This is a genomic window from Streptomyces sp. NBC_01551 (assembly GCF_026339935.1).
GTDB lineage: Bacteria > Actinomycetota > Actinomycetes > Streptomycetales > Streptomycetaceae > Streptomyces.
On the sequence record NZ_JAPEPX010000001.1, the window covers coordinates 2,901,364 to 2,956,464 of the forward strand.

The following is a 55,101-nucleotide window of genomic DNA, read 5'->3' on the forward strand; positions in this document are numbered from 1 at the left end:
GAGCAGTCCGCCGACCAGGCCGGGCTTCTTGGCCGGGGTTTCGCCGCCCCCGCCGCCGCGGCTCCCGCTGGAGGAGGACGGCGGCGGCTCCGGGGCGGACTGGCGCGGGGTGCTGCGCGGGGTCTGGCCACTGCCGCTGCTGCCCCGTGTGGCGGTGGGCGACTGGGAGCCGGAGCCGGTGGTCTTCTGGGAACCCCGTTCGCCGGAGGAGGTGGCGGCGGAGGTGCGGCCGGGCTTGGCGGAGGCGGCCTTCGACGCGCTGGCGGAGGGTTCGACGGCGGCCTTGGAGGGCTGCTGCTGCAGGCTCGGGGCCGACGGCTGCTTGGCGGGGGTCCGCGGCAGCGGGGTGCCGGGGAGGTAGTTGCTCGGGGCCTGTCCGGGTCCGGGCACGGTGACGACGGTGGTCGAGCGGACGGCGCCGCCGAGGACGGAGCCGATGATCAGGGTGAGTCCGCAGGCGACGGTGGCCATGACGGCTCCGCGGCGCAGGACGCGGCGGCGCAGCCGCCAGATCTCGGAGCGGGGTCCGAGGGTGCGCCAGGCCTCCCCGGCGAGGCGTCCGTCGAGGGAGTAGACGGGGGCGCCGGCGATGATCAGCGGGCTCCAGGCGGCGAGGTAGATGATGTCGGGGGCGTCGTAGGCGGGGACGGTCTTCCAGCTCACCGTCATGAGCAGGGCGGCGGAGAGCAGGGCGCCGATGCAGGCGGCGAAGCGCTGCCACAGCCCGAACACGGTCAGGACGCCGACGACGACCTGGAGGAAGGCGACGGTCAGGCCGGCGCCGACGGGGTGGGCGAGCGCGAAGTCGCGCAGCGGTTCGGCCAGCGCCCAGGGGTGCAGGGTCTGGAGCCAGGTGACCATGGAGCCGCGTTCGCCGCCGTCGAAGTAGACGGGGTCGCACAGCTTGCCCATGCCGGCGTAGATGGAGATGAAGCCGAGGAAGACGCGCAGCGGGAGCAGCACGACGCCGAGGTTCATCCGGCGGCCCGGGTAGTACGAGGCCTGCCCGCGCGTGTCGGCGGCGGCCTGCCGGGAGTCCGCCGGGGCGCCGGGGCCCGCGCCGCCGCCGTGGTGGGGCTCGCGCGACAGGTCCCGTACGGCGGCCAGCGGGCGGGTCTCGTCCGGGTCGCCGTAGGTGCGCTGGCCGATGACGGTCGGCGTGGCGAGGGTGTCCCCGGCGAGGTCGTGGGCCAGGTCGATGCGGGGGATGACCTGGGTGGTGCCGCCGTCGTCGAAGTCGTCGTGGCCGCGGCCCGCCTCGCGGACGGCCTGGAGGAGTCCGCCGGTGGCCGCGGCGTCACCAGGGGCGGACTTGCCGCTCCAGACGACGGGGGCTCTGCGGCGGGTGGCGCCGGCGGCGGCGACCACGGCGCCGCCGAGGACGGGCGCGCGGCCGGGGGCATTCGCGGGCTTGGAACGCGCGCTCGGGCTTGGTGCGAGCCGCACGCGGAAGCTGGCGTGGTTGACGATGACCTGTGCGGGGTCGCACGGCACCTTGACCATGCTCAGCGCGGGCTGGTCGTCGAACCCTGACGTTCTGGTGTCCACACTCATCTAACCGAGTGATGAGTGTTTAGGACACTGCCTTGACATCAGGGATGTGTCCGAGACCCGTCAAGATCAAGTCACCCCGCCCGGAAAGGGCGGGGTGACACGCTCACGGGTCACGTTCCGTGAGCCAAGTGGATCAAGCTCCTGCGGCCGTCGGGGGCTTCCCGCCGGATCAGGTGCGGGGCGCCTCGGCGCGGCGGCGCGCGGCCTCGTACAGCACGACGCCCGCGGCGACACCGGCGTTGAGGGACTCGGCGCCGCCCGGCATCGGGATGCGGACGAGGTAGTCGCAGTTCTCGCCGACGAGACGGCCCAGGCCCTTGCCCTCGGAGCCGACGACGATGACGACGGGGCCGGCGAGCGCGGGCAGGTCGTTGACCGAGTGCTCGCCCTCGGCGGCGAGGCCGACGATGGCCATGCCGGCCTTCTTGTACTCCTGGAGGGCGCGGGTCAGGTTGGTGACGCGGGAGACCGGGGTACGGGCGGCGGTGCCGGCCGAGGTCTTCCAGGCGCCGGCGGTCATGCCGGCGGCGCGGCGCTCGGGGATGACCACGCCGTGGCCGCCGAAGGCGGAGACGGAGCGGACGATCGCGCCGAGGTTGCGCGGGTCGGTGACGCCGTCGAGGGCGACGATGAGGGGGTCCTCGCCGTTGTCGTAGGCGGCGGCGGTGAGGTCCTCGGGGTGGGCGTACTCGTACGGCGGGACCTGGAGGACCAGGCCCTGGTGGTTGAGCCCGTTCGTCATCCGGTCGAGCTCGGGGCGCGGGGCTTCCATCAGGTTGATGTTGCCGCGCTCGGCCGCGAGCTGGAGGGCCTCGCGGACGCGCTCGTCGTTGTCGATGAACTGCTGGACGTAGAGGGTGGTGGCGGGCACGCCGTCGCGCAGCGCCTCGAAGACCGGGTTGCGGCCGACGACCATCTCGCTGGTGCCCTTGGGGCCGCCGCGGCGGGGGGCCGGGCGGCGCTTGGCGGCCTGGCGGGCCATGGCGTTGGCAATGCGGTTCGCCTTGTGCTTCTTGCGGTCCTCGGCCTTGGGCGTGGGGCCCTTGCCCTCCAGGCCCTTGCGCCGCTGGCCACCGCTGCCGACCGTGGCGCCCTTCTTGTTGGACGTGCGGCGGTTCCTGCGCTGGCTGTTCCCGGCCATGACCTCTACCTGTTTTCGTTGGTGCTGCGATATGTACGTATGAAGAGTGTGCCGCCCGGAGGCCCGGGCAGCACACCAAGCTCAGCTGCCCGGGCTCAGCGCGGGCCGAGCGTCCAGCGCGGGCCGGTCGGGCTGTCCTCGATGACCAGGCCGGACTGCTGGAGCTGGTCGCGGATGGCGTCGGCGGTGGCCCAGTCCTTGCGGGCCCGGGCGGACTCGCGCTGCTCCAGGACCAGGCGTACGAGCGTGTCGACGGCCCCGTGCAGGTCCTCGCCGCGGTCGGCCTCGCCCGCCCAGTGCGGGTCGAGCGGGTCCAGGCCGAGGACGCCCAGCATGGCCCGTACCTCGGACAGGCGCGCGATGGCCGCGTCCTTGTCGTCGGCGGCGAGGGCGCTGTTGCCCTGGCGGACGGTGGTGTGGACGATCGCGAGGGCCTGCGGGACGCCCAGGTCGTCGTCCATGACCTCGGCGAAGGCGAGGGGGACCTCGGCGGCGGGCTCGACGGGGCCGCCGGCCTTCTCCACGACGCGCTGGCAGAAGCCCTCGATGCGCGCGAACGCGGACTCGGCCTCGCGCAGCGCCTCCTCGCTGTACTCGATCATCGACCGGTAGTGCGGGGTGCCGAGGTAGTAGCGCAGGACGATCGGGCGCCAGTTCTTGACCATCTCGGAGACGAGCACCGAGTTGCCGAGGGACTTGGACATCTTCTCGCCGGACATGGTGACCCAGGCGTTGTGCACCCAGTACTTCGCGAACTCGTCGCCGTAGGCCTTGGCCTGGGCAATCTCGTTCTCGTGGTGCGGGAAGATCAGGTCGAGGCCGCCGCCGTGGATGTCGAAGGCGGTGCCGAGGTACTTGTGCGCCATGGCGGAGCATTCGAGGTGCCAGCCGGGACGGCCGCGGCCCCACGGGGTCTCCCAGGAGGGCTCGCCGGGCTTGGCGGACTTCCACATGGCGAAGTCGCGGGAGTCGCGCTTGCCGGTCTCCCCCGCGCCCGAGGGCTGCATGAGGTTGTCGAGCTCCTGGTTGGAGAGCGCGAGGTAGCCGGGGAAGGAGCGCACGTCGAAGTAGACGTTGCCGTCCGCCTCGTACGCGTGGCCGCGCTCGATGAGGCCGCGCATCATCTCGACCATCTCGGTGACGTGGCCGGTGGCGCGGGGCTCGTAGGTGGGCGGGAGGCAGCCGAGGGCGGTGTAGCCGTCGTTGAAGGCCCGCTCGTTCTCGTAGCCGATGGACCACCAGGGGCGGCCCTGCTCACCGGACTTCGTGATGATCTTGTCGTCGATGTCCGTGACGTTGCGGATGAAGGTGACGTCGTAGCCGCGGTAGGCGAACCAGCGGCGCATGATGTCGAAGTTCAGGCCGGACCTGATGTGCCCGATGTGCGGGGCGGCCTGCACGGTCGCGCCACAGAGGTAGATCGAGACGCAGCCCGGGACGAGCGGGGTGAAGTCGCGGATCTGCCGGGCGCTGGTGTCGTACAGGCGAATAGTCACGGCATCCAGGGTAGTGGGCCTGTAGCAGTGCCCCGCGACCCTTTGGGGACGCGGGGGTGCTTTGTTGCGGAAGCGGTGTCGTCGCCGGGCCCGTCCGGACGGGCCTATGCCCGGTTCGTCCGGTACACCAGCGCCGTGGCGATGGCGGCGAGGCCTTCGGCGCGGCCGGTGAGGCCGAGGCCGTCGGTGGTGGTGCCGGAGACCGAGACGGGGGCGCCCGCGGCGGCGGCGAGCGCCTTCTGCGCCTCTTCGCGCCGCTTGCCGATCTTCGGGCGTACGCCGATCACCTGGATGGCGATGTTGCCGATCTCGAAGCCCTCGGCGCGGACGATGCGGGCGGCCTCCGCCAGGAGGGTGACACCGGCGGCGCCGGACCACTCGGGGCGGGAGGTGCCGAAGTGCGCGCCGAGGTCGCCGACGCCGGCGGCGGAGAACAGCGCGTCGCAGGCGGCGTGGGCGGCGACGTCGCCGTCGGAGTGCCCGGCGAGGCCGTCCTCGCCCTCCCACAGCAGACCGGCGCACCACAGCTCGCGGCCGGTCTCGAAGGCGTGCACGTCGGTGCCGATGCCGACGAGCGGGATGACAGGGCCGGCGGCGGCCGCAGACGCCTCGGGTCCTTCGGGGCTAGTACGCATCGGTGGCCCTCCTGCGGGCGAGTACGGCCTCGGCGAGGACCAGGTCGAGCGGGCGGGTGACCTTGAAGGCCTCTTCGTGGCCGGGGACGACCACGACGGTGATGCCGAGGCGTTCCACCATTCCGGCGTCGTCGGTGGCGCCCTCGCCGTTGACGGCGATCTCGTCGTGGGCGCGCATGAGCGTCGCCAGGTCGAACCCCTGCGGCGTCTGTACGGCGCGCAGCCGGGCCCGCTCGGGCGTGGCGACGACCGGCTCGGCCTCGCCGGGCCCGCCGGGCTCGACCTCCTTGACGGTGTCGGCCAGCGGCAGGGCGGGCACCACGGCGGGCGCCCCGTCACGGACGGCCTCGATGACGGCGTCGACGGTGTCCACGGGGACCAGCGGGCGGGCCGCGTCGTGGATGAGCACGGAGGCGATGCCGGCCGGGAGGGCGTCGAGGCCGGCGCGCACCGACTCCTGGCGGGTCTCGCCGCCGGGGACGACGAGGACCTCGGTGCGGTCGGGCAGCGCGTGTTCGTCGAGGAGGTGGCGCACCTCGGCGGCCCCGTCGGGCGGGGCGACGACGACCACGAGGGACACCGCGCGGGAGCGGGCCATGGCGCGGACGGCGTGGATGAGCATGGGGGTGCCGCCGAGGGACCGCAGGGCCTTGGGTGCACCGGGGCCGAGGCGTACGCCGCGGCCGGCGGCCGGGATCACCGCGGCGGTGCGGTGGGGGCGCGTTTCGTCAGACATCAAGGAGCTCCGGGAGTGTGACTCCGGTTTGGCGACCAGGTTTGTGACTTCGGCCGACGTGGGTATGGCCTGAAGGGTGCCGGGTGCGACGCCCCTCGCCCCTTCCGTGACGACCGGACGAGCCGGCTGCCCGGACCCGGCACGCCAGTGGAACGACCTGCGACGGCCAACGGGAGACGGCCTGGAGTCGGCCGGGAGAAGACGGCGGCCAGGAGAAGACGGGGAGACAGACATGCCGCAGCGCCCGGCAACAAGTCTCCTTGTCATCGGGCACCGCGGCACAGCTGTGTACGGCTGGTCGTCGCGTCAGGACGCGAGAACCTCGTCGAGGAGGGCCTCGGCCTTGTCCTCGTTGGTGTTTTCGGCGAGCGCGAGCTCGCTCACCAGAATCTGGCGCGCCTTGGCGAGCATCCGCTTCTCACCTGCGGAAAGCCCACGCTCACGCTCACGACGCCACAGGTCACGCACCACTTCGGCGACCTTGATGACATCGCCAGAAGCGAGCTTCTCCAGATTTGCCTTGTAGCGCCGGGACCAGTTCGTCGGCTCTTCTGCGTACGGTGCGCGAAGCACCTCGAAGACCCGGTCCAGCCCGTCCTGGCCGACTACGTCGCGAACACCGACGAACTCCGCATTGTCCGCAGGCACACGAACCGTCAGGTCGCCCTGGGCGACCTTGAGCACCAAGTAGGTCTTGTCCACGCCTTTGATCTGACGAGTCTCAATGGCCTCGATCAGCGCGGCCCCGTGATGGGGATAGACCACGGTGTCGCCAACCTTGAACGTCATGTGACAGGTACCCCTTCCGTGGCTATCCAGGGTAACACGAGAACTGACCGTAATGAATGGCGTTTTCGCAGGTCAGGGCACATCTCAGGGCTTGACAACTGAGACACGAACGTGCTGCGGAGGGCTTCCGGAAGGGGGTATTCGCAGGTCGGAGGCGCTGCGCGGACCGGCTGAAACGACCACGTTACACCTGCCGGGCGACCGCCCCGGTGTGACGTACGTCCCGATTTGCCGGTTTCGGAGCCGCAAAACCGAACTACTCCGTTCGATGAGCGGCCACCCGTACGGAGCGGTTCCGGCCCAATCGGGAATTGATCACGGAGTGGCGTTCGGAGGAATCCGGGAATTCGATCTACGGACACCGTGCGTGCGATATGCGAGGGGCACATGAACGGCGGGCGGAATACAAGATCGTGGGAGGGGGCCGGTACTCGCCCGCTACCGGCCGGGTCCTGCGGAGGGTCGGGTGCGGGGGCGGCGCGGCGGCTCGGTAACCTAAGCCCGCTGACACACCCTTAGGGCGGCTTTACCTCGGCCGTCCCGAGAGCCCACCCTCCCGTCCGTACGTCCTAGGAGTTGCCGCCGCCGTGAGCCGCAGCCTTCGACGCGGCGCCCTCGCCGCTACCGCCGTCGTGTTCTCCGTCGCCTCGCTCGCCTCGTGCGCCGCGGGCAACGACGCGCAGACTCTCCAGATCAAGCCGGACAACGCCGCCGTCACCAAGGGCGACATCAAGGTCCAGAACGCGCTGGTGATCACCCAGGGCGAGAGGGAGAAGAAGGGCCCCGCCGCCGTGTCGGCGACGCTCTTCAACAACGGCACGACGGAGCAGACGCTCGACGCCATCGTCCTCAAGGGCGGCGGCAAGGTCGTCCTGAAGTCCGCGACGGGCACCGGCAAGGTCGTCGTGCCGGCCGGCGGCTCCGTGGTGCTGGGCGGCAAGGGCAACCCCTCCGCCGTGCTGGAGGAAGGCCGCGAGGCCGTCCAGGACGGCAACGTGCAGGAAGTCGTCTTCCAGCTGAGCAAGACCGGCGACGTCGCCCTCGACGCGTTCATCGTTCCCGGCTCCGGCCTGTACGCGGGCTACGGCCCGACCGAGGCCCCGGCCGCCGGCGCCGGCGCGTCGGCCGGCCCCTCGGCCCCCGCCGCGTCGGGCACCCCGTCGGGCGCCCCCTCCGGTGGCCCCTCCGGCACCCCCGCGGGCAAGCCGTCGGGCAGCGCATCCGCCCCGGCGGGCGCGGCCTCGGGCACGCCGGCGGGCTCCCCGTCGCGCAGCGCCGGGCACTGACGCCCCGCAGCAACGGAAAAGGGCCCCCTCCGCACCGGCGGAGGGGGCCCTTTCGTGTGAACGCGGCTCGCGGTTTACGGCTCGAACTTGTAGCCGAGGCCTCGCACCGTGACCAGGTAGCGCGGCGCGCCCGGGTCGGGCTCGATCTTGGCGCGCAGGCGCTTCACGTGGACGTCCAGGGTCTTGGTGTCGCCGACGTAGTCGGCGCCCCAGACCCGGTCGATGAGCTGCATGCGGGTCAGCACGCGGCCCGCGTTGCGCAGCAGCATCTCCAGCAGGTCGAACTCCTTCAGGGGGAGGTCGACCTTGCCGCCGCCGACGGTGACGACGTGGCGGTCCACGTCCATCCGTACGGGGCCGGCCTCCAGGGCCGCCGGGGTGACCTCCTCCGGCTCGCCGCGGCGGCGCAGGACCGCGCGGATGCGGGCGACCAGCTCCCGCGAGGAGAAGGGCTTGGTGACGTAGTCATCGGCTCCTATCTCCAGCCCGACGACCTTGTCGATCTCGCTGTCCTTGGCGGTCACCATGATCACGGGGACGTTGGAGCGTCCGCGCAGCTGCCGGCACACCTCCGTGCCGGGCAGGCCGGGGAGCATCAGGTCGAGGAGGACGAGGTCGGCGCCGTTGCGCTCGAACTCGTCGAGCCCGTCGGGCCCCGTCGCCGCGATCGCGACCTCGAAGCCTTCCTTGCGGAGCATGTAGGACAGGGCGTCGCTGAAGGATTCCTCATCCTCGACGACGAGCACTCGGGTCACGGAAGGACCTCCGGGGCAGGGATGACTGGTTCTGGGTCAAGCGGGGGACGGGCGGGTGTGGGGGCCGTCGCGGGGGACTGGGCGGCCGCCTCGGGGAGCCGGAGGGTGAACGTGGAACCCTGGCCCTCCGAGCTCCAAACCGACACCTCCCCGCCGTGCGACGCCGCCACGTGCTTCACGATCGCGAGGCCGAGTCCGGTTCCGCCCGTGGCACGGGAGCGGGCCGGGTCCACGCGGTAGAAGCGCTCGAAGATGCGCTCGCGGTCCTTTTCCGGGATGCCGATGCCCTGGTCGGTCACGGCTATCTCGATCAAGTCTCCACCCGGCGCGGTCACCCGGCGCGCGGCGATGCCGACGCGGGTGCGGGCCGGGCTGTAGTTGACGGCGTTCTCCACCAGGTTCCCGAGGGCGGCCGCGAGCTGTCCGCGGTTGCCCCAGACCCGCAGGTCGGCGGTGCCGCCGGCGGCCATGGTGATCTGTTTGGAGGTCGCCGTGTGGCGGCAGCGGTCGATCGCCTCCGCCACGAGCGTGTCCACCCGTACGGGCTCCGCGTCCTCCAGAGGGTCGTCGTTCTGTACCCGGGAGAGGTCGATGAGCTCTTGTACGAGGTTGATCAGGCGGGTCGCCTCGATCTGCATACGGCCGGCGAAGCGGCTGACCGCCTCGGGGTCGTCGGAGGCGTCCATGACGGCCTCCGACAGCAGGGAGATCGCTCCGACCGGGGTCTTCAGCTCGTGCGACACGTTCGCGACGAAGTCGCGGCGCACCGCCTCGATGCGGCGGGCCTCGGTGAGGTCCTCGACGAGCAGGAGCACGAGCCGGGAGCCGAGCGGGGCGACCCGGGCGGAGACGGCGAGGGCCTCGCCGCGGCCGGTGCCGCGCCGGGGGAGGTCCAGTTCGACCTGGCGTATCTCCCCGTCGCGGCGGGTGTCGCGGGCCATGTGGAGCATGGGCTCCACGGCGAGCTTGCCGCCCCGGACCAGGCCGAGGGCGTAGGCCGCCGAGCTGGCCTTGACGACGGCGTCCCCTTCGTCGAGCACGACGGCCGAGGAGCGCAGTACGGAGAGGACGGTGTCCACTCCTGGGGGGAGCACCGCGTTGATGTCGGGGCGCATGGAGCTCCGGGTGGGGCGGGCTTGGTCGCGCTCGCTCCAGCGGAACGCCAGCATCGCGATCACACCGGTGCAAAGACCGGCGATCGCTGCAGCTGCGGCGACCGCCGCGTTCACGTCCATGGATCCAGGTTAAGCAGGCGTGACGACACTTCCACAGCCGTTCGGGTGGGACCTCGAACAGTCGTCGCCCAGAGTTCACCCTGGCGACGGGGTTGATTCACTTGTGATGCCGGAGTCGGACGCGTTCGCGGCCGAACGTGTCAACGTGGGGCCATGAGGCCGCCCCGGCCCGGCCCACGGGCAGGAAAGCAGTAGGCAGTAGGCAGAGAGGGACACCCATGCGTGACGCGTACCACGAGGAACTGGACTCGATCGGAGAAGGCCTGGTCGAGATGGCCCGGCTGGTCGGTTCCGCGATCGGGCGGGCCACGACGTCCATGCTCGACGCCGACCTGAAGCTCGCCGAGAGCGTCATCGCCGCCGACCAGAAGGTCGACGACCTCCAGCACGACCTGGAGGCGCGTGCCATCGCGCTGCTGGCCCGCCAGCAGCCGGTCGCCACGGACCTGCGCATCGTCGTGACCTCGCTGCGGATGAGCGCCGACCTGGAGCGCTCCGGCGACCTGGCGCAGCACGTGGCGAAGCTGGCGCGGCTGCGCTTCCCGGACACGGCGGTGCCGCGTGACCTGCACGCGACCATCCTGGAGATGGGGCAGCTGGCGCAGCGCCTGATGGCGAAGGCCGCCGAGGTGATCATCACCAAGGACGTCGACCTGGCGCTCCAGCTGGAGCAGGACGACGACGAGATGGACCAGCTGCACCGCACGCTGTTCCAGCACCTGATGGACGACCGCTGGAAGCACGGCATCGAGACCGCGGTGGACGTGACGCTGCTCGGCCGCTACTACGAGCGCTTCGCCGACCACGCGGTGTCGGTGGCCAAGCGCGTGGTCTACCTGGTGACGGGCGAGCACGCGGACGAGATCCAGGCGCCGACGGTGGTCGACGGCGTCTGAGGGCTCGGGATCCGGGCTCCTCTGCATCAATGCGCCGTTGACGCGCCGGTGGGACTGGGCATGAATGAGGCGAAGGCACTCCCACGTTCGTAGTCCGCGTCCACAGTCCGTCCCGTATGCCGCCTGCGAGGAGGAACCATGCCCGATTCCCCCGTCCCCATCACCCCGGAGCACGAGCAGCAGCCCAGGCCCGAACCCCTGCGCCTGCCGCTGCTCGCCGCCTGCGGCTGCGGCTCGGGCTGCGGCTGCGGCTGCCAGTCCGGCGCCCCGTGCCAGTGCGGCGGCTGAGCCGGTCTCCGTACGGCTGAGGGCCCCGTCCGGCGCGATCACGCCGGCCGGGGCCCTCTCGCACGTTCCACGCCGAGGGGAACGTCGCCACCCGGGTGATCACCGGGGTGCCCGGGGGTGACGGCGCGCGCGGCGTCGTGGACCAGGCGGCTCCGGTCGGCGAGAGCCGGGAGACTGTCGTCGTGGACCGGGCCGAGTGACGACGGGAAGACCGCGATGACGACCTCGTACGAGACCATCGGGACCAGGCTGGACGGCAACGTCCTGTACGCCACGTTCAGCGCGCCGCCGATCAACCTCATCGGTCCCGAGGTCGTGGGGGACCTGGTCGCGCTGCTCGCGGACCTGTCCCGCCCGGCGGCCCCGCGCGTGGTGGTCTTCGAGAGCGCGGACGCCGACTTCTTCTTCCCGCACGTCGACATGACGAAGGTCCCCGAGTACACCGCCGAGGCGGCGAAAGCCGGCGGCCCCGGCGACGCCTCCCTGGGCATGCTGTTCCGCAGGCTGAGCCTGCTGCCGGCCGTCACCATCGCCAAGCTGCGCGGCCGGGCCCGGGGAGCGGGCAGCGAGTTCCTCCTCGCCTGCGACATGCGCTTCGCCTCCCGGGAACGAGCCGTCCTGGGGCAGCCCGAGGTGGGCATCGGAACACCCCCCGGCGCGGGCGCGATCCAGCACCTCACCCGGCTGCTGGGCCGGGGCCGGGCGCTCGAAGCCGTGCTGACGTCGTCGGACTTCGACGCCGACCTCGCGGAACGCTACGGATGGGTCAACCGGGCGGTGCCCGACGCCGAACTGGACGCGTTCGTGGCGGACATCGCCACCCGCGTGGGCGGCTTCCCCCGCGACGCGCTGATCGCGGCCAAGTCGGCCATCAACGCCGTCAGCCTGCCGACCCCCGCCGAAGTACGCGCGGACGCCGCGCTGTTCCAGCAGCTCGTCCGGGGCGAGGGGGTGGCGCGGCGCACGGCCGAACTGTTCGAGCGGGGCTTCCAGACGCGCGGCGCCACCGAACTCGGCCTGGGAGCCGCCCTGGCCGGCCTGAAGCCCGTCGACTGACGAAGGCCCCCCGAACGACGGGCCGGCCGGGCCAGCCGGGACGGCCGCGACAGCCGGGACGGCCGGGACGGCGACGAGCCCCCCGCCCGCGGTTCCTCAGCGGGCAGGGGGCTCGTTCGGTCGGGCTACTTCTTCTTGCCCTGGTTCTTGACGGCCTCGATGGCGGCCGCGGCGGCGGCCGGGTCGAGGTAGGTGCCGCCCGGGTTGAGGGGCTTGAACTCGGCGTCCAGCTCGTAGGCGAGCGGGATGCCGGTCGGGATGTTGAGGCCCGCGATGTCGGCGTCGGAGATGCCGTCCAGGTGCTTGACCAGCGCGCGGAGGCTGTTGCCGTGGGCGGCGACCAGGACGGTGCGGCCCGCGAGGAGGTCCGGGACGATGCCGTCGTACCAGTACGGGAGCATGCGGACGACGACGTCTTTCAGGCACTCCGTCTTGGGGCGCAGCTCCGGCGGGATGGTCGCGTAGCGCGGGTCCTCGGACTGGGAGAACTCCGTGCCGTCCTCGAGGGCCGGCGGCGGGGTGTCGTACGAGCGGCGCCACAGCATGAACTGCTCCTCGCCGAACTCGGCGAGGGTCTGGGCCTTGTCCTTGCCCTGGAGGGCGCCGTAGTGGCGCTCGTTCAGGCGCCAGGAGCGGTGGACCGGGATCCAGTGGCGGTCGGCGGACTCCAGGGCGAGCTGCGCGGTGCGGATGGCGCGCTTCTGGAGGGACGTGTGGACCACGTCGGGGAGCAGGCCGGCGTCCTTGAGCAGCTCACCGCCGCGGACCGCCTCCTTCTCGCCCTTCTCGTTGAGATTGACGTCCACCCAGCCGGTGAACAGGTTCTTCGCGTTCCACTCGCTCTCGCCGTGGCGGAGGAGGATCAGCTTGTACGGTGCGTCGGCCATGCGTACGAGCCTAATGGACGCGCCGGGGCGCTCGCGCGCGGCGTTCGGGGGCGTGGATTGACGGGGCGCGTCAATTCGCTGGCGTGCGAGGGGAGTCGCTCGTACGGTGCGGAGAGCTCAGGAGGCACTTACATCACCCGGGGGATCCCGTATGTTTTTCGGCAGTTTGACACGGGTCGTCCGGGAAAGCGTGACGGGTCTGCCGCGCGCGTTCTGGTGGCTCTGGACCAGCACGCTGATCAACCGGCTCGGGGCGTTCGTCGCCACGTTCATGACCTTGTACCTGACCCTGGAGCGGGGCTACTCGGCCTCCTTCGCGGGGCTCGTGGTGGCGCTGCACGGGCTGGGCGGCGTGGTGTCCTCGCTGGTCGCGGGGGTGATGACGGACCGGCTGGGGCGGCGGCCCACGCTGCTGGCGGCGCAGGCGTCGACGGCGTTCTCGGTGGCGCTGCTGGGGTTCATGGAGCATCCGGCGGCGATCGCGGCGGTGGCGCTGCTGGTCGGCATGACGTCGAACGCGTCGCGCCCGGCGGTGCAGGCGATGATGGCGGACATCGTCCGGCCGGAGGACCGGGTGCGGGCCTTCTCGCTGAACTACTGGGCGATCAACCTCGGGTTCGCGGTGAGCGCGACGGCGGCGGGCGTCATCGCGGAGTACAGCTACCTGGCCGGGTTCCTGGGCGAGGCGGCACTGACGCTGGTGTGCGCGGTGCTGGTGTACGTGAAGCTGCCGGAGTCCCAGCCGGTGGAGGCGGCCGTCGCCGCGGGGGCCGTCGCCGAGCCGCGGACGCGGCTGGGGACCGTGCTGCGGGACGGGCGGTTCATGGGGGTGGTCGGGCTGTCGTTCCTGATCTCGCTGGTGTTCACGCAGGGGTCGGTGGGCCTGCCGGTGGCGATGGGCGCGGCCGGGTTCTCGCCCGGGGACTACGGGCTGGTCATCGCGGTGAACGGGCTGCTGATCGTGGTGCTGCAGATTCCGGTCAGCCGGTTCATCGAGCACCGGGACCCGAAGTCGCTGCTGGTCGTCTCGTCGGTGCTGGCGGGGTACGGGTTCGCGCTGACGGCGTTCGCCGGGTCGCTGTGGGCGTACGCGCTGACGGTGTGCGTGTGGACGCTGGCGGAGATCGTGAACTCGCCGACGCAGATGAGCCTGGTGGTCCGGCTGTCGCCGGCGGACGGGCGGGGGCGCTACCAGGGCGTGTACACGATGTCGTGGGCGGTGGCCTCGCTGGTGGCTCCGCTGATGGCGGGGTTCGTGATCGACCGGGCCGGGGCGGGGTGGCTGTGGGGGGCGACCGGTGTCGTGGGGACGGTGGCGGCGCTGGGGTACTGGGTCCTGATGCGGAAGCTCCCCGAGGGTGAACCGGCTTCCGCCCCGTCGGGCCCGGCGGCCCCGCATGCGGACCCGGCCGCGGCCGCCGAGTCGGCGAAGCCCCCGCTGCCGGTGTCGGCGGACGCGCAGCCCACCACCGCCTGCCCCTGACGGCCGGGGCCGGGGGTCCGGCCCCGGTAGGGGTTACGCGTCCGGGCGGACTACCGCCTTGATCGGCATGGAGCCCGCGCCCGCGATCGTGACGTTGCGGCCCGGGCGGGGGGCGTGGATCATCGCGCCGTCGCCGATGTACATGCCGACGTGGGTGGCGTCGTCGAAGTAGATGATGAGGTCGCCCGGCCGCATGTCCTTGACCGCGACCTTCGTCATCCGCAGCTGCTCCTGCGAGGTGCGCGGGATGCGCCGGCCGCCCGCGAGCCAGGCCTGGGACGTCAGGCCCGAGCAGTCGAACGAGTCCGGGCCCTCCGCGCCCCACACGTACGGCTTGCCGATCTGCGCCGTGGCGTACTGGACGGCCCGCTTCCCCGCGTCCGTCGCGGAGCCGCCCACCCCCTTCAACGCGCCCGACGACAGCCACGCCGTCTGCGCCTTGTACTGGGCCTGCTGCTCCAGCTGGATCAGCCGGGCCTTCTCCTCGGCCTCCAGCTTGCTCTCCAGCTCCTCAGCCGCCTTGATCTTCTCCTCGACGCGCTTCTTCGAGGCCTCCTGCTTCAGGCGGTTGGCCTCCAGCTTGCGCCACTGCTCGCTCGCGTCCTTCGCGTACCGCGCCAGGTCGTCCTGCGTCCGGTTCAGGTCCGACAGCAGGTCCGTCGTCGCCTTCTCGCCCTGCCGCAGCCGGTCCGCCCCGTCCAGGAACTGCGTCGGGCTGCCGCTGAGCGCCAGTTGGGCGCCCGGCGGCAGGCCGCCCGAGCGGTACTGGGCACGGGCCGCCGCGCCCGCCCGGTTCTTGAGCGACTTGATCTTGTCCTCGCCGGCCGCGATCTGCTTCGCGATCTCGACGATCTTCTGGGACTGCGCCTTCGCCTCGCCCTCCGCGAGGTTGTACGCGTCCGTGGCCGTGCCGGCCTCGCGGTAGAGGTTCTCGATGTCCTTGCGGACCTGTTCGAGGGATTTCGCGCCCGGTTCAGGGGTCGGGGCGGCGAACGCCGTGCCCGTCGCGAGCCCGGGGGCGGCCAGTATCGCCATCGCGCACAGCAGGGTGAGAGCGGAGCCGCCCCGCCACCGCGATCGCTTCTCGGTCCCCATGGTCCCCCCAGGCGCCCGTGTCAGATCCCGCATCAGATCTGACTATTCATCAGTAACTTGCTACCGCCTTCGGGATGGTGCCACGAGTCGGTGAATTCCAACACCCTTGTGCGGCTCTTTCCGATCATGTACGCCCATGCCGCGCCCACCCCGCACGACTCAACGGACGACTCACACCACCGGTTCCCCACCGTCACGCTTTCGGCCGCCCGGCAGAAGAGGACGGCCGGCGCTCATCCCGCCGGGCGCAGCGCGTCCCAGCGGACCGTCAGCTCCCCCTGCCTCCACCGCACCGGGCCGTCCGCCAGCGGCCAGTCGGCGGACAGGGCCCGCGCCGTGCGGATCCAGCGCTGCCGCGCCCCGTACGAGGCGTAGGGCGCGGCCGCCGCCCACGCCCGGTCGAAGTCCCGCAGGAACGCGTGCACCGGCTCGCCCGGCACGTTCCGGTGGATCAGCGCCTTCGGGAGGCGCTCCGCGAGGTCCGAGGGGCGCTCCAGGGAGCCCAGCCTGGTCGCGAAGGTGACCGTGCGCGCCCCCTCGGGCCCCAGTGCGACCCATACGTGCCGCCGCCCGATCTCGTCGCAGGTGCCCTCGACCAGCAGTCCCTCCGGCGCCAGGCGTGCGCACAGCCGCGCCCAGACCTCCTCGACCTGCTGCTCGTCGTACTGGCGCAGGACGTTCGCCGCGCGGATCAGCGCCGGGCGGACCCCGTCCTCCAGCGGGACCTCGAAGCCGCCGTGCCGGAAGCAGAGGCCCTCCCGCTCGTACGGCTTCGCCCCCGCGACCCGGGCCGGCTCGATCTCGATGCCGACGACCCGTACCCGGGGCGCCGCCTCCCGCAGCCGGGCCAGCAGCTCGACCGCCGTCCAGGGAGCGGCCCCGTACCCGAGGTCCACCGCGACGGGGGCCTCGGCGCGGCGCAGCGCCGCCCCGTGGGTCGCGGCGATCCAGCGGTCCATCCGGCGCAACCGGTTCGGGTTCGTCGTCCCGCGCGTCACCGTGCCCACGGGGCGGCCGGGGCGGCTCGGGGGCGGGGTGGTGCGGGAGGCCATGAGCCGAGGGTAAGCGGAGCGGCCTCGCCGGATAAAAATCCGGCAAACCAGGGAGCAAATCCGGGGGCCCCGGAATGCGGGGCACGGCCATTCGGGTTGCACTGCTTGGAGGGCGCCGAAAGCGCTCTTCTCGGCATGCCCGCCATGCCCCACGCCGTACCCGTAGTGCCCGCCGTACCCGTAGTGCCCGCCGTACCCGTCCGTCCCCCGTCACGCCGCCGTCATGCCCGTCCGAGCGAGAGGAACTGCTCCCTTGAGCCAGTACGTGTCCCGCCTCGGTGGCAGCCTCAGCGGCAGGATCGCCGCCGCCCGCGCCACCCGGCACGACCCGCCGAGGCTCCGCCTCCCGGCCGTCGGCCACCACCGCAAGCCGCGCCGCGTCGCCATGCTCAGCGTGCACACCTCACCGCTGCACCAGCCCGGCACCGGCGACGCCGGCGGGATGAACGTGTACATCGTGGAGCTCGCCAAGCGGCTCGCCGCGATCAACATCGAGGTCGAGATCTTCACCCGGGCCACCGAGGGCGGGCTCGCGCCCGTCGTCGAGCTGGCCCCGGGGGTCCTCGTACGGCACGTGGACGCGGGCCCGTACGAGGGACTCGCCAAGGAGGAGCTCCCGGCGCAGCTGTGCGCCTTCACCCACGGCGTGATGCAGGCCTGGGCCGGGCACCGCCCCGGCTACTACGACCTCGTCCACTCCCACTACTGGCTCTCCGGCCACGTCGGCTGGCTCGCCGCCGAGCGGTGGGGCGTCCCGCTGGTGCACGCCATGCACACCATGGCGAAGGTCAAGAACGCGGCGCTGGCCGAGGGCGACACGCCGGAGCCCGCCGCCCGGGTCATCGGCGAGACCCAGATCGTCGCCGCCTCGAACCGGCTCATCGCGAACACCGCCGAGGAGGCGGAGGAGCTCGTACGGCACTACGAGGCCGACCCCGCGAAGGTGGCCGTCGTCCACCCCGGCGTGAACCTCGACCGCTTCACCGTCGGCGACGGCCGCGCGGCGGCCCGCGCCCGGCTGGGGCTGCCGCAGGAGGCGGTGATCCCGCTGTTCGCCGGCCGGATCCAGCCGCTGAAGGCCCCCGACATCCTGCTGCGGGCGGTCGCCGAGCTCGTCGACCGGGACCCGTCGCTGCGCCACCGGCTGTTCGTGCCCGTCGTCGGCGGGCCCAGCGGCAGCGGCCTCGCCAAGCCGGAGGGGCTGCAGAAGCTCGCCGCGAAGCTGGGCATCGCCGACCTGGTCCACTTCCACCCGCCGGTGGCCCAGGACCGGCTGGCCGACTGGTTCCGGGCGGCGTCCGTGCTGGTCATGCCCTCGTACAGCGAGTCGTTCGGGCTGGTGGCGATCGAGGCGCAGGCGACCGGTACGCCGGTGCTCGCGGCGGAGGTCGGCGGGCTGCCGGTGGCCGTCAACGACGGGGTGACGGGGATCCTCGTACCCGGGCACGACCCGGTGGACTACGCGCGGGAGCTGCGGCGCTTCGTGGACGACCCCGGGCTCGCGGAGCGGATGGGCGGCGAGGCGGCCCGGCACGCGCAGTTCTTCGGCTGGGACACGGCGGCGAGCGGCACGGCGGACGTGTACACCGCTGCCATGCATGATCATCGCCGTCGCGTACGCTCCCACCATGGCTGACATGGCTGACGTTGACCCCGCCGGCACCGCCGACGCCGCCGCGATCGTCGAGGGCACCCTGACCGAGGCCGCACTGGCGTGGGAGAGCCCGTCCGCGGGCTCCTACGTGGTCCAGCTCCCCGGCACCCGCAAGCTGAGCACCACCTGCTCGCTCCGGATCGGCAAGCACTCCCTGTCGGTCAACGCCTTCGTCATCCGCCGCCCCGACGAGAACGAGGCGGGAGTGCACCGCTGGCTGCTGGAGCGCAACCTCAAGCTGTACGGGATGGCCTACGCGGTCGACGGCCTCGGCGACGTCTACCTGACGGCCCGCCTCCCGCTCTCGGTGATCACCCCGGAGGACCTGGACCGGCTGCTCGGCACCGTCCTGGAGGCGGCGGACGGGGCTTTCAACACGCTGCTGGAGCTGGGCTTCGCGGGGGCGATCAAGCGGGAGTACGACTGGCGCGTCTCCCGCGGCGAGCCCACGCACAACCTGGCCGCCTTCAAGCACCTCACCCAGCCGTCCCGCTGACCCGGCTGCGCCCGCCGGTTCCGCGAGCCTCGGCGCGGGAGGCAACCGGGGCGGTGCCGGGTGCGTCTCGTTGGGCGGGACGGACGCGGCTCCGCCGTGAGCTTTGTCATCCCATCAGGCCGATTTTCCCCCGCGATAACGGCATATGACCGAGGCCACCGCCCGAGCCGCCATTCCGCTCCCCCCGTACCGCCCGCTAGGGTCGGGCGGAATGAGCGCACCCTCGGGGGGAGGGAAGGAACCGGAAACGATGCCCGTACCCGTACCGCGGCAGAGGGAGACCCCCGCCACGGAGAGCGGTCAGGCCGTTCTGTCGGCGATCGCCACCGCCCGGCCGGCGACGCACACCGCCGCCGCACCCCAGGCGCTCACCCTGCTCGTGATCGAGGACGACCCCGCGGGCGGTCTCACCGTCCCCGAGATCCTCGACGCCGACGGTCACCGCATCCGGCTCCGCAGCGCCCGCAACCTCACCGAGGCCGCGCGGCTGCTCACGCCCGACGTGCACTGCATCCTGCTCGACCTGTCGCTCCCGGACGCGGGTCCCCGCAACGGCGCCGTCGACCAGTTCACGGTCCTGCGCCAGGTCCTGCGGATCGCGCCGGGCCACGCCGTGCTCGTGCTCACCGCCGAGGACGACGCCGAGCGCGCTGCCGAGGCCGTGCAGATCGGCGCCCAGGACTTCCTCTTCCGCGACGAGCTCGACGGCCGGCTGCTCAGCCGCGCCATCCGCTACGCGGTGGAGAGAAAACGGGCCGACATCGCCCAGTACAAGCTTGCAGAATCGAAACTGCGCGCCCAGGAGAACGCCCGCCTGGAGCGCGGCCTGCTCCCCAACCCGCTCCTCGAAGGCTCCGACCTCCGCTTCGCCGCCCGCTACCGCCCCGGCCGCAGCCGGGCCCTGCTCGGCGGGGACTTCTACGACACCGTCCGCACCCCCGACGGCACCGTCCACGCGATGATCGGCGACGTCTGCGGCCACGGCCCCGATGAGGCGGCCCTCGGCGTCGAGCTCCGCATCGCCTGGCGCGCGCTCACCCTCGCCGGCCTCTGCGGCGACGAGCTCCTCGCCACCCTCCAGGAGGTCCTGGAGGTGGAGCGCCCCTGCGACGAGATCTTCGCGACGCTGTGCACCGTCGACATCGCCCCCGACGGGCGCCGCGCCGGCCTGTGCCTGGCCGGCCATCCGGCGCCGCTGATATCCCGGCCCGGCCGCCCCGCCCGGCTGCTCCCCTACGAGAACAGCGGCCCGGCGCTCGGCCTGCTGCCCCGGGCCCGCTGGCCGCGCCGCCAGGTCGAGCTGGGCGGCAGCTGGAGCCTGATGCTCTACACCGACGGCCTGATCGAGGGCCGCATCGGCCAGGGCAAGGAGCGCCTCGGGCAGGACGGCATGGTCGAGATGATCAACCGCCACCTGGACCGCGGGCTGCGCGGCGAGGACCTGCTGGAGGCGTCCGTCACCGAGGCGCGCCGCCTCAACGGCGGGGAACTCACCGACGACGTCGCCGTGGTCCTGCTCTCCCGCGCAGAAGGCTGAGCGGCGAGCGGCCGAGCGACCGGGTCGGCCAGCCGAGCGGCCGGATCCGTCAGCGGCCGCCGTTGTACGGGCCGTACGGCCCGTCGCTGCTGCTGCCGCCGCTGCGCCGGCCGCCGCCGCCCGAGACCTGCTTGAGCGCGGGCCGCACGTCGACGAGGAACACGATGGTGGCGACCAGGCCGATGATCTGCAGGAACAGCATCCCGAGGAAGAAGTCCACGACGGCCGTGATGCCGAGGACGACCAGCCAGAAGGTCTTGGTCTGCTTGTCGGCGGCGCGGTAGGCGTCCTCGGGCGCGATCGCCGCCAGCACGAAGGCCACGACGGCGAGCGCCAGCATGGCGAACCCGAGCAACGGGAGGACCCCGTTATCGAACCCGTTCATCAACATCGCTTCGACCGCCTTCTCACGCCTCGGATGCCGCCTGTCTCCACGCTACCGGCAGAGCGGCCCGCACAAACAACAACGGACCGGACACCTCGCTGGTGCCCGGCCCGTCGTCCCGATATTCAGCTCTCGTCGCCCGGTGTGGCGGCGGCGGGCACCTCGGCCTTCTTCGCGGTGCTCTTGCGCGCGGTCGTCTTCCGAGCGGCGGGCTTCTCCTCGGCCGAAGCCGAAGCCTCGGCGGGCGCGGCCTCGGACTCGGGCTCCGCAGCGGCGGCGGCCGGCTCCGGCTCGACGACCGAGGCGATGTCGACGATCTCCTCGGAGATCTCGCCGCGCCAGGCACGCACGGCCTGCTCACCGTGCTCGGCGACCTTGTCGTAGGTCTCCTTGGCGCGCACGGCGTACTCGGCGGCCACGCCGACCCCGCGCAGCGCCAGGTCCTGAGCGGTCTCGCCGAGCTTCTTCGGGTCGATCGCGCCGAGGACCTCGGTGACCTTGGCGGTGACGGCCTCCTGGGCCTCCTTCGCCTTCTCCTGCACGATCTTCGGGTCGGTGTTCTTCACGGCCTCGATCCGCGCGGGGGCCTCGGCGCGGAGCTGCTCGATGAGCGCGGGCACCTTCTTGGCCTGCTGCACGGCCAGGTCGGCGGTGCCGGCGGCGAAGTAGAGGGGGGTCGGGTCGGTGAGGGTCTTCTTCAGGTCATCGGCGATGGCCATGTGCTGGTCCTCCCGGATCACAGTCAGTTCGTGTGGGGCATCGCGCCGCGCGCCGCGTCCTGCGTCGCGCCGTGCGCTTCGTCGTCTGCCGCGTCGTGCGCGTTCTCTTTGCGGAACGAGTCGTAGATCTGGAGCAGCACCTGCTTCTGCCGCTCGTTGATGGACGGGTCGGCGAGGATGACGGCCCGCGTCTCCACCTCGTCGGGGTCCCGCTCGTCGAGGATCCCGGCCTGCACGTACAGCGTCTCCGCGGAGATCCGCAGCGCCTTGGCCAGCTGCTGGAGGATGTCCGCGCTCGGCTTGCGCAGCCCGCGCTCGATCTGGCTCAGGTACGGGTTCGACACCCCCGCGGCCTCGGCGAGCTGACGCAGCGACAGCTGCGCTTGCCGCCGCTGCTCGCGCAGGTATTCGCCGAGATTGCCGACGTTGAGCGATGCCATGCGCCGATCCTGCCGCACCCCGCTAACTATTGCAAGCAGCCGCTTGCAACATCTCCCACTCTGCGTGGTGCCGTTTCAGCCGTTCAGCCGAATCGCCCGCCGGCCGGCCAGACCCGCCGCAGGGCGGGTTCCACGAGGTCCGCCAGCATCATGCCGTCAACGGCGTCGGCCTCGTCCGCGGCGCCCGCCCAGCGCAGCAGGCCCAGAGCCACCTGCGCGTCGACGGGGAGGGACGTGTCGCACGCGGCGGCGACCGGGTCCAGCCCGCGCAGCAGCGTGCGTACCAGCACGCCCTCGCCGAACTCCGCCTCCATGGTTTCCGGCAGCCGGCCCAGCCACGCCAGCAGCGCCACCGCCCGGCGGTGCTCGTACGGCTCCCAGCCGGCCAGCAGCGACCGCAGCCGCTCCACACCCGCCTCGGGCAGGCGGGCGCAGTCGTGCCCCGATACGCCGGCCAGCTCGGCCGGAGCACCCGCGGTACGCCGCGCGACTCCAGCAGCCCCGCGCCGTGCGGGCCGTGGCCCGCCTGCCGGAACTGGGGCCGCCCTTCCCGCAGGCCGAGGGCCAGTGCGAAGCGGGTGGAGAAGTGCGCGAGCGTCCTGACCTCCCCGTGCCGGGCCAGCAGCAGCGCCAGGCCGAGCGGATCGCCGAGTTCGAGGTTGCCGCACCGCCGGCCGCCGTCCCACAGCAGCGCGTCCCCGCCGTGCAGGCTCGCCCGGGCGAGCAGGAGCCCCTCGGCGTCGCGCAGGGCGAGGGTCAGGCTGCCGAGGCAGCGGCACACGTCGTCGGTGATGTCCCCCCGGGTCGACAGCGCGCGCAACTCCGCCAGCCCCCGGCCGATTCGACCCGCCCGAGTTCGGGCCGCGCGTCCAGGGGTACGGTCTGCTCCCCGCCCGCGAGTACCTGCACGAGACGGGCGCGGGCCCATGTCTCGTCGAACCACTCCTCCACCGGATGCCGCACGCCCGACACTACGGCGCCGTGCCCGGCCCGACTTCCCCGGAGGGCGCCGCCCCGATCACCACCGTGGCGTACAGCTCGTCCGAGGTGGCCGTGCGGACCTTCAGGCCCGCCGCCGCGAGGGCGGCGGAGGTGGCCGGGCTCTGGCGTTCGCTCGTCTCGATCAGCAGGTGGCCGCCCGGGGCCAGCCAGTGCGCCGCCCCCGCGGCGATCCGGCGGTGCAGGTCCAAGCCGTCCGGGCCGCCGTCCAGCGAGACCAGCGGCTCGTGGTCGCGGGCCTCCGGCGGCAGCAGCCCGACCTCCCCCGTCGGCACGTACGGGGCGTTGACCACCAGGACGTCCACCCGGCCCCGCAGGGACGCGGGCAGCGCCCCGTACAGGTCGCCCTCGTGGACCCGTCCCCCGTACGGCGCCACGTTGCGCCGCGCGTACGCCAGAGCCGCCGGGTCGATGTCCGCCGCGTGGAGCTCGGCCCCGCCGCCCACCCGGTCCGCGACCGCCGCGCCCAGCGCACCCACCCCGCAGCACAGGTCCACGACGACCGCCCCCGCCCGGGGCGTGAGCGCGGCCGCCTCGTGCGCGAGGAACTCGCTGCGCCGGCGCGGTACGAAGACCCCTTCGCCCACCTCCATGCGCAGCCCGCAGAACTCGGCCCAGCCGACGACCATCTCCAGCGGCTCGCCGTCGATCCGGCGGGCCAGCAGCTCCGCCAGATGCCCGTCGTCCGTGGCGGCGGCGACCAGCAGGTCCGCCTCCTCCTCCGCGAAGACGCAGCCGGCCGCGCGCAGGCGTTCCACCAGTGAAATCAAAAGCTCGGTCCTCAGGTGCTCGGTGATCGTTGCTCGGTGATCAGTGATCGTTGATCGGTACGGGTCAGTCTTCCAAGACCGTGACGTCCAGCCCCTCCAGCCGGTCCGGGTCCGCCAGGATGTCGATCGCGACGATACGGTCGCCCACGATGGTGAAGCCCTGGACCGCCACCGCCTTGCCGCCCGGCGGGATCGTGACGACGCCCAGCGCCCCGTTGACCAGCGCGGGCCGCGCGTACGGCGCCAGCCGCTGGAAGGTGAGAGCCTGCCGGGCCACCGCCTCGGCGCCGAGCGCCGTCTCCCGCAGGTCCACCCGCAGGACGCAGTCCGGGTCGAGGACGGAGACCAGGTCCTCGAAGCTGCCGCCCCGAGCGGCCGTCAGGAACGCGCCCACGATCTCCTTCTGCCGCCCCCGGTCCGCGTCCGGGGCCGGCGCCTGCCCCCGCACCCGCCGCCGGGCGCGGCTGGCCAGCTGCCGGGTGGCCGCCGGGGTGCGCTCCACGATCGGCGCGATCTCGTCGAAGGGCACCCCGAACATGTCGTGCAGGACGAACGACAGCCGCTCGGCGGGCGCCAGCTGCTCCAGCACGACGAGCAGCGCGAGGCCGACCGAGTCCGCGAGCAGCACCTCCTGCTCGGGGTCCAGCCCGTCCGGCGGGCTGAGCAGCGGCTCCGGGATGCCGACGGGCGTCTCCAGCGACTCCTCGCGGCGGGCCTTGCGCGAGCGCAGCTGGTCCAGGCAGACGCGGGCGACGACGGTGGTCAGCCAGCCGCCCAGGTTCTCCACCTCGCTGGTGTCCGAGCGGTCGAGCCGGATCCAGGCCTCCTGCACGGCGTCCTCGGCCTCGGTCAGCGAGCCGAGCATCCGGTAGGCCACCGCCCGCAGGTGGGTGCGCTTCTCCTCGAAGCGCTCGGCCAGGAATTGGCTGTGGTCGGATCCGCTGCTGCCGGTCATCGTCGTGTTCCCTCGTCTCGTCCGCTCGTACGCACCCCTGCCCCCCTGACGGACCACGGCCCGCCGATGTGACGAGGCGGGGTCAGAAGATGTCCGGGCACCACGGCCGGCGCGCGGTACGGAACACCGCGTCCGCCAGCGCCAGCGCGCCCGGGCGCTCCTCGGCGATCAGGCCGAGCGCGCCCAGCCGGACCGCCGAGCCGTCCCCGAGGTAGAGGGAGCCCAGCGCGGCCACGTCGAGCCGCAGGTCGGCCGGCTCCTCGGTGGCCGCGCACCGCCCCGTTCCCGCGTCGAGCCGGTAGCGGCCGCCGGACAGCCCCGCCGGGTCGGTGACCTCCAGGACGAGGACGCCCGGCACCTCGTACGTGCGCGCGGACAGCGCCCGTACGACGTCCAGCACCCGTACCCACAGGAAATCCGCGTGGGTGAGGACCCTGGCCGCGCGCGGATCGGGCAGCAGGCTCGGCACGAGGTCGTCGGTGGCGCGCAGGCCGGTGCGGATCTTGATCACCCAGTCGACCGAGCACAGGAAGTGCCACAGCGCCCGCTCCGCCTCCGGGGTCGCCGCGAGCAGCTCCTTGACCTGGAGGGTGTTCAGCGGGACCTTCGCGTCCGTCCAGTGGTCGTCGCACCGGTACGCGACCAGGCCGGCGACCTCGCCCGCGGCCGTCCGGTACACGGCGTACAGCTTCGGCTTGTACGGGCGGAACGAGTACGCCTCCACGCCCGTCGCCAGGCTCCACCAGAGGGCGTCGCGGCCGGTCGTGCCGTGCCGTGCCGACCGGATGCGCTCGTGCAGCGCGGGTCCGACCCGCCGGGCCCCGGCCGCGTCGACCAGCTCGATGGTGCCGCCGTCGGAGGGCACCGGGCGGCGCGGGTCCAGTCCGGTGCGCGGTACGTCGATCTCCCATTCCGAGACGTACACGGCGGGCCCGTACCCGTAGCGCCCGTAGATCGGGTACTCGGCGGCGATCAGCGTCGAGAGCACGTCGCCGCGCTCCTTGGCGGCGCCGAGTTCGGCGGCCACCATGCGGGTCAGCAGGCCCCGGCGGCGGTGCGTGGGCAGCACGGTGACGTTGGTGACGGCGCTGGCCGCGACGGTGGCGCCGCCCGGGACGGTGAGCTCCTGGGCGAACGACCGGAACGTGGCCACGCAGCCGCCGGTCGCCTCGTCGAAGGCGCCCTGGACGCGGGCGAGGTCGCTGGACGCGGCCCGCCGGGCGACGTCCTCGGGCGTCACCGGCTCCGCGCGCAGGAACCCCCTGTTCTGGGTCTGCATCCACTCGGGGAGTTCGCGGGCGGTGATCTGCCGGACGTCTGCGCTCATGACCGGCCAGGCTAATCGCCGCCCCGCCCCGAGTCCCCTGATTTTCCGGGGGCTTGGGGAGCCCTCGGAACCCGAGGCGCCCGGGGCCCGGGAGCCTGGGGAGCGCGGCGGCCCGGCGGCTACGCCAGCAGGTCGTCCACTTGCGCCTCGCCCTCGCGGTAGCGCCGGGTGATCTCCGCGCTGGAGTCGTCGGCCGTGCGCTGGAGCTGCTGGCGGCGCCGCGACACCTGCTGCTCGTACCGCACCAGCCGGCCCATCGCGGCGTGGAGTTCGGCGTCCGTGCGCGCGGCGAGGTCGGACAGCTCCACCTCCGCGAGCATCTCCGAGGCCAGCAGCCGGAACTCCTCGCTGTGCGGGGTGCCGAGCGTGACGTGCCGGGCCGAGACGCTGCGCCGCGACGGCGCGTCCGCGAGGATCTCCGAGAGCCGCTCCACCACCGACTCGGGGTCCGCCGCCGAGGCCACCCCCGGCTCCTGCCCGGGCACCGTCGGCAGGTGCTCGCGGCGGCGGGCCAGTTCGGCGCGCAGGATGTCGATGCGGCCCTGGAGGAGCCTGCGGATGTAGCTCAGGTCGGCCTCGTCGCGCTGCGCGTCGCGGCGCAGGGCGCGCAGCTCCGGCAGGCCGAGCGCGGTGGCCGGGGTCAGCGGCTCCTGCGCGTCGCCGGTGCGCTGCGCGGGCGGTCGTACCGCGCCGGCGGGTACGGCGGTTGATGCGGGTGCAGGTACGGAGGTACCAGAGGTATTCATACGAACGGGTCCGTCCCCTCGACCGGTGAATGGGGTCTCCCCGGGGCCTGAGAGGCCGTGGGAAGCACCGCCTGCGTGCATGGTGCCACTCTCCGTGGTGCCGGTGCAGTCCCACTGCACCCGATCGGCCCCGGACGGGTGCACGCCTGGTACACAGGTGGTATGCGAGCAGTGGTGCAGAGGGTGGACGGCGCGAGCGTCGTGGTGGCCGGCGAGACGGTGGGCGAGATCGTCGGCGAGGGACTGTGCGTGCTGGTGGGGGTGACCCACGACGACACGCCGGAGAAGGCCGCGCTGATGGCGCGCAAGCTGTGGTCCGTACGGATCCTGGAGGCGGAGAAGTCCTGCAGCGACGTGGACGCGCCGCTGCTGGTGATCTCCCAGTTCACGCTCTACGGGGACGCCCGCAAGGGCCGGCGCCCCACCTGGAACGCGGCGGCGCCCGGGCCGGTGGCCGAGCCGCTGGTCGACGAGGTCGTGGCGCAGCTGCGGGCGCTGGGCGCGACGGTGGAGACGGGCCGGTTCGGCGCGGACATGCGGGTCTCGCTGACCAACCACGGCCCGTTCACCATCGTCATCGACGTCTAGAGCGGCATCCGGGCGCCGTCACGGCGCGACGACGACCTCCTGCGCGGCGGCCGTCGTCCCGGCCAGCAGCGGGGCGTCCACCGGGACGTTCCGCTTGACCAGCGCCAGCGCGATCGGGCCGAGCTCGTGGTGGCGGACGGCGGTGGTGACGAAGCCGAGCTGGCGGCCGCCCTCCCCGTCGGCGGCGAGCCGGATCGGCGTGCCGTGCGCCGGGAGCAGCACCTCGGAGCCGTCCAGGTGCAGGAAGACGAGGCGGCGCGGGGGCTTGCCCAGGTTGTGGACGCGGGCCACGGTCTCCTGGCCCCGGTAGCAGCCCTTCTGGAGGTGGACGGCGGTGCCGATCCAGCCCAGCTCGTGCGGGATGGTGCGGTGGTCGGTCTCCTGGCCCAGGCGCGGCCGGTGCGCCTCGACGCGCAGCGCCTCGTAGGCGAGGAGCCCGGCGGCCGGGCCGTGGCCGGCCGCGAAGGCCTCCAGCTCGGCGCGCGGCAGGAAGACGTCGCGGCCGTAGGGGGTTTCCCGTACGACGTGCTCCTTGGCGATCTCCGCGATGGAACCGGCCGGCAGGTGCACGACGGCGAAGTCCGCGGTGCGGTCGGCGACTTCGACGCGGTAGAAGAACTTCATCGACTCCAGGTAGGCGAGCAGCGCCTCCTGGGTGCCGGGCTCGACGTGCGCCCAGACCGTCTCGCCGTCGTCGACGAGGTACAGGGCGTGCTCGATGTGCCCGTTCGCGGAGAGGATCAGCGCCTCGGTGGCCTGCCCGACGGGCAGCTCGGTGAGGTGCTGGGTGAGCAGCAGGTGCAGCCAGCTGAGGCGTTCGGGGCCGCTGACGGTGACGACGCCGCGGTGGGAGAGGTCGACGAAGCCGCGGCCGTCGGCGAGGGCGCGCTGTTCTCCGTACAGCTCGCCGTAGTGGGCGGCGACGCCCTCGTCACGGCCTTCGGCCGGGACGGCGCCGGGGAGATGGAGCAAGGGGCTGCTGGTCATGGCACCAAGCGTACGACCCCGCGCGGATCTCCCCCAGGGCTGCCCTAGGCCTGCCCGGCGCGGTGTTTCGCGGCGCACTTCTTGCAGAGGCCGAAGATCGCGAAGTGCTTCATGTCGGTCTCGAACCCGAAGGTGGCGCGCAGCTTCGCGGTGAAGTCGGACGCGATGTCGAGGTCCGCCTCGATCACGTCGGCGCACTCGCGGCAGACCAGGTGGATGTGGTGGTGCCGGTCGGCGAGGTGGTAGGTGGGCGCGCCGTGCCCGAGGTGGGCGTGCGAGACCAGCTTGAGCTCCTCCAGGAGCTCCAGCGTCCGGTACACGGTGGAGATGTTCACGCCGGAGGCCGTCTTGCGCACCTCGGCGAGGATCTCGTCCGGAGTGGCGTGCTCCAGGTGGTCTACGGCTTCGAGCACGAGCTGTCGCTGCGGTGTCAGCCGGTATCCGCGCTGCCGCAGGTCGCTCTTCCAGTCAGAGCCTTCGGTGTCCACGCTGCTGCCCACCCGGCCAGTGTAAGCGCGCGAAGGGGACCCCGGTCCTGGCCGCGGTCCCCTTCTTGCACAGTCTGTGGATATCGCCCGGTACGGGCTCCGGTCGCCTCAGCGGAAGAACGCGATCCCGTCGTCCGGCATGTCGGGGAGGTTGCGTGCCATCTCGGCGACCTCCTCGGGCGTGACGACCTTCTTGAGCTGGGCCGACATGTACGGGCGCAGCTCGACGTCCGGGGTGCTCTTCTCGCCGACCCACATCAGGTCGCCCTTGACGTAGCCGTAGAGACGCTTGCCGCCGCTGTACGGGCCGGAGGCCGCGGTGCGGGCGACCGCGTCGGTGACGATGTCGATCTGCGGCTTCTGGTCGGCGAGCGCGCCGTACCAGACCTCGACGACGCCCTGGTCGCGGACCATGACGATCTCGACCTGGCGGTCCTTGTCGATGCGCCAGTAGCCCGACTCGGACTCCAGCGGGCGCACCTTGTTGCCCTCGGCGTCGAGTGCCCAGGTGTGCGAGGTGTACTCCAGGAAGTCCCGGCCGTCGTGGCTGAAGACGACCTCCTGGCCGAAGTTGCACTTCTCCTCACCGGGGAAGTCGAAGACTCCCGCGCCCTCCCAGGTACCGAGGAGGAAGGCGAGCGGGACGAGGCCCGGGTTCAGGTCGGACGGGATCTGGATCATGAATGGCTGCTCAGGCGATCTGTGGGGAGGGGTTCCGGAATCCGGGGCGTGCGGTGCGGCCGATCGGGGTGATCAGCGCTGGCCCTGGTAGAGCTTCTTCACGGCCAGCCCGGTGAAGGCGAGGACGCCGACGCAGACCAGGACCAGCAGGGAGGTGAAGAATGCCTCAAGCACGGTGTGCTCCTCGCGATGATGTGGGCTTGTACGGGGCCGGTCCCCAAGCCTACTGGCCCGGGGGCCGGTGCACTCCGTGAGGTGGGCCGTACGCCGTTCGTCAGCCCAGCAGCTGGTTCTGCCGGCGGTCGGTGCCGTCCGGCGCGGACTGGAGGGGGGCTAGTCCTCGTGACGCCGCTTCCCGTCCAGTTCGTCCCACCACTCGTCGGACTTCGGATCGCCCGAGGGGTCGTCCCACCAGCGGTCGTCCGGTCCGCGCCGGTTCGCGATCATCGCGGCGACCGGCGGGATGACCATGGCGACGACGCACAGGGCGACGGCCGCCTCCACCGACCACAGGCGCACGAAGGACCAGGCGGAGACGAAGAGGAACAGGCATCCGCCCATGAGCAGGAAGTAGACGCGGCGTCGCCGGGCGTACATACCTCCAGCGTAGGGCCGCGACCGCCAAGCGGAAACGGGCGGGAACGGCGCGAAGGGCCGCACCCCGTTCCAGTGGCGTCCAACCCCTGGGGTGCGGCCCTTCGGCCGGTTTCTCACGTCACGCGCGAGCGGTGCGCACCGCTCAGACGGCGATCGCCACGTCCGTCACGCCGCCGGCCTGGGCGACCACGACGGCGCGGTCGGCCTGGGCACCGGGGACGAGCGCCCGCAGCGTCCAGGTGCCGGTGGCCGCGTAGAAGCGGAACTGGCCGGTCGCCGTGGTGGGGACCTCGGCGGTGAACTCGCCGGTCGAGTCCAGCAGGCGGACGTAGCCGCTGACGGGCTCGCCGTTCTGGGTCACCTGGCCCTGGATGGCGGTCTCACCCGGCTTGAGGGTCGCGAGGTCGGGCCCGCCGATCTGTGCTCCACACATGTTCTCTGTCCTGTCCTAGAGAGTCTGCTACGAGGGCGTCGCGTGCCCGGATTACTTGTTGGCGCCGAGCTCGATCGGCACGCCGACGAGCGAGCCGTACTCGGTCCACGAACCGTCGTAGTTCTTGACGTTCTCCTGGCCCAGGAGCTCGTGCAGCACGAACCACGTGAGCGCGGAGCGCTCACCGATGCGGCAGTAGGCGATGGTGTCCTTCGCCAGGTCGACCTGCTCGGCCTCGTAGAGGGCGGTCAGCTCGTCGTCCGACTTGAACGTGCCGTCGTCGTTGGCGTTCTTCGACCACGGGATGTTGCGGGCGCTCGGCACGTGGCCGGGGCGCTGCGACTGCTCCTGCGGGAGGTGCGCCGGGGCGAGCAGCTTGCCGGAGAACTCGTCGGGCGAGCGGACGTCGACCAGGTTCAGCGAGCCGATCGCGGAGACGACGTCGTCGCGGAAGGCGCGGATGGAGGTGTCCTGGGCCTTGGCCTTGTACGCGGTGGCCGGGCGGTTCGGGACGTCCTTGCCGTCGACCAGGTCGCGGGAGTCGAGCTCCCACTTCTTGCGGCCGCCGTCGAGGAGGCGGACGTCCTGGTGGCCGTAGAGCTTGAAGTACCAGTAGGCGTAGGACGCGAACCAGTTGTTGTTGCCGCCGTAGAGGACGACGGTGTCGTCGTTGGAGATGCCCTTGGCGGAGAGGAGCTTCTCGAAGCCCTCCTGGTCCACGAAGTCGCGGCGGACCGGGTCCTGGAGGTCCTGCTTCCAGTCGATCCGGACGGCGTTGGTGATGTGGTTCTTGTCGTACGCGGACGTGTCCTCGTCCACCTCGACGATCACGACGTTGGCGTCGTTCAGGTGGGCCTCGACCCAGTCGGCGTCTACGAGGACGTCGCTGCGGCTCATGGTGTTCTCCTCCGGGGCAGTGGGCGGCGGGGCGGTGCTGGTGCTGCTGCGGGGTGGTGCGGGTGCGTGCCGCTCCGGATCGACCTCGGGGCACCCTGCGCGGGGAAAGGCGTCAGGGGCGGGAGGCGGGAGTCGTCACGCGGGATGGGCCTGGCAGGCCGTCGTCCGGATGGTGGAGCGGGATTCGTCGGTGCCGGGCTTCCGGGTTCCGCGGTGCGGGTTCCGGATGTCGCATGCGACGTGCTCACCTGTCACATGGATCGACAGAGCATGGCGGCGACGCGACACAGGTCTACTGCCCGTCGCTTCGTGAGGTCCGCCTGCTGATGCTTCATAGCCATGGATCGTAGGGACGAACCGGCCGCCCTGTCACCGGTGTGTCATATTTCGAGACAGGATCGTCCGGATAGTGGGATCCGAGGCCCCGGAGAGGCCGTCGCGCCGCCTCCGGGACTCCCCGCGCGGCCCGTCCTTCTGAGGATCGGACCGCACCGTCTCACGATCCGGCCAGAGCCACGTTCGTACCGCCCAGCGTGAGGTGCACGCCGGCCTCGTCCGAGGTCAGGGCGGACAGCTGGAGCCCGGCCGGCAGACCGTCCTCCAGCCGGCGGTCGAAGTCGGTCTTCTTGCGGATCATGCCCTCGATCCCGGGGACGCCCTCACCCGGGACCTGGTCGGCGCGCACCCGGACGATCTTGCCGCTCTTGCCGCCCTTGCCGCCCTTGCCGCCCTTGGAGTCCGGGGCGTCCACGAGCGTGACGCTCGACACGACGCTGCGCGTGAGCTTGCGCCCGAGCACGTCCACCTTCGCGGTCACCTTCACCTTGCCGGGGGTGCCGCCGTACGTCAGGGTCACGCCGTCGCTCTGCGAGGCCGCGGTCAGGTCCGCGTACGTGATGAGGGCGGTGCCCTCCGCCCGATCGGCGGTGCCCCCGCTGTAGTTCCCGTCGATCTTCACGCCGTGGAAGCTGGCGTCGAGCCGCGAGAGCCGCGTCTTGCGGCCGTCGGCGGTCGCCTCGACGTCCGTGAGCTTCAAGTCGACCCGGTCGAGGTCGCGGCTGAGCGCCTGGGTGAGGAACGGGAAGCCGTGGATCTCCACCTCGGCACCGCCCACCTGCCCCTGGCCCGCCTGCTGCACGCGCTCGGCCAGCCGGTTCTCGGCGTAGCCCACCGCCCAGCGGTCGGCGCCCGCGAGGAGCGCGCCCAGCACCACTCCGATGATCACAACGACACGCAGTGCGCGCACGTCGTCCCTCCCCCTGTAGATCGGTACGTCAGATCGGTACGTCCGGATCGGTACGTCCGCCCTAGTGGAACATGTCGTGACCATGCCGTGACCTGGGGGGTGGGACGGACCGGCGGCGGACCGCCGGTCCCGGAACCTCAGGCCACGACCCGACCGATCAGGTACACGACGGGCGCCGCCACGGCCAGCGGCAGCGCGACCCCGGCCGTCATGTGCACGAACTTCGACGGGTAGTCGTACGCGGCCACCCGCAGGCCGACCAGCGCGCACACCCCGGCGGCCAGGCCGACCAGCGCCCCGCCCGCCCCGACGCCGGTGATCGTGCCGAGGGCGATGCCCGCGCCGGCCGCGGCGGCCAGCGAGACGCCGACGGAGGGCGCGGTCGGCAACGGCAGCGCCCGGGCGAAGACGGCGACCGCGACGGCGGCCGCGCCCACGCTGACGGCGTCGGAGTCGGCGGCCAGGTACCCGGCGCAGACGATGGCGAGGGCGGCCGAGGCCACCGACGCCATCAGGCCGTACATCCGCTCGTCCGGGTCCGCGTGGCTGCGCAGCTGGAGCACCAGCGTGAGCAGCACCCAGGCGCCGAGGGTGCCGATGATCGCGCCGGGTCCGTACGTACGGTCCACCGCGAGCACCGCGACATCGGCGACGAGGGCTCCGAGGAAGGCGAGGGCGATGCCCTGGCGGGCGGGCCACATGCCGTTGAGGCGGAACCAGCCGGCGGCCGTCAGGCCCTGGAGGGCGATCAGCGGCACCAGCAGCGCGTACTGCCCGAGGGCCGCGGCCACGGCGAGCAGGATGCCGAGCGCGGCGGTCAGCAGGGCCGACTGCGGACCGGGGTCGATGATCGGCGACCGGCCCTCGGCGCGGGCCTGGGCGGGGTCGACGGCGCGCAGCGTGTTGCCGGCCAGCGTGGGCGGGGAGTACTCGGGCTCCTCGGCGGGCTCCGCCGCGGCGGCCACCGGGGCAACCGGGGCCACCGGCTCCACGGGCGCGGCCGCCTGCGGCGGGAGGTAGGCGGTCTCGGCCCACTCCTGCACGGGCGCCGCCGGGGCGGGCGCGGGGGCCTCGTCCCGGAACCAGCCGTCGGGCGCGGCCATCTGCTGCGGGGCCGTCTGCTGCGGGGGCTCCTGGTACGGCGGCAGGTACGCAGTCTCGGCCGCGGCCTCCGGCCAGGGCGCCGCCGCGGGGGCCGGGGCAGGCGCGGGCGCCGGGTCCCGGAACCAGCTGTCCGGCGCGGCCATCTGCTGCCGAGGAGGCTGCGGGGCCTGCTGCTGGGCCTGCTGCGGGTGCTGGGGCTCCTGGTACGGAGGCAGGTACGCCGTCTCGGCCGCGGCCTGAGACCAGCCCGTACCCGTACCGTCCTGCGGGTCCTGCGGCCAGTCCTGCGCGGGAGCAGGCGAGGCCGCGGCCTCGTCGCGGAACCACCCCTCGGGCGCCACCGGCTGCCCGGGCACGCTGTCCAGGGGCGGGTGCACCGGCTGGTAGCTGGTGTCCCAGGTGTCCGACTGCCAGGTCTGGGTCCCGTACGGGTCCTGCTCCGGCCGGTGCTGCTGGTTCTGCTGTCGCTGCTGCTCTTCGGGAGTGCTCATCGGCTTCCGCTCACCCGCCCGCGAACGGCGGGAGCACCTCGACGGTGCCCCCCTCGGTCAGCAGGACGGCATCGTGCGGGCGCTTGCCCACAGGCTCGTCGTTCACGAGGAAGGAGCAGCGCAGCAGGACTCGGGTCAGCTCCCCGGGGTGGCGTTCGCGCACCCCGTCGAGTGCCTCGGCCAGTGTCCGCGCCGAGTACGGCTCCTCCGCCGTCTTGGCCGCGGCCTTGGCCGCCGCCCAGTAGCGGATGGTTCCGGTTGCCACTGCAGCTCCTATCGTCGGCTCTCTACCGTCGGCCTCCATGATGAACCCTCGGACCGCCCACCCCGGCGTGCCTCCGCGCGCCCCCCGTGCGCCGGGGCACCCCGACCGGAGCATCGACGAAGCCGCCGATCCGGTGAAAACGGGGCATAGCCTGGGACTGGGCGTGTCGGGAACCACAGAAGACAGACAGCAAGAGCCTCTGCCCGCAAAGGGAGGGTGGGCTATTCTGGCGGCGTAGAGGATCCGGGCAACGTAGCCCCCGGGTCCTTTTGTGCTTTCAGCACGTTGAACGGAGCGAGAACAATGGCGCCGATCCGGGCCCCAGGGCGCGGGGCGGGGATGGGCGCCGACCGTACGAAGCAGTGCCGCGAAAGTCCTCGACGGGACCGAGGAGGAACCGACGTGATGGACCAGCGAACCGTGCAGAACCGTCCGACCCGGGCAGGTGGTCGGGCATGAGCTCTCTTCTGCTGCTGACCAACGCCCTGCAGCCGTCGACCGAGGTGCTGCCCGCCCTCGGCCTGCTGCTGCACAACGTACGCGTGGCCCCCGCCGAGGGGCCGGCCCTGGTGGACACGCCGGGCGCCGACGTGATCCTCGTCGACGGGCGCCGCGACCTCCCGCAGGTGCGCTCCCTGTGCCAGCTGCTGCGCTCGACCGGGCCCGGCTGTCCGCTGATCCTCGTGGTCACCGAGGGCGGCCTGGCGGCCGTCACCGCCGACTGGGGCATCGACGACGTCCTCCTCGACACCGCCGGACCGGCCGAGGTCGAGGCGCGGCTGCGGCTGGCCACCGGCCGCCAGCAGCTCGGCTCGGACGACTCCCCGATGGAGATCCGCAACGGCGACCTGTCGGTCGACGAGGCGACGTACTCGGCGAAGCTGAAGGGGCGGGTCCTCGACCTCACCTTCAAGGAGTTCGAGCTGCTCAAGTACCTGGCGCAGCACCCGGGCCGGGTCTTCACGCGCGCCCAGCTGCTCCAGGAGGTCTGGGGCTACGACTACTTCGGCGGCACCCGGACGGTCGACGTGCACGTCCGGCGGCTGCGCGCGAAACTCGGCCCCGAGCACGAGTCGCTGATCGGCACGGTCCGCAACGTCGGCTACCGCTTCGTCACCCCGGAGAAGGTGGAACGGGCCGCGGCGGAGGCGGCCGCGCAGGCGGAGCGGCAGGCCGCGGCTCAGGCGGAGCGGCAGGCGGCGGCCGCCGTCACCCGGACGGACGAATCGCCCGTGATCGTCCAGTCGGCAGGACGGCCTGCCCAGAGGTAGGTCACCCCGCGTAGACTGCCGCGCGTGGCCAAGGTGACGCGGGATGACGTGGCACGACTTGCGGGTACGTCTACCGCCGTCGTGAGCTATGTCATCAACAACGGACCCCGGCCGGTTGCCCCGGCCACGCGCGAGCGTGTCCTCGCCGCGATCAAGGACCTGGGCTACCGCCCGGACCGGGTCGCGCAGGCGATGGCGTCGCGGCGCACCGACCTCATAGGCATGATCGTCCCGGACGCGCGTCAGCCCTTCTTCGCGGAGATGGCGCACGCGGTCGAGCAGGCCGCCGCCGAGCGCGGAAAGATGGTGCTGGTCGGGAACTCCGACTACCGCACCGAGCGCGAGGTCCACTACCTGCGGGCCTTCCTCGGGATGCGGGTGTCGGGCCTGATCCTGGTCAGCCAGGGCATGAGCGAGCAGGCCGCCAGCGAGATCGAGGCCTGGGACGCCAGGGTGGTGCTGCTGCACGAGCGCCCGGAGGCGATCGACGACGTCGCGGTCGTCACGGACGACATCGGCGGCGCCCAGCTCGCCACCCGCCACCTGCTGGAGCACGGGCACGCGTACGTGGCCTGCATCGGCGGCGTCGAGAACACCCCCTCCGTCGGCGACCCGGTCGCCGACCACGTCGAGGGCTGGCGGCGGGCCATGCAGGAGTCGGGCCGCTCGACCGAGGGCCGGCTCATCGAGGCCCCGTACAACCGCTACGACGCGTACACCGTCGCGCTGGAGGTGCTGGCCCGGCCGGACCGCCCGACGGCGATCTTCTGCGCCACCGACGACCAGGCCATCGGCGTGCTGCGGGCGGCGCGTGAGCTGCGCATCGACGTGCCCGGTGAGCTGGCGGTGGCGGGCTTCGACGACGTCAAGGAAGCGGCGCTGACGGACCCGCCGCTGACGACGGTCGCCTCGGACCGCCCGGCGATGGCCCGCGCGGCCGTGGACCTGGTGCTGGACGACGCCCTGCGCGTGGCCGGCTCCCGCCGCGAGCGCCTGAAGCAGTTCCCCTCGGCCCTGGTCGTCCGCCGCTCCTGCGGCTGCCGCTGACACTCCGCGCACCCCGGCCCCCGTCCGCGACGCCACCGCCGGTCGGGGCAGCCCAAGACCCGGCGGCCCGGGCGCGCTTATATCCGGCATACGAGGTTCTGTCGGGCTTCTCAGCGGGCGCTCAGGAAGCTCTCATCATTCGCGACCAGAGTCATAGCCATGACCGACAGCTTCCGCCGCGAAGGCGAGTACCCGCATCACCCGCAGGAGAACTCCCCGGCCCAGCCCGCGCCGTTCGGCGACGACTGGCAGCGCGGACGCGACCGGCTCGCGCAGGACACCGCCTACCCCCCGCCCCCCGCGTACGCGCCCCCGGCGCCGGCGCCGGGCTGGCACGAGGCCCACCAGCTCCCCGGCCCGCTCCCCGGCCCGGCTGACCCGGCGGCCCCGGCCCCCGTCGGCCCCGCCCACGCGGCCCGCGCCAAACGCCCCGTAGCCCTCCTCGCCACCGTCGCCCTCGTCGCCGCGCTCATCGGCGGCGGCACGGCGGCCGCCGTCGAGCAGTTCCTCGGCGACAAGGCCCCCGGCTCCGCGGGCGGCTTCCCCGGCACCAACGTCTCGCAGTCCAGCACCGGCTCGGTCGCCGGCGTGGCCGAGCAGGTCAGCCCCTCCGTCGTCCGCATCGACACCCGCACCAGCCAGGGCACCGGCACCGGATCCGGCATCGTCCTCACCGCCGACGGCGAGATCGTCACCAACAACCACGTCGTCAGCGGCGCCTCCGCGATCCAGGTGACGATGAGCGACGGCAAGAAGTACGACGCCAAGCTCGTCGGCACCGACCCCGACAAGGACCTCGCGCTCATCAAGCTCCAGGGCGCGTCCGGCCTCAAGCCGGCCAAGCTCGGCAACTCCGACGGTCTCAAGGTCGGCGAGCAGGTCGTCGCCATCGGCTCCCCCGACCGCCTCACCGGCACCGTCACCAGCGGCATCGTCTCCGCCCTGAACCGCGAGGTGAACGTACCGAAGTCCGAGCAGCAGGCCCCGCGCAGCCGCCAGGGCACCGACGGGTGGCCCTTCTCGTACGACGGACAGCAGTTCAACGGGAACACCGGCTCGGACACCACCTCGTACAAGGCGATCCAGACCGACGCCTCCCTCAACCCCGGCAACTCCGGCGGCGCCCTCGTCAACCTGAACGGCGAGATCGTCGGCATGCCCTCCGCGATCTACTCGCCCGCCGGCGACAGCTCCAGCGCCGGCAGCGTCGGCCTCGGCTTCGCCATCCCGGTGAACACCATCAAGGCCGACCTGGCCGCCCTCCGCAACGGCAGCGGCACCGGCGGCGGCACCGGCGCCTAGCCTGTAAGCCAGCCCCGTACCCCGCCGCCGCACCCCCGAAGGACCGAGATGACCGCCGAAGGCACCTCGCAGCGCATCCTCGTCGTCGACGACGAGCCGGCCGTCCGCGAGGCCCTGCGCCGCAGCCTCGCCTTCGAGGGGTACGGGGCACAGACCGCCGTCGACGGCCTCGACGCCCTCGACAAGGCGGCCTCGTACGCCCCGGACCTGATCGTCCTCGACATCCAGATGCCCCGGATGGACGGCCTGACGGCGGCCCGCCGGCTGCGCGCCGCCGGCAGCACCACCCCGATCCTGATGCTGACCGCCCGCGACACCGTCGGCGACCGCGTCACCGGCCTCGACGCGGGCGCCGACGACTACCTCGTCAAGCCCTTCGAGCTGGACGAGCTGTTCGCCCGCGTCCGCGCCCTGCTGCGCCGCAGCGCGTACGCCGCCCCGGCGGCCGGCGGGGCGGCGCCCGAGGACACGCTGACCTTCGGCGACCTCCGGATGGACCTCGCCACCCGCGAGGTCACCCGGGGCGGCCGCCCGGTGGAGCTGACCCGCACCGAGTTCACACTGCTGGAGATGTTCCTGGCGCACCCCCGCCAGGTCCTGACCCGCGAGCAGATCCTCAAGACCGTCTGGGGCTTCGACTTCGAGCCCAGCTCCAACTCCCTGGACGTGTACGTGATGTACCTGCGCCGCAAGACCGAGGCGGGCGGGGAGTCCCGGATCGTCCACACCGTGCGCGGGGTGGGCTACGTACTGCGCGCGGGCGAGAGCGGTCCCGAGTGAGCCGCTCCCCGTTGAACCCGCTCGTCCGGTTCCGCGCCCTGCCCCTGCGCTCGCGCCTCGCACTGCTGGTCACGGTCGCGGTCGCGGTGGCCGTCGCGGCCGTCGCCGCCGTCTCGTGGGTGATGGTCCGCACGCAGCTGCGCGATCAGCTCGACCGCTCGCTGATGGCGACCAACCCGAACCAGCAGGTCGTACGGGTGCTGCGGGAGGGCTGTGTCACCGCGCCCGCCCGGCCGTCCCAGGAGATCGCCGGGAACCTGAACGCGACCGTCCAGATCGTCACCGCCGACGGCGGCCACTGCTGGGTGGGCGGCATGTCCACGCTGCCCGTCACCACCATCGACCGCGAGGTCGCCGGGGGCAAGCGGCCGCCCACCCTGCACGACGTGACGACCACCGACGGCACCGCGATGCGCGTCTACACCCTGACCGCGCAGGCGAACGGCCAGCTGTTCGCGATCTCCATCGCGAAGCCGCTCGCCGACATCGACAAGCCGCTGTCCACCCTGGCCTGGGTGCTGCTGCTGGTCAGCGGCATCGGTGTGGTCGGCGCGGGCGCGGCCGGCCTGTGGGTGGCCCGGACGGGGCTGCGGCCGGTCGACGAACTCACCGACGCCGTCGAGCACATCGCCCGCACCGAGGACCTCACCGTACGGATCCCGGTGGAGGGCGAGGACGAGATCGCCCGCCTGTCCCAGTCCTTCAACGCGATGACGGCCGCGCTCGCCTCCTCCCAGGACCGGCAGGCTCAGCTGATCGCCGACGCCGGGCACGAGCTGCGCACCCCGCTGACCTCCCTGCGCACCAACATCGAGCTGCTCGCGCGCAGCGAGTCCACCGGCCGGGCCATCCCGCCCGAGGACCGCCGGGAGCTGCTGGCCTCGGTCAAGGCGCAGATGACCGAGCTGGCCTCGCTCATCGGGGACCTCCAGGAGCTGTCCCGCCCGGACGCGCCCGGGCACGCCCCGCTCCAGGTGGTCGCGCTGCACGAGGTCGTGCGCAGCGCGCTCTCCCGCGCCCGGCTGCGCGGCCCGGAGCTGCACTTCACCGACGACCTGGCGCCCTGGTACGTACGGGGCGAGGCGGCGGCGCTGGAGCGGGCCGTGGTCAACGTGCTGGACAACGCGGTGAAGTTCAGCCCGCCGGGCGGCACGGTCGAGGTGGCGCTGCGGGCCGGCGAGCTGACCGTAAGGGATCACGGGCCGGGCATCCCGGCGGAGGACCTGCCGCACGTGTTCGAGCGGTTCTGGCGCTCCTCCTCGGCCCGCGCCCTGCCCGGCAGCGGGCTGGGCCTGTCGATCGTGGACCGTACGGTGCGCCGCGCGGGCGGCAGCGTCGAGCTGCGGGCGGCCCCGGCGGGCGGGGCGGGCACGGAGGCGGTGCTGCGCGTCCCGGGCGCGCCGACGCCGCCGCCGCCGGAGCAGCCGTCAGTTGTGCCGCAGCAGTGAGGCCACCAGGCCCGGCCGGGTGTTGGGGAAGTCCATCGGGACGATCCCGAGCCCGGTCCGGCCGGCGAGCTCCGCGCCGTCGACGAAGGCGTGCACCTGCGGGCCCAGCCGGTCGGAGTTCCAGCGCGGCGGCATGTACGCGGCCGTGCTGACGTAGTTCACGAAGAGCTTGCCGGGCTGCTGCACGGCCCGGCGGAACTGGTTCTCGATCTTGCCGCGCTTGGCGAACGGCTCGGCGTTCCAGTCGTCCTGGATGTCGAAGACGCTGCCGTCCCCGTAGCGCAGGCCGGGCAGCCCGCCGTTGTCGGCCAGCAGCACGACCTTGCCCCGGGCCTGCCCGAGGGAGGGCAGCGCGTCCGCGATCCGGAACAGGGGCCGCCAGCCCCGGTTGTCGAGGTAGTCGTCGAAGACGGCGCGGAACGTCGCGTCGCTCTCCCCGGAGTACTCCTGCTTGAGGCGCATCAGCACCGTCTCGGAGGGGTGCGCGGCCAGGAAGTTCCAGCAGGCCACGAGGACGTCACCGAACATCAGGTCCTGGAAGAAGGCCGCGTGGTGGATGGCGAAGGAGCCGCCGGTGACGCGGCAACGGACATCCAGGAACCGGATCCCGGAGTCGAGCTGCTGGGCGATCGAGGTGTTCTGGCAGGCGACGTAGAGCCCGCCCTTGGTGGCGCCCGAGTCGTGGGTGCCGGGGATGGTCATCCGATGGAGGGCGGTGGAGTCCCCCAGTCCGGCCATCCAGTCCTGGGTCCCCAGGGCGCGCGCCGCGGCCGTGCCCGCGGAGGCCGTGCCCGCCGCGGCGAAGCTCACCGCCGCGCCCGCGCCCGCCGCGATCGCTCCGGCGAGGAATCTCCGCCGGTCCATTCCGCTGCCCATGCCCGCCCCTTCGCCGACCCGGTGGTGGGACGGGAGTATGGCGTGCGGAACCCGGCTTTACTACCCATCGGTACGGGTCAGCTGTCGAGCAACTCGGCCATGGCGCGCAAGCCTTGGGCGAGCTCCCGCCCGGTCGGCGCCTGCCCCGGGTCGGTCAGCGCCTGCACCATCACCCCGCTGAGCAGGGCGATGTGCACGGACCCGAGGGCGCGTACGTCCTCCTCGGTGACCGCGTCCTCGGGAACCCCGCGCAGTTGCGCGGCCACCATGCGCCGGGCCTGGCGCTGGTTCTCGGCGAGGGTGGCGAGCAGCTCGGGCGAGGACTGCGCGTGCACGAAGGCCTCGACGGAGGCGAGCCAGAGCCAGCGCATGTCGCCGAAGTCGCGGATCTTGCGGTCCCAGGTGTCGGCGTACCGCTCCGCGGCGGTGGCGCCCTGGCCGGCGAGCCGACCGGACCCGGCGGCCCACTCGTCCATGGCGGCGAAGAGGGCGAGGTTCAGCAGCGCGTCGCGGGAGCCGAAGTGGTAGCCGATGGCCGCCATGCTCACGTTCGAGGCCGCGGCGATGTCGCGCACGGTCGTGCGCAGGTAGCCCTTCTCCTCCAGGCAGCGGCGCGCTCCGGCCAGCAGGTCCTCGCGATTTCCCATGCCGGGATCGTATCGGCGCCCGGGTTTGGGCAAGCGCCCAAGACGAACGTATTGCGCGCTTGCCCAAACCCTGGCAGGCTCGTACCCGTCACCGCAGGCCACACAGGGGAGAGCCAAACCATGCGCCACACGCTGACGATCGACGGCCGCACGCTGTCGTACCTGGACTTCGGCGGCCCGGGCCGCCCGCTCCTCGCCCTGCACGGGGGCATGTCCGAAGGCCTCGCCTTCGCCGGCCTCGCCGGCGCCCTGGGTGACGGGTGGCGGGTCATCGCCCCCGACCAGCGCGGCCACGGCGACTCCGACCGGGCCGCCGACTACGGCCGCGAGGGCTACCTCTCGGACGCCGTGGCCCTCCTCGACCACCTCGGCCTGGACGCCCCCGTGGCCCTCCTCGGCTACTCCCTCGGCGGGTTCAACGCCTACCACCTGGCCGCCGCCCACCCCGACCGCGTCGCGGCCCTCGTCAACGTGGACGCCACCGTGGAGATCGACCCCGACACGGCGGGAGGGCTCTTCGGCTTCCTGCCGGGCATGCGCTACACCGCCCCCACCCGCGAGGAACTCCTCGCCGCGGCCGGGCCGGTGGGCTCCCAGTTCGTCGAGCAGGCGCTGCGCCCGCTCCCCGACGGGGGCTGGCGGCTGCCGTTCCACCCGCAGGACATGCTCGACTCCGCCGAGGCCTGCCGCGGCGACCACTGGGACGCCTGGCTCGGGAGCGGCTGCCCGGCGCTGCTGGTCCACGGCACCCGCAGCCAGTCGCTCAGGCAGGACACCGCCGACGCGATGGTCACCCGCCGGCCCGGGACCTCGTACGCGCCCCTGGACGGGGACCACTTCCTGCCCTTCACGCACCCGGAGGGCTTCCACGAGGCCGTCACCCGGTTCCTGGCGGCGCTCTGACCGCTCCGGCACGGGGGTCCGGGGCACAACGCCGAAGGGGCGGCGGGCCACAAGGCCCACCGCCCCTTCGGGCGCGCTGCACTCAGGTGTTACTTGACGACCGTGATGCGGTCCGCCGCCGGCGGGGCGATCGGGGCCGCCTCGGTCGACTTCGCCAGGTAGGTGTTGAAGGCCTCCAGGTCGGGCACGCCGACCAGCTTGTTCTTGTGCTCCTTCAGGACGGTGAAGCCGTCACCGCCGCCCGCGAGGAACTCGTTCATCGCGACCCGGTAGGTCTTGGCGGGGTCGATCGCCGCGCCGTTCAGCTTCACCGAGTCCACGACGATGCGGTCCGCGCCCGTCTTCGTCATGTCCAGGGTGTAGGTGAAGCCCTTCGAGACCTGCAGGATCTTCGGGTTCGGGCCGTTGACCGTGCCGCTGACCTGCTGCTGGAGCGCGGTGATCAGCTGCGCGCCGGTCAGGTCGACGATGTTCATCAGGTTGTTGAACGGCTGGACCGTGTAGGACTCGCCGTACGTCACGACACCGTCGCCCTCGGCGCCCGCGGCCTTGTAGGCCAGGTCGGCACGGATGCCGCCCGGGTTCATGATGGCCAGCTGCGCGCCGCCCTTGGCGGCCGGGGCCGTGGCCTCCAGCTGGGCGTCGGCGATCAGGTCGCCGAGCGGCTTCTCGGGGGCCTCGGAACCGCGGCCCGCGATGTCCGCCGAGATGAAGCCCATCGGGCGGCTCGCGACCGGGGCGGCCAGCGCGTTCCAGCGGGTGATCAGCTCGGTCATGTCCGGGGCCTTGGGCAGGTCACGGCTGACGATCTTGTTGACCGGCTTCGGCGCGGAGGCCGCCGTACGGACGATGTCCTTGGTCTTGCGGTCGTACTTCAGCGTGGTGTCCGTGAACAGGCGGCCGTACGAGGCGGCCGAGGTCACCATGCGCGGGTTGCCCGCCGGGTCGGGGATGTTGCAGGCGTACGCCTGGTGCGTGTGGCCGGTCACCAGCGCGTCGACCTTCGGGTCCACGTTCTTGGCGATGTCCACGATCGCGCCCGAGACGCCGGCGCCGGCGCCCGGGACGTCGCAGTCGTAGTTGTAGGCGCCGTTGGCGGGCAGACCGCCCTCGTGGATCAGCGCGACGATCGACTTGACGCCCTGCTTGTTCAGCTCGGCGGCGTACTTGTTGATCGTCTCGACCTCGTCGCCGAACTTCAGGCCCTTGACCCCGTCGGCGGTGACGACGTCCGGCGTGCCCTCCAGGGTGACGCCGATGAAGCCGATCTTCACGTCCCCCTTCTGCCAGATGAAGGTCGGGTTCAGCATGGGACGCTTGGTCTTCTCGTCCGTGACGTTCGCGGCGAGGTACTTGAACTCGGCGCCCGTGTACTCCTTGCCGAACTCGGAGCACCCGTCGGTCGGGTGGCAGCCGCCGTACGCCATGCGGCGCAGCTCGGCCTTGCCCTCGTCGAACTCGTGGTTGCCGACGCTGCTGACGTCCAGCTTCAGCTTGTTGAGCGCCTCGACGGTCGGCTCGTCGTGGAAGAGACCGGACAGCATCGGGCTGCCGCCGATCATGTCGCCGGCCGCGGCCGTGACGGAGTACTCGTGGCCCTTGCGGGCCTCGCGCAGGCCGGTGGCGAGGTACTCGACACCGCCCGCGGGTATGGCCTTGGTGGTGCCGTCCGCCTGGCGTTCCGTCACGGTGCCCGAGGAGCCCTGCGGGGCCTCCAGGGTGCCGTGGAAGTCGTTGAACGACAGGAGTTGCACGTCGACGGTCCGGCTCTTGGCGGTACCGCCACCACTCGCGGCCCCGGCCGGCAGTGCTGCGGCGACCATCGCCCCGGCCCCGGCCGTGACGGCGAGGGCGGCGAGGGTCAACCGGCGGGCTCGGCGGTGCCGTTGTGGCGTCGCTGACATTTAGTCCCCTTATGTGACAGCGGTAAAACTGGGAGGTCCGCCGCAGCCTATGGTCAACGCGCGTAGCACGACAGGGGTAGGGGGTATCGAGCTGGTTACACGCACAAGTCGGTTCCCCGTCAAACAGTTGCGATCCGGACGGATCCGCCCCAGGGTCAACACCGCCGCGCACCCGTCACGGTCGTACGCTCGTGGCATGACTGACGCAGCAGCGAACCCCGAGCCGGGACGGCAGATTGTGACCCTCGACGAACTGACGGAGGAACAGGCCCAGTCCGTCCTCGCCCTGATCGAGGACGCGGCCCGCACGGACGGCACCACCGCCGTGTCCGAGCAGGGCCGCCTCCAGCTGCGCGGCGGGCCGCGCGAGGGGATCCGGCACTTCCTGCTCAGCGACGGCGGCCGCCTCGCCGGATACGGGCAGTTGGAGGACACCGACCCGGTGGAGGCGCCGGCCGCCGAGCTCGTCATCCACCCGGCGCTGCGCGGCCGCGGCCACGGCCGGGCGCTCGGCCAGGCCCTGCTGGCCGCCTCCGGCAAGCGGATCCGGGTGTGGGCGCACGGCGGCAAGTCCGCCGCCCGCCACCTCGCCCAGGTGCTCGGACTGACCCTCTTCCGCGAGCTGCGCCAGCTGCGCCGCCCGCTCGGCGGGGAGGCGGCGCCGCTGCCCGAGCCGACGCTCCCGGCCGGCGTGACGGTCCGTACCTTCGTGCCCGGAACCGACGACACGGCCTGGCTCGCGGCGAACGCGGCCGCCTTCGCTCACCACCCCGAGCAGGGCGCGCTGACGCAGCGGGACCTGGACGACCGCATGGCGCAGCCGTGGTTCGACCCGAAGGGCTTCTTCCTCGCCGAGCGCGACGGGGAGCTCGTCGGCTTCCACTGGACGAAGATCCACGCCGCGGACCGGCTCGGCGAGGTCTACGTGGTGGGCGTGCGCCCCGGCGCCCAGGGCGGCGGCCTCGGCAAGGCCCTCACCGCGATCGGCCTGCGCCACCTCGAATCGGCCGGCATGCCGACGGCGATGCTGTACGTGGACGCCGACAACCCGGCGGCGCTCGCGGTGTACGAGGGGCTCGGCTTCGCCACCCACGAGGTGGACCTGATGTACCGCACCGAAAGCTGACCCCGGAACCGGACGGGATCCAGCCCGGCGCCGGACCGGATCCCGTCCAGTTCCGGACCGGATCCCGTCCAGTTCCGGACGGGATCCAGCCGGATCCGGCCCGGAGGGGCCCCCGGCGGGTGCCGCCCCGGCGCGCGGGGACCCATTTGGGCGTATCGGGGGCGCGGGAGCCTTGCCGCCACCGCATTTCGTGCACCACCCGGACCCTGGAAGCCATGCACCATTAACCGGGCATTAAGACGGCCTTGCGAGTCTCCCCCCATGTACCCCCGACTCCGCCTGACGGCCGACACTTCCGACGCGCCTGTCCTGCCGCGCGCGCGGAAGAATGGAGTCATGAGCCACAAGTCCAGCGCCGGCCCCACCGAGGTCCCCGCGCAGCACCCGTCTCACACGTCGGCCGCGGCCTCCGCGTCGCCCTCGGCCTCCGCCACCGCGCGCATCGGTTCCATAGCCGCGCACCGGCCCCACGCCGATCTCAATCCCGACCTCGACGCCGACCTGGACGCCTACGAGGACAAGGACGGCGGCGAGCTGCCCCCTGGCCGCTTCCTCGACCGCGAACGCAGCTGGCTCGCCTTCAACGAGCGCGTCCTGGAGCTCGCCGAGGACCCGACCACCCCGCTGCTGGAGCGCGCCAACTTCCTGGCGATCTTCGCGAGCAACCTCGACGAGTTCTTCATGGTCCGCGTCGCCGGCCTCAAGCGCCGCATCGCGACCGGTGTCGCCACCCGGTCCGCCTCGGGCCTCCAGCCCCGCGAGGTGCTGGACCTGATCTGGACCCGCTCCCGCGAGCTCATGGCCCGGCACGCCGCCTGCTACCAGCAGGACATCGCCCCGCAGCTCGCCGAGGAGGGCATCCACCTCATCCGGTGGCCCGACCTCACCGAGAAGGAGCAGGCCCGCCTCTTCACGCTGTTCCGGAACCAGATCTTCCCGGTGCTGACCCCGCTGGCCGTGGACCCCGCGCACCCCTTCCCGTACATCTCGGGCCTCTCGCTGAACCTGGCCGTCGTCGTGCGCAACCCCGTCAGCGGCCACCGCCACTTCGCCCGGGTCAAGGTCCCGCCGCTCCTGTCGCGCTTCCTGGAGGCTTCGCCGCAGCGCTACGTCCCGCTGGAGGACGTCATCGCCGCGCACCTGGAAGAGCTCTTCCCCGGCATGGAGGTGCTCGCGCACCACATGTTCCGCGTGACCCGCAACGAGGACCTCGAAGTCGAGGAGGACGACGCCGAGAACCTGCTCCAGGCCCTGGAGAAGGAGCTCATGCGGCGCCGCTTCGGCCCGCCGGTGCGCCTGGAGGTCGAGGAGTCCATCGACCCCGGCGTCCTGGACCTCCTCGTGCAGGAGCTCAAGGTGTCCGCCGCCGAGGTGTACCCGCTGCCCGGGCCACTGGACCTGACCGCCCTCTTCGGAATCTCCTCACTGGACCGGCCCGAGCTGAAGTACCCGAAGTTCGTCGCCGGCACGCACCGCGACCTCGCCGAGGTGGAATCCGCGTCGGCGCCCGACATCTTCGCGGCGCTGCGCGAGCGCGACGTCCTGCTGCACCACCCGTACGACTCCTTCTCCACCTCGGTGCAGGCCTTCCTGGAGCAGGCCGCCGCCGACCCGGACGTCCTCGCGATCAAGCAGACGCTGTACCGGACCTCCGGCGACTCCCCCATAGTCGACGCCCTGATCGACGCCGCCGAGTCCGGCAAGCAGGTCCTCGTCCTCGTCGAGATCAAGGCCCGCTTCGACGAGCAGGCCAACATCAAGTGGGCCCGCAAGCTGGAGGAGTCCGGCTGCCACGTCGTCTACGGCCTGGTGGGCCTCAAGACCCACTGCAAGCTGTCGCTCGTCGTGCGCCAGGAGGGCGACACGCTGCGCCGCTACTCGCACGTCGGCACCGGCAACTACCACCCCAAGACCGCCCGCCTGTACGAGGACCTCGGCCTGCTCACCGCCGACCCGCAGGTCGGCGCGGACCTCTCCGACCTCTTCAACCGGCTGTCCGGCTACTCGCGCCGCGAGACCTACCGCCGGCTGATCGTCGCCCCGCGCTCGCTGCGCGACGGGCTGATCGCGCGGATCGACAAGGAGGCCGACCACCACCGGGCCGGCCGCCCCGCGTACGTGCGCCTGAAGATGAACTCGATCGTCGACGAGGCCCTCATCGACTCCCTCTACCGGGCCTCCCAGGCGGGAGTCCCCGTCGACATCTGGGTCCGCGGCATCTGCGCCGTGCGCCCCGGCGTCCCCGGGCTGTCGGACAACATCAGGGTCCGCTCGATCCTCGGCCGCTTCCTGGAACACTCCCGGGTCTTCGCCTTCGGCAACGGCGGCGAACCCGAGGTGTGGATCGGCAGCGCCGACATGATGCACCGCAACCTCGACCGCCGCATCGAGGCGCTGGTCAGGGTCGCCGACCCCGCCCACCGTGCGTCACTGGACCGGCTGCTGGAGACGGGCATGTCCGACGCGACGTCCTCCTGGCACCTCGGGCCGGACGGCGAATGGACCCGGCACAGCACCGACGCCGAGGGCCAACCGCTGCGGCACGTACAGGAGATGCTCATAGACGCCCGGAGGCGCCGGCGTGGCTCAGCCAAACCATGACCTTATGGCAGGTACCGCAGGCGACGTGCTCGGCGCGTACCTGCGCGCCCAGGCCACCGCTTTCCTGCGCGCGCTGCGGGTGCACGAGGAGAGCGGGGCGAACGGCTCCGACTCGGCGGAGGGCACCGAGGCGGCGCGCGGCCTGCGGGGGGCCGCGCGCCGGATCTCGGGCTCGCTCGCCACGTTCCGGGGGGTGACCGACTCCGCCTGGGCCGACGGGCTGCGCACCGAGCTGGTGTGGCTGTCGTCGACCCTGGCCGACGAGCACGCCTACGCGGCCCGGCTGCGGCGCCTGATGGACGCCCTGCACCGGCTCTCGGGCACGCCCGAGCTGCCGGCCCCGCGGGGCGGTACGGCGGGCGCGCTGACGGTGGGCTCGGCGCGGGCGGGCGCCCTGCTGGAGCGCCAGCTGACGCTGGCCCGTACCAGGGCCCACTCGGCGACGCTCCAGGCGCTCGGCTCCTCCCGCTTCCACGCGGTCGCGGACGCGGTGGCGGTACTGGCCTCGGAGGTCCCGCTGGACGCGGTCGCGGCGCGCGGGCGGGTGGACGAGGTGCTGATCCCGCTGGCGGCGGTGGCCGAAACCCGCCTGTCGGCGGCGGTCGCCGCGCTCCCCCTCCCGGCGGGCACCCCGTACTCCCCGCACGAGGACGGGGCCTGGCACGAGGTACGCCGGCTGCTGCGGGTCCACCGGTACGCGCGGGAGGCGCTGGGCGAGGACGTCACCCGCCTCACGGCGGCGGGCCACGCCCTGGACCGCCACCGGGACGCCGCCGAGGCGGCCACCGCCTCGGCGACGGCGGCCCGCACCCCCCGCATCGCCCCGGCCACGGCCTACGCCCTCGGCGTCCTGCACGCGGACCAACGCCACGAGGTCGAATCGGCCCGCACCACCTTCCAGGACCTCTGGCAACCGGCCCCGGTCTAACCCCACGGCCCGGCGGGCCCCCACCCCGCCGGCCCAACGGGCCCCACCTCGCCGGCCCAACCCCCGGCCCCCACACCCCACTGGCCCGCGCCCCACCGGCCCTCAAGCCCCGGCCCCCACACCCCGCTGGCCCTCAAGCCCCGGCCCCCACCTGGCCCTCCAGCCCAGGGCCCCACGCCCCACCGGCCCTCAAGCCCCGGCCCCCACACCCCACTGGCCCTCAAGCCCAGGACCCCGCGCCCCACTGGCCTTCAAGCCCAGGGCCCCGGGCCAGCGCCCCATGCCCGCGCCCGCGCCCCGGGGCGAACTCCCCCGGACCCCGCGGCCCCGCCCAGCCCCACGGCCTCATCCAGCCCGCCGCCCCATTCAGCCCCGCCGGCGTTTGAGGCGCGGGGGTCCGGGGGCAGAGCCCCCTGGCAACGGCGCCGCACGGCGTCTCCGGCGCTTGAGGCGCGGGGTGGGTCCGGGGCCGGAGCCCCGGCACCCTCCAGCCCGTCCGGCGTTTGAGGACCGGGTCCGGGCAGAGCCCGGGGAACGGAGGAAGGGCGGGGCGGGGAGCAGCCCGCGCAGCGCCCCCGAACCGACGGGTTCCAGCCACCCGCCCCACCCCACCCCACCCCAGAGGGACCGGCCCGGCCCGACGCGAAAGGTCACGCCCCGATAACGGCGGGACAACGCCAGATGTCGCCCCGACACAAAACCCCCCACCCGCACCATGCCGTCCGCCACGGTTCACCATCCGTTAACCAACCCCCGTCGACCGCTTCACCTGATCTGCCTAATTTCGGCAGTGCACGGTGCGACCCGGGCAGAAAAGGCACGGCCCGCACCACAGCACCCCGTAGTCCTCTTCGCACGCCGCCCCGATACAGAAAGCGGCCGGCGGCTTCTGGAAGGAACACCCGAAAGTGAAGCTTCAGCGCAAGAACATGCTTCGTGCCTCCGCCCTCGGGGCGCTTGTCGTGTCCGGCGCCCTGGTCCTCACGGCGTGCGGCTCGGACGACAACACCAAGGCCGCCGACGGCTCGACCAAGGCCTCGGCCCCCGCCGCCGGCGACGTCAAGTGCGACGACGCCAAGGGCAAGCTGCTCGCCTCCGGCTCCTCCGCCCAGAAGAACGCCGTGGACCTGTGGGTCAAGGCCTACATGGCCGCCTGCCCCGGCGTCGAGGTCAACTACAAGTCCTCCTCCTCCGGTGAGGGCATCGTCGCCTTCAACCAGGGCACCGTCGGCTTCGCCGGCTCGGACTCCGCGCTGAAGCCCGAGGCCGTCGAGGAGTCGAAGAAGATCTGCACCGGCGGCCAGGGCATCAACCTGCCGATGGTCGGCGGCCCGATCGCCCTCGGCTTCAACGTCGCCGGCGTGGACAAGCTGAACCTCGACGCCGCCACGATCGCCAACATCTTCAACGACAAGATCAAGAAGTGGGACGACGAGGCGATCAAGAAGCTGAACCCCGGCGTCACGCTTCCCTCGACCGCGATCCAGCACTTCCACCGCTCCGAGGACTCCGGCACCACCGAGAACCTCGGCAAGTACCTGAAGGCCACCGCCGGTGACGCCTGGCCGTACGAGGCCGCGAAGAAGTGGCCGGCCCCGGGCGGTCTCGGCGCCTCCGGCTCCGCGGGTGTCGCCACCCAGGTCAAGCAGGTCGACGGCGCGATCGGTTACTTCGAGCTCTCCTACGCCAGCGCCCAGGGCATCAAGACGGTCGACCTGAACACCGGTGCCGCCGCCCCGGTCAAGGCCTCCTCCGAGACCGCCTCGAAGGCCATCGCCGCCGCGAAGGTCGCCGGGACGGGCAACGACCTGGCTCTTAAGCTGGACTACGCGACCAAGGCCGAGGGTGCGTACCCGATCGTCCTCGTCACGTACGAGATCGTCTGCGACAAGGGCAACAAGGCCGAGACGCTTCCGACCGTGAAGTCCTTCCTGAACTACACCGCGTCCGACGCGGGCCAGAAGGTCCTCTCCGAGAACGGCTACGCCCCGATCCCGGCCGAGATCAACACCAAGGTCCGCGAAGCCATCAAGTCGCTGAGCTAATCACTGAAGCCTCGTGGTCCGGTCCGCCCCCCGTCCGGGGCGGACGGGCCCGGGGACCCTCCCCCTCCACCCGGGGGATCCGGTGCACCGCCGCCAGGGGGCCAGCCCCCCATCCAGACCGGAAAGATCATGGCTTCCACCACACCCACCCAGATAGACACGGCTCCGCCTGTCTCCAAGAGCGGAAGGTCCACCGGCCGCGCCGGTGACAAGATCTTCGCGGGGCTCTCCAAGGGCTCCGGCATCCTGCTCCTGGTGATCATGGCGTCGATCGCCGTCTTCCTCACCTACCGCGCGTCGATCGCACTGTCGAAGAACGAGGGCAACTTCCTCACCACCTTCGACTGGAACGCGTCCGCCACTCCCCCCGTCTTCGGCATCGCCGTCCTGCTCTTCGGCACGATCGTCAGCTCGATCATCGCGATGGCCATCGCGGTTCCGATCGCTGTCGGCATCGCCCTGTTCATCTCGCACTACGCGCCGCGCAAGCTGGCCGCCCCCCTCGCCTACGTGGTCGACCTGCTGGCCGCCGTGCCGTCGATCATCTACGGCATCTGGGGCGCCCTCTTCCTCGTCCCGCAGCTCGCCGGCCTGAACCTCTGGCTCGACGAGTACATGGGCTGGACCTACGTCTTCGACAAGACCCAGGTCGGCGTCGCGCGCTCCCTCTTCACCGTCGGCATCCTGCTCGCGATCATGATCCTGCCGATCGTGACCAGCGTCAGCCGCGAGGTCTTCCTGCAGGTCCCGCGCATGAACGAGGAGGCCGCCCTGGCCCTCGGCGCGACCCGCTGGGAGGTCATCCGCATGTCGGTGCTGCCCTTCGGCCGCTCCGGTGTCATCTCCGCCTCGATGCTGGGCCTCGGCCGCGCGCTCGGCGAGACCATGGCCGTGGCGACCGTCCTCTCCCCGAGCTTCCTGATCTCCGGCCACATCCTGGACCCGGGTGGCGGCACGTTCGCGCAGAACATCGCAGCGAAGTTCGACGAGGCCAACGAGTTCGGCCGCGACGCCCTGATCGCCTCCGGCCTCGTGCTCTTCCTGCTCACCCTGCTGGTCAACGGCGCCGCCCGGCTGATCATCGCCCGTCGCAAGGACTTCTCGGGGGCGAACGCCTGATGAGCCACGCACTCCAGGACCAGCGGCCCGCCCGGGCCCCGAAGTCCGCCGCCCCCGCCGGCCTGACCCGAGGCGGCCTGCCGCGCTGGGCCCCGGCCGGCATCGCGGCCCTCTCGATCGCCCTCGGCTGCGGCATCGGCCTCGCCGCCGACCTCCACAGCAAGGTCCAGTGGGGCCTGATCGCCGCCATCATGTTCGTCGGGATCACGTACACCGCCAGCGCGGTCGTCGAGAACCGACGCCAGGCCAAGGACCGCATCGCGACCTCCCTCGTGTGGGTCTGCTTCGTCCTCGCGGTCGTCCCGCTGCTCTCGCTGATCTGGACCACCGTCAGCCGCGGCATGGAGGCCCTCTCCGGGGACTTCCTCAGCCACTCGATGAACGGCGTCACCAGCTTCGAGGAGGGCGGCGGCGTCTACCACGCGCTGCTCGGCACCATCGAGCAGGTCGCCCTGGCCACCGCGATCGCCGCGCCGATCGGCCTGCTGACCGCCGTCTACCTGGTCGAGTACGGCCGGGGTTCGCTCGCCAAGGCCGTGACCTTCTTCGTCGACGTCATGACCGGCATCCCCTCCATCGTCGCGGGCCTGTTCATCCTCACGACGTGGAACCTGGCGCTCGGCTTCGGCCCGTCCGGCTTCGCCGGCTCGATGGCCCTGTCGATCCTGATGATGCCCGTCGTGGTCCGCTCCACCGAGGAGATGCTCAAGCTCGTCCCGAACGAGCTGCGCGAGGCCGCGCTGGCCCTCGGCGTGCCGAAGTGGCGCATGATCCTCAAGGTCGTGCTCCCCACCGCCATCGGCGGCATCGCCACCGGTGTCATGCTGGCCGTCGCCCGCATCGCCGGTGAGACCGCGCCGATCATGCTGCTGGTCTTCGGTACCCAGCTGATCAACGGCAACCCCTTCGAAGGTGCTCAGTCCTCGCTCCCGCTGTACATCTGGGAGCAGTACAAGGTCGGCAGTGACGCCTCCTACGACCGGGCATGGGCAGCAGCGCTCGTCCTGATCGCCTTCGTCATGATCCTCAATCTGGTGGCCCGCGGCATCGCCCGCTGGAAGGCCCCGAAGACCGGTCGCTGACGCGACCAATGAAAGCGAAGTGACCCCTCATGGCGAAGCGAATCGACGTCAGCGGACTGTCCGCCTTCTACGGCAGCCACAAGGCCATCGATGACATCTCGATGACCGTGGAGCCCCGCTCCGTGACCGCCTTCATCGGCCCGTCCGGCTGCGGCAAGTCCACCTTCCTGCGCACCCTGAACCGCATGCACGAGGTCACCCCCGGCGGCCGCGTCGAGGGCAAGGTGATGCTGGACGACGAGAACCTGTACGGCGCGAACGTGGACCCCGTCGCGGTCCGCCGCACGGTCGGCATGGTCTTCCAGCGCCCGAACCCGTTCCCCACCATGTCGATCTTCGACAACGTGGCGGCGGGCCTGCGCCTGAACGGCAGCTTCAAGAAGTCCGAGCTCTCGGAGATCGTGGAGCGCTCGCTCAAGGGCGCCAACCTCTGGAACGAGGTCAAGGACCGCCTGAACAAGCCGGGCTCCGGCCTCTCCGGCGGCCAGCAGCAGCGTCTGTGCATCGCCCGCGCCATCGCGGTCGAGCCGGAGGTCCTGCTGATGGACGAGCCCTGCTCGGCCCTGGACCCGATCTCCACCCTCGCCATCGAGGACCTGATCGGCGAGCTGAAGGAGCGCTTCACGATCGTCATCGTGACGCACAACATGCAGCAGGCGGCCCGCGTCTCGGACCGCACGGCCTTCTTCAACCTCTCGGCCGTCGGCCAGCCCGGCAAGCTCATCGAACTGGACGACACGGAGCGGATCTTCTCCAACCCGTCCGTCCAGGCCACCGAGGACTACATCTCGGGCCGCTTCGGTTAAACCCGGACCCCCGCGGATGTGCTGAACGTCCTGCGGTGCTGCATGGCGGTGCCACCGCAAGACGAAAGAAAAGGGCCGGCTCCCCCTGGGTGGGGGGAGCCGGCCCGCTTTCGTCTTCACGCCGCGGCGCTGGTCCTCGTAGGCCGCGCCGGTCCTCGTGGTACTAGCCGACGGCCAGGTCCACGATCCAGAAGCTGAGTGCCGCGACGAGCGCCGCGGCCGGCATGGTGATGAACCAGCCGAGGATGATGTTCTTGGCGACGCCCCAGCGGACCGCGTTGACCCGCTTCGTCGCGCCCACGCCCATGATCGCCGAGGTGATGACGTGGGTGGTGGAGATCGGCGCCTGGTACAGGTAGGACGCGGTGTACATGATCGAGGCACCGGTGGTCTCGGCCGCGAAGCCCTGCGGCGGGTCGAGCTCGATGATCTTGCGGCCCAGGGTGCGCATGATGCGCCAGCCACCGGCGTAGGTGCCGAGCGACAGCATCACGGCGCACGCGATCTTGACCCACACCGGAATCGGGGCGTCGGAGGTCTGGACGTCGGCGATGACCAGGGCCATCACCACGATGCCCATCGTCTTCTGGGCGTCCTGCAGGCCGTGGCCGAGGGCCATCGCGGCCGCCGAGACGGTCTGGGCGATCCGGAAGCCGCGCTTGGCCTTGTGCGGGTTGGAGCGGCGGAACATCCACATGATGGCGACCATCACCAGGTAGCCGACGATCAGGCCGACGATGGGTGACAGGAACATGGGGATGACGACCTTGTCGAGCACGCCCGACCAGATGACGGCGATCCCGCCCGCCAGCGCCGCCCCGACCATGCCGCCGAAGAGCGCGTGCGAGGAGGACGACGGCAGGCCGAAGTACCAGGTGATCAGGTTCCAGACGATCGCGCCGACCAGGGCGGAGAAGAGGATCCACATCCCCTTGTCGCCCGTCGGCGTCTCGATGAGCCCCTGGCTGACCGTCTTGGCCACGCCGCTGCCCAGGAAGGCTCCGGCGAGGTTCATCACCGCGGCCAT

At 72.3% G+C, this 55,101-nt stretch carries 55 protein-coding genes (2 of these 55 cut by a window edge); 22 read left to right on the forward strand and 33 right to left on the reverse strand.

Annotated features, from left to right (window positions below; translation table 11 throughout):
* From OG982_RS12855 to OG982_RS12880, 6 genes are all read right to left on the reverse strand, one after another.
* Nucleotides 1–1,554: the 5' portion of a DoxX family protein gene (locus OG982_RS12855; protein ID WP_266948558.1), read on the reverse strand. It extends 6 nt beyond the left edge of the window; only the first 1,554 of its 1,560 coding nucleotides appear in the window; its start codon is at nt 1,552–1,554; the stop codon falls past the left edge of the window.
* Between the two features lie 169 nt (nt 1,555–1,723).
* Entirely contained in the window at nt 1,724–2,695 is a 972-nt protein-coding gene (gene rlmB, locus OG982_RS12860; RefSeq protein WP_266787246.1) for a 23S rRNA (guanosine(2251)-2'-O)-methyltransferase RlmB, read from the reverse strand.
* Between the two features lie 95 nt (nt 2,696–2,790).
* Nucleotides 2,791–4,191, reverse strand: a complete 1,401-nt coding sequence (gene cysS / locus OG982_RS12865; RefSeq protein WP_266787244.1) for a cysteine--tRNA ligase — start codon at nt 4,189–4,191, stop codon at nt 2,791–2,793.
* A 104-nt stretch (nt 4,192–4,295) separates the two neighbouring features.
* Entirely contained in the window at nt 4,296–4,826 is a 531-nt protein-coding gene (gene ispF, locus OG982_RS12870) for a 2-C-methyl-D-erythritol 2,4-cyclodiphosphate synthase (protein ID WP_266787242.1), read from the reverse strand.
* Nucleotides 4,816–5,562, reverse strand: a complete 747-nt coding sequence (ispD, locus tag OG982_RS12875; protein ID WP_266948559.1) for a 2-C-methyl-D-erythritol 4-phosphate cytidylyltransferase — start codon at nt 5,560–5,562, stop codon at nt 4,816–4,818. The genes ispF and ispD overlap by 11 nt, the downstream gene beginning before the upstream one ends.
* Before the next feature lie 306 nt (nt 5,563–5,868).
* A complete protein-coding gene (locus OG982_RS12880) occupies nt 5,869–6,351 on the reverse strand; it encodes a CarD family transcriptional regulator (protein WP_003953493.1) in 483 nt (160 codons plus the stop codon).
* A 587-nt stretch (nt 6,352–6,938) separates the two neighbouring features.
* Here OG982_RS12880 and OG982_RS12885 point away from each other — a divergent pair.
* On the forward strand, nt 6,939–7,637 hold the full coding sequence (locus tag OG982_RS12885) for a DUF461 domain-containing protein (protein WP_266787238.1): 699 nt from the start codon (nt 6,939–6,941) through the stop codon (nt 7,635–7,637).
* 74 nt (nt 7,638–7,711) lie between these two features.
* Here OG982_RS12885 and OG982_RS12890 read toward each other — a convergent pair whose 3' ends face one another.
* Together OG982_RS12890 and OG982_RS12895 are read right to left on the reverse strand one after the other, a co-directional pair.
* Nucleotides 7,712–8,392, reverse strand: coding sequence for a response regulator transcription factor (locus OG982_RS12890; protein ID WP_037795450.1), 681 nt, complete (start codon nt 8,390–8,392; stop codon nt 7,712–7,714).
* The gene (locus tag OG982_RS12895; protein ID WP_266787234.1) at nt 8,389–9,627 is read right to left on the reverse strand and encodes a cell wall metabolism sensor histidine kinase WalK; all 1,239 of its coding nucleotides are present in this window, start codon (nt 9,625–9,627) and stop codon (nt 8,389–8,391) included. The genes OG982_RS12890 and OG982_RS12895 overlap by 4 nt, the downstream gene beginning before the upstream one ends.
* Before the next feature lie 218 nt (nt 9,628–9,845).
* Here OG982_RS12895 and phoU point away from each other — a divergent pair, with 218 nt between their 5' ends.
* From phoU to OG982_RS12910, 3 genes are all read left to right on the forward strand, one after another.
* The gene (phoU, locus tag OG982_RS12900; RefSeq protein WP_266787232.1) at nt 9,846–10,523 is read left to right on the forward strand and encodes a phosphate signaling complex protein PhoU; all 678 of its coding nucleotides are present in this window, start codon (nt 9,846–9,848) and stop codon (nt 10,521–10,523) included.
* A 138-nt stretch (nt 10,524–10,661) separates the two neighbouring features.
* The gene (locus OG982_RS12905) at nt 10,662–10,811 is read left to right on the forward strand and encodes a hypothetical protein (protein ID WP_199813613.1); all 150 of its coding nucleotides are present in this window, start codon (nt 10,662–10,664) and stop codon (nt 10,809–10,811) included.
* A 216-nt stretch (nt 10,812–11,027) separates the two neighbouring features.
* Nucleotides 11,028–11,867, forward strand: coding sequence for an enoyl-CoA hydratase/isomerase family protein (locus tag OG982_RS12910; protein ID WP_266787229.1), 840 nt, complete (start codon nt 11,028–11,030; stop codon nt 11,865–11,867).
* A 125-nt stretch (nt 11,868–11,992) separates the two neighbouring features.
* Here OG982_RS12910 and OG982_RS12915 read toward each other — a convergent pair whose 3' ends face one another.
* Nucleotides 11,993–12,754 carry a phosphoglyceromutase gene (locus OG982_RS12915; RefSeq protein ID WP_266787227.1) on the reverse strand — a complete coding sequence of 254 codons (762 nt, stop codon included), beginning with the start codon at nt 12,752–12,754 and terminating at the stop codon, nt 11,993–11,995.
* Nucleotides 12,755–12,905: 151 nt separating this feature from the next.
* On the opposite strand from OG982_RS12915, the gene OG982_RS12920 reads away from it, so the two are divergent.
* On the forward strand, nt 12,906–14,237 hold the full coding sequence (locus OG982_RS12920) for an MFS transporter (RefSeq protein ID WP_266787225.1): 1,332 nt from the start codon (nt 12,906–12,908) through the stop codon (nt 14,235–14,237).
* Nucleotides 14,238–14,270: 33 nt separating this feature from the next.
* Here OG982_RS12920 and OG982_RS12925 read toward each other — a convergent pair whose 3' ends face one another.
* Together OG982_RS12925 and OG982_RS12930 are read right to left on the reverse strand one after the other, a co-directional pair.
* Entirely contained in the window at nt 14,271–15,332 is a 1,062-nt protein-coding gene (locus OG982_RS12925) for a C40 family peptidase (RefSeq protein ID WP_266787223.1), read from the reverse strand.
* A gap of 233 nt (nt 15,333–15,565) precedes the next feature.
* Nucleotides 15,566–16,384: a class I SAM-dependent methyltransferase gene (locus OG982_RS12930; RefSeq protein ID WP_266787221.1), complete on the reverse strand. Its 819-nt coding sequence runs from the start codon at nt 16,382–16,384 to the stop codon at nt 15,566–15,568.
* A 253-nt stretch (nt 16,385–16,637) separates the two neighbouring features.
* Between OG982_RS12930 and mshA the strand changes: the two genes are divergently transcribed.
* The 3 genes from mshA to OG982_RS12945 all read left to right on the forward strand — a co-directional run bounded on the left by mshA (nt 16,638) and on the right by OG982_RS12945 (nt 20,071).
* Complete coding sequence (gene mshA, locus OG982_RS12935; RefSeq protein ID WP_266948560.1) at nt 16,638–18,020, forward strand: D-inositol-3-phosphate glycosyltransferase; 1,383 nt, start codon at nt 16,638–16,640, stop codon at nt 18,018–18,020.
* A 1-nt stretch (nt 18,021) separates the two neighbouring features.
* Nucleotides 18,022–18,534: a YbjN domain-containing protein gene (locus OG982_RS12940; protein ID WP_266948561.1), complete on the forward strand. Its 513-nt coding sequence runs from the start codon at nt 18,022–18,024 to the stop codon at nt 18,532–18,534.
* A 250-nt stretch (nt 18,535–18,784) separates the two neighbouring features.
* Nucleotides 18,785–20,071 (forward strand): PP2C family protein-serine/threonine phosphatase, encoded by a 1,287-nt coding sequence (locus tag OG982_RS12945; RefSeq protein WP_266787217.1) that lies wholly within the window; start codon nt 18,785–18,787, stop codon nt 20,069–20,071.
* A gap of 49 nt (nt 20,072–20,120) precedes the next feature.
* On the opposite strand, the gene OG982_RS12950 is transcribed toward OG982_RS12945, so the two are convergent.
* The 8 genes from OG982_RS12950 to OG982_RS12985 form a co-directional block, all read right to left on the reverse strand.
* Nucleotides 20,121–20,462 (reverse strand): DUF2516 family protein, encoded by a 342-nt coding sequence (locus OG982_RS12950; RefSeq protein WP_266787215.1) that lies wholly within the window; start codon nt 20,460–20,462, stop codon nt 20,121–20,123.
* Between the two features lie 119 nt (nt 20,463–20,581).
* On the reverse strand, nt 20,582–21,175 hold the full coding sequence (locus OG982_RS12955; RefSeq protein WP_266948562.1) for a hypothetical protein: 594 nt from the start codon (nt 21,173–21,175) through the stop codon (nt 20,582–20,584).
* Nucleotides 21,176–21,198: 23 nt separating this feature from the next.
* On the reverse strand, nt 21,199–21,615 hold the full coding sequence (locus OG982_RS12960) for a helix-turn-helix domain-containing protein (protein ID WP_266787211.1): 417 nt from the start codon (nt 21,613–21,615) through the stop codon (nt 21,199–21,201).
* Nucleotides 21,616–21,698: 83 nt separating this feature from the next.
* The gene (locus tag OG982_RS12965; RefSeq protein WP_266787209.1) at nt 21,699–22,025 is read right to left on the reverse strand and encodes a hypothetical protein; all 327 of its coding nucleotides are present in this window, start codon (nt 22,023–22,025) and stop codon (nt 21,699–21,701) included.
* Nucleotides 22,026–22,586: 561 nt separating this feature from the next.
* Nucleotides 22,587–23,381 (reverse strand): putative protein N(5)-glutamine methyltransferase, encoded by a 795-nt coding sequence (locus OG982_RS12970; protein ID WP_266791977.1) that lies wholly within the window; start codon nt 23,379–23,381, stop codon nt 22,587–22,589.
* Nucleotides 23,382–23,448: 67 nt separating this feature from the next.
* Nucleotides 23,449–24,339, reverse strand: coding sequence for a sigma-70 family RNA polymerase sigma factor (locus OG982_RS12975; RefSeq protein ID WP_266787207.1), 891 nt, complete (start codon nt 24,337–24,339; stop codon nt 23,449–23,451).
* Between the two features lie 82 nt (nt 24,340–24,421).
* Nucleotides 24,422–25,666: a GNAT family N-acetyltransferase gene (locus tag OG982_RS12980; RefSeq protein ID WP_266787205.1), complete on the reverse strand. Its 1,245-nt coding sequence runs from the start codon at nt 25,664–25,666 to the stop codon at nt 24,422–24,424.
* Between the two features lie 119 nt (nt 25,667–25,785).
* Nucleotides 25,786–26,412, reverse strand: a complete 627-nt coding sequence (locus tag OG982_RS12985) for an AmfC protein (RefSeq protein ID WP_266787203.1) — start codon at nt 26,410–26,412, stop codon at nt 25,786–25,788.
* 162 nt (nt 26,413–26,574) lie between these two features.
* Here OG982_RS12985 and dtd point away from each other — a divergent pair, with 162 nt between their 5' ends.
* A complete protein-coding gene (gene dtd / locus OG982_RS12990; RefSeq protein WP_266787201.1) occupies nt 26,575–27,000 on the forward strand; it encodes a D-aminoacyl-tRNA deacylase in 426 nt (141 codons plus the stop codon).
* Nucleotides 27,001–27,018: 18 nt separating this feature from the next.
* Here dtd and OG982_RS12995 read toward each other — a convergent pair whose 3' ends face one another.
* The 10 genes from OG982_RS12995 to OG982_RS13035 all read right to left on the reverse strand — a co-directional run bounded on the left by OG982_RS12995 (nt 27,019) and on the right by OG982_RS13035 (nt 34,189).
* Entirely contained in the window at nt 27,019–27,987 is a 969-nt protein-coding gene (locus OG982_RS12995; protein ID WP_266787199.1) for a folate-binding protein YgfZ, read from the reverse strand.
* A 44-nt stretch (nt 27,988–28,031) separates the two neighbouring features.
* A complete protein-coding gene (locus OG982_RS13000) occupies nt 28,032–28,487 on the reverse strand; it encodes a Fur family transcriptional regulator (RefSeq protein ID WP_266787197.1) in 456 nt (151 codons plus the stop codon).
* 96 nt (nt 28,488–28,583) lie between these two features.
* Nucleotides 28,584–29,156, reverse strand: a complete 573-nt coding sequence (locus tag OG982_RS13005) for an FABP family protein (protein ID WP_008742399.1) — start codon at nt 29,154–29,156, stop codon at nt 28,584–28,586.
* A gap of 333 nt (nt 29,157–29,489) precedes the next feature.
* Nucleotides 29,490–29,753: a DUF3099 domain-containing protein gene (locus tag OG982_RS13010; RefSeq protein ID WP_266787194.1), complete on the reverse strand. Its 264-nt coding sequence runs from the start codon at nt 29,751–29,753 to the stop codon at nt 29,490–29,492.
* A 142-nt stretch (nt 29,754–29,895) separates the two neighbouring features.
* Nucleotides 29,896–30,186, reverse strand: a complete 291-nt coding sequence (locus OG982_RS13015; protein ID WP_266787192.1) for a DUF1416 domain-containing protein — start codon at nt 30,184–30,186, stop codon at nt 29,896–29,898.
* A gap of 51 nt (nt 30,187–30,237) precedes the next feature.
* The gene (locus tag OG982_RS13020; protein ID WP_266787190.1) at nt 30,238–31,083 is read right to left on the reverse strand and encodes a sulfurtransferase; all 846 of its coding nucleotides are present in this window, start codon (nt 31,081–31,083) and stop codon (nt 30,238–30,240) included.
* Nucleotides 31,084–31,334: 251 nt separating this feature from the next.
* The gene (locus tag OG982_RS31050) at nt 31,335–31,424 is read right to left on the reverse strand and encodes an Ms5788A family Cys-rich leader peptide (RefSeq protein ID WP_350875872.1); all 90 of its coding nucleotides are present in this window, start codon (nt 31,422–31,424) and stop codon (nt 31,335–31,337) included.
* Nucleotides 31,425–31,579: 155 nt separating this feature from the next.
* Nucleotides 31,580–32,329, reverse strand: coding sequence for a DUF2993 domain-containing protein (locus OG982_RS13025; protein ID WP_266787188.1), 750 nt, complete (start codon nt 32,327–32,329; stop codon nt 31,580–31,582).
* Nucleotides 32,330–32,466: 137 nt separating this feature from the next.
* A complete protein-coding gene (locus OG982_RS13030) occupies nt 32,467–33,924 on the reverse strand; it encodes a hypothetical protein (RefSeq protein ID WP_266787186.1) in 1,458 nt (485 codons plus the stop codon).
* 10 nt (nt 33,925–33,934) lie between these two features.
* Complete coding sequence (locus tag OG982_RS13035; RefSeq protein WP_243631330.1) at nt 33,935–34,189, reverse strand: MoaD/ThiS family protein; 255 nt, start codon at nt 34,187–34,189, stop codon at nt 33,935–33,937.
* Nucleotides 34,190–34,644: 455 nt separating this feature from the next.
* Here OG982_RS13035 and OG982_RS13040 point away from each other — a divergent pair, with 455 nt between their 5' ends.
* The 5 genes from OG982_RS13040 (at nt 34,645) to OG982_RS13060 (ending at nt 40,037) form a co-directional block, all read left to right on the forward strand.
* On the forward strand, nt 34,645–35,460 hold the full coding sequence (locus OG982_RS13040; protein WP_266787182.1) for a response regulator transcription factor: 816 nt from the start codon (nt 34,645–34,647) through the stop codon (nt 35,458–35,460).
* A gap of 24 nt (nt 35,461–35,484) precedes the next feature.
* Nucleotides 35,485–36,507: a LacI family DNA-binding transcriptional regulator gene (locus tag OG982_RS13045; RefSeq protein WP_266787180.1), complete on the forward strand. Its 1,023-nt coding sequence runs from the start codon at nt 35,485–35,487 to the stop codon at nt 36,505–36,507.
* A gap of 159 nt (nt 36,508–36,666) precedes the next feature.
* The gene (locus OG982_RS13050; protein WP_266948563.1) at nt 36,667–37,809 is read left to right on the forward strand and encodes a S1C family serine protease; all 1,143 of its coding nucleotides are present in this window, start codon (nt 36,667–36,669) and stop codon (nt 37,807–37,809) included.
* Nucleotides 37,810–37,857: 48 nt separating this feature from the next.
* Entirely contained in the window at nt 37,858–38,589 is a 732-nt protein-coding gene (locus OG982_RS13055; RefSeq protein ID WP_266787176.1) for a response regulator transcription factor, read from the forward strand.
* Nucleotides 38,590–38,600: 11 nt separating this feature from the next.
* The gene (locus OG982_RS13060; RefSeq protein WP_266787174.1) at nt 38,601–40,037 is read left to right on the forward strand and encodes a cell wall metabolism sensor histidine kinase WalK; all 1,437 of its coding nucleotides are present in this window, start codon (nt 38,601–38,603) and stop codon (nt 40,035–40,037) included.
* Here OG982_RS13060 and OG982_RS13065 read toward each other — a convergent pair.
* The gene (locus tag OG982_RS13065; RefSeq protein ID WP_266948565.1) at nt 40,017–40,913 is read right to left on the reverse strand and encodes a phosphatidylinositol-specific phospholipase C; all 897 of its coding nucleotides are present in this window, start codon (nt 40,911–40,913) and stop codon (nt 40,017–40,019) included. The two genes, OG982_RS13060 and OG982_RS13065, sit on opposite strands and share 21 nt — an antisense overlap.
* Nucleotides 40,914–40,990: 77 nt before the next feature.
* Nucleotides 40,991–41,560 (reverse strand): TetR/AcrR family transcriptional regulator, encoded by a 570-nt coding sequence (locus OG982_RS13070; RefSeq protein ID WP_266787170.1) that lies wholly within the window; start codon nt 41,558–41,560, stop codon nt 40,991–40,993.
* A 120-nt stretch (nt 41,561–41,680) separates the two neighbouring features.
* Between OG982_RS13070 and OG982_RS13075 the strand changes: the two genes are divergently transcribed.
* Nucleotides 41,681–42,463, forward strand: coding sequence for an alpha/beta fold hydrolase (locus OG982_RS13075; protein ID WP_266787168.1), 783 nt, complete (start codon nt 41,681–41,683; stop codon nt 42,461–42,463).
* Nucleotides 42,464–42,552: 89 nt separating this feature from the next.
* On the opposite strand, the gene OG982_RS13080 is transcribed toward OG982_RS13075, so the two are convergent.
* Nucleotides 42,553–44,367, reverse strand: a complete 1,815-nt coding sequence (locus OG982_RS13080) for a bifunctional UDP-sugar hydrolase/5'-nucleotidase (protein ID WP_266948566.1) — start codon at nt 44,365–44,367, stop codon at nt 42,553–42,555.
* 196 nt (nt 44,368–44,563) lie between these two features.
* Between OG982_RS13080 and mshD the strand changes: the two genes are divergently transcribed.
* The 7 genes from mshD to pstB all read left to right on the forward strand — a co-directional run bounded on the left by mshD (nt 44,564) and on the right by pstB (nt 54,074).
* The gene (gene mshD, locus OG982_RS13085) at nt 44,564–45,493 is read left to right on the forward strand and encodes a mycothiol synthase (RefSeq protein WP_266787164.1); all 930 of its coding nucleotides are present in this window, start codon (nt 44,564–44,566) and stop codon (nt 45,491–45,493) included.
* A gap of 336 nt (nt 45,494–45,829) precedes the next feature.
* A complete protein-coding gene (locus tag OG982_RS13090) occupies nt 45,830–48,094 on the forward strand; it encodes an RNA degradosome polyphosphate kinase (protein WP_266787162.1) in 2,265 nt (754 codons plus the stop codon).
* 4 nt (nt 48,095–48,098) lie between these two features.
* The gene (locus tag OG982_RS13095; protein WP_266787160.1) at nt 48,099–49,022 is read left to right on the forward strand and encodes a CHAD domain-containing protein; all 924 of its coding nucleotides are present in this window, start codon (nt 48,099–48,101) and stop codon (nt 49,020–49,022) included.
* Nucleotides 49,023–49,930: 908 nt separating this feature from the next.
* Nucleotides 49,931–51,067 (forward strand): phosphate ABC transporter substrate-binding protein PstS, encoded by a 1,137-nt coding sequence (gene pstS, locus OG982_RS13100; RefSeq protein ID WP_266787158.1) that lies wholly within the window; start codon nt 49,931–49,933, stop codon nt 51,065–51,067.
* 129 nt (nt 51,068–51,196) lie between these two features.
* Nucleotides 51,197–52,186 carry a phosphate ABC transporter permease subunit PstC gene (gene pstC / locus OG982_RS13105; RefSeq protein WP_266787156.1) on the forward strand — a complete coding sequence of 330 codons (990 nt, stop codon included), beginning with the start codon at nt 51,197–51,199 and terminating at the stop codon, nt 52,184–52,186.
* Nucleotides 52,186–53,268 carry a phosphate ABC transporter permease PstA gene (pstA, locus tag OG982_RS13110; protein ID WP_266787154.1) on the forward strand — a complete coding sequence of 361 codons (1,083 nt, stop codon included), beginning with the start codon at nt 52,186–52,188 and terminating at the stop codon, nt 53,266–53,268. The genes pstC and pstA overlap by 1 nt, the downstream gene beginning before the upstream one ends.
* Before the next feature lie 29 nt (nt 53,269–53,297).
* Nucleotides 53,298–54,074, forward strand: a complete 777-nt coding sequence (pstB, locus tag OG982_RS13115) for a phosphate ABC transporter ATP-binding protein PstB (RefSeq protein ID WP_266787152.1) — start codon at nt 53,298–53,300, stop codon at nt 54,072–54,074.
* Between the two features lie 163 nt (nt 54,075–54,237).
* Here the strand turns inward: pstB and OG982_RS13120 are convergent, their stop codons facing one another.
* A protein-coding gene (locus OG982_RS13120) for an inorganic phosphate transporter (protein WP_266787150.1) crosses the window boundary here: on the reverse strand, nt 54,238–55,101 show its 3' portion. 135 nt of this gene lie beyond the right edge of the window; only the last 864 of its 999 coding nucleotides appear in the window; its start codon lies beyond the right edge, outside the window; its stop codon occupies nt 54,238–54,240.

Bases quoted from the DNA above. Each gene is read 5' to 3' on its own strand.
- rlmB (WP_266787246.1), bottom strand. From the start codon at position 2,695: ATGGCCGGGAACAGCCAGCGCAGGAACCGCCGCACGTCCAACAAGAAG.
- ispF (WP_266787242.1), bottom strand. From the start codon at position 4,826: ATGCGTACTAGCCCCGAAGGACCCGAGGCGTCTGCGGCCGCCGCCGGC.
- ispD (WP_266948559.1), bottom strand. From the start codon at position 5,562: ATGTCTGACGAAACGCGCCCCCACCGCACCGCCGCGGTGATCCCGGCC.
- OG982_RS12880 (WP_003953493.1), bottom strand. From the start codon at position 6,351: ATGACGTTCAAGGTTGGCGACACCGTGGTCTATCCCCATCACGGGGCC.
- OG982_RS12895 (WP_266787234.1), bottom strand. From the start codon at position 9,627: ATGGACGTGAACGCGGCGGTCGCCGCAGCTGCAGCGATCGCCGGTCTT.
- phoU (WP_266787232.1), top strand. From the start codon at position 9,846: ATGCGTGACGCGTACCACGAGGAACTGGACTCGATCGGAGAAGGCCTG.
- OG982_RS12905 (WP_199813613.1), top strand. From the start codon at position 10,662: ATGCCCGATTCCCCCGTCCCCATCACCCCGGAGCACGAGCAGCAGCCC.
- OG982_RS12910 (WP_266787229.1), top strand. From the start codon at position 11,028: ATGACGACCTCGTACGAGACCATCGGGACCAGGCTGGACGGCAACGTC.
- OG982_RS12915 (WP_266787227.1), bottom strand. From the start codon at position 12,754: ATGGCCGACGCACCGTACAAGCTGATCCTCCTCCGCCACGGCGAGAGC.
- OG982_RS12920 (WP_266787225.1), top strand. From the start codon at position 12,906: ATGTTTTTCGGCAGTTTGACACGGGTCGTCCGGGAAAGCGTGACGGGT.
- OG982_RS12925 (WP_266787223.1), bottom strand. From the start codon at position 15,332: ATGGGGACCGAGAAGCGATCGCGGTGGCGGGGCGGCTCCGCTCTCACC.
- OG982_RS12930 (WP_266787221.1), bottom strand. From the start codon at position 16,384: ATGGCCTCCCGCACCACCCCGCCCCCGAGCCGCCCCGGCCGCCCCGTG.
- OG982_RS12940 (WP_266948561.1), top strand. From the start codon at position 18,022: ATGGCTGACGTTGACCCCGCCGGCACCGCCGACGCCGCCGCGATCGTC.
- OG982_RS12945 (WP_266787217.1), top strand. From the start codon at position 18,785: ATGCCCGTACCCGTACCGCGGCAGAGGGAGACCCCCGCCACGGAGAGC.
- OG982_RS12950 (WP_266787215.1), bottom strand. From the start codon at position 20,462: ATGTTGATGAACGGGTTCGATAACGGGGTCCTCCCGTTGCTCGGGTTC.
- OG982_RS12955 (WP_266948562.1), bottom strand. From the start codon at position 21,175: ATGGCCATCGCCGATGACCTGAAGAAGACCCTCACCGACCCGACCCCC.
- OG982_RS12960 (WP_266787211.1), bottom strand. From the start codon at position 21,615: ATGGCATCGCTCAACGTCGGCAATCTCGGCGAATACCTGCGCGAGCAG.
- OG982_RS12975 (WP_266787207.1), bottom strand. From the start codon at position 24,339: ATGACCGGCAGCAGCGGATCCGACCACAGCCAATTCCTGGCCGAGCGC.
- OG982_RS12980 (WP_266787205.1), bottom strand. From the start codon at position 25,666: ATGAGCGCAGACGTCCGGCAGATCACCGCCCGCGAACTCCCCGAGTGG.
- OG982_RS12985 (WP_266787203.1), bottom strand. From the start codon at position 26,412: ATGAATACCTCTGGTACCTCCGTACCTGCACCCGCATCAACCGCCGTA.
- dtd (WP_266787201.1), top strand. From the start codon at position 26,575: ATGCGAGCAGTGGTGCAGAGGGTGGACGGCGCGAGCGTCGTGGTGGCC.
- OG982_RS12995 (WP_266787199.1), bottom strand. From the start codon at position 27,987: ATGACCAGCAGCCCCTTGCTCCATCTCCCCGGCGCCGTCCCGGCCGAA.
- OG982_RS13005 (WP_008742399.1), bottom strand. From the start codon at position 29,156: ATGATCCAGATCCCGTCCGACCTGAACCCGGGCCTCGTCCCGCTCGCC.
- OG982_RS13010 (WP_266787194.1), bottom strand. From the start codon at position 29,753: ATGTACGCCCGGCGACGCCGCGTCTACTTCCTGCTCATGGGCGGATGC.
- OG982_RS13015 (WP_266787192.1), bottom strand. From the start codon at position 30,186: ATGTGTGGAGCACAGATCGGCGGGCCCGACCTCGCGACCCTCAAGCCG.
- OG982_RS13020 (WP_266787190.1), bottom strand. From the start codon at position 31,083: ATGAGCCGCAGCGACGTCCTCGTAGACGCCGACTGGGTCGAGGCCCAC.
- OG982_RS31050 (WP_350875872.1), bottom strand. From the start codon at position 31,424: ATGGCTATGAAGCATCAGCAGGCGGACCTCACGAAGCGACGGGCAGTA.
- OG982_RS13030 (WP_266787186.1), bottom strand. From the start codon at position 33,924: ATGAGCACTCCCGAAGAGCAGCAGCGACAGCAGAACCAGCAGCACCGG.
- OG982_RS13040 (WP_266787182.1), top strand. From the start codon at position 34,645: ATGAGCTCTCTTCTGCTGCTGACCAACGCCCTGCAGCCGTCGACCGAG.
- OG982_RS13050 (WP_266948563.1), top strand. From the start codon at position 36,667: ATGACCGACAGCTTCCGCCGCGAAGGCGAGTACCCGCATCACCCGCAG.
- OG982_RS13055 (WP_266787176.1), top strand. From the start codon at position 37,858: ATGACCGCCGAAGGCACCTCGCAGCGCATCCTCGTCGTCGACGACGAG.
- OG982_RS13065 (WP_266948565.1), bottom strand. From the start codon at position 40,913: ATGGGCAGCGGAATGGACCGGCGGAGATTCCTCGCCGGAGCGATCGCG.
- OG982_RS13070 (WP_266787170.1), bottom strand. From the start codon at position 41,560: ATGGGAAATCGCGAGGACCTGCTGGCCGGAGCGCGCCGCTGCCTGGAG.
- OG982_RS13075 (WP_266787168.1), top strand. From the start codon at position 41,681: ATGCGCCACACGCTGACGATCGACGGCCGCACGCTGTCGTACCTGGAC.
- OG982_RS13080 (WP_266948566.1), bottom strand. From the start codon at position 44,367: ATGTCAGCGACGCCACAACGGCACCGCCGAGCCCGCCGGTTGACCCTC.
- mshD (WP_266787164.1), top strand. From the start codon at position 44,564: ATGACTGACGCAGCAGCGAACCCCGAGCCGGGACGGCAGATTGTGACC.
- OG982_RS13090 (WP_266787162.1), top strand. From the start codon at position 45,830: ATGAGCCACAAGTCCAGCGCCGGCCCCACCGAGGTCCCCGCGCAGCAC.
- OG982_RS13095 (WP_266787160.1), top strand. From the start codon at position 48,099: ATGGCAGGTACCGCAGGCGACGTGCTCGGCGCGTACCTGCGCGCCCAG.
- pstC (WP_266787156.1), top strand. From the start codon at position 51,197: ATGGCTTCCACCACACCCACCCAGATAGACACGGCTCCGCCTGTCTCC.
- pstA (WP_266787154.1), top strand. From the start codon at position 52,186: ATGAGCCACGCACTCCAGGACCAGCGGCCCGCCCGGGCCCCGAAGTCC.
- pstB (WP_266787152.1), top strand. From the start codon at position 53,298: ATGGCGAAGCGAATCGACGTCAGCGGACTGTCCGCCTTCTACGGCAGC.